This is a genomic window from Nannocystis pusilla (genome assembly GCF_020073745.1).
Lineage (GTDB): Bacteria > Myxococcota_A > Polyangia > Nannocystales > Nannocystaceae > Nannocystis > Nannocystis radixulma.
Window position 1 is genome coordinate 173,015 of the sequence record NZ_JAIRAU010000028.1, and the last position, 57,671, is coordinate 230,685.

The 57,671-nt window shown below is 72.4% G+C and carries 42 protein-coding genes (1 of these 42 cut by a window edge); 21 read left to right on the forward strand and 21 right to left on the reverse strand.

The features are described 5' to 3' along the window. Nucleotides 1–130: 130 nt before the first annotated feature. The 3 genes from K7C98_RS22250 to K7C98_RS22260 all read left to right on the forward strand — a co-directional run bounded on the left by K7C98_RS22250 (nt 131) and on the right by K7C98_RS22260 (nt 2,673). Nucleotides 131–1,234: a hypothetical protein gene (locus K7C98_RS22250; protein ID WP_224193737.1), complete on the forward strand. Its 1,104-nt coding sequence runs from the start codon at nt 131–133 to the stop codon at nt 1,232–1,234. Nucleotides 1,235–1,346: 112 nt separating this feature from the next. Continuing rightward, nucleotides 1,347–1,937, forward strand: a complete 591-nt coding sequence (locus tag K7C98_RS22255; protein WP_224193738.1) for an RNA polymerase sigma factor — start codon at nt 1,347–1,349, stop codon at nt 1,935–1,937. 97 nt (nt 1,938–2,034) lie between these two features. Continuing rightward, the gene (locus K7C98_RS22260) at nt 2,035–2,673 is read left to right on the forward strand and encodes a hypothetical protein (protein WP_224193739.1); all 639 of its coding nucleotides are present in this window, start codon (nt 2,035–2,037) and stop codon (nt 2,671–2,673) included. A 106-nt stretch (nt 2,674–2,779) separates the two neighbouring features. Here the strand turns inward: K7C98_RS22260 and K7C98_RS22265 are convergent, their stop codons facing one another. The 3 genes from K7C98_RS22265 to K7C98_RS22275 all read right to left on the reverse strand — a co-directional run bounded on the left by K7C98_RS22265 (nt 2,780) and on the right by K7C98_RS22275 (nt 4,624). Next, entirely contained in the window at nt 2,780–3,454 is a 675-nt protein-coding gene (locus K7C98_RS22265) for a hypothetical protein (RefSeq protein WP_224193740.1), read from the reverse strand. Between the two features lie 190 nt (nt 3,455–3,644). After that, on the reverse strand, nt 3,645–3,848 hold the full coding sequence (locus tag K7C98_RS22270) for a hypothetical protein (protein WP_224193741.1): 204 nt from the start codon (nt 3,846–3,848) through the stop codon (nt 3,645–3,647). A 224-nt stretch (nt 3,849–4,072) separates the two neighbouring features. Then, on the reverse strand, nt 4,073–4,624 hold the full coding sequence (locus K7C98_RS22275; protein WP_224193742.1) for a hypothetical protein: 552 nt from the start codon (nt 4,622–4,624) through the stop codon (nt 4,073–4,075). Nucleotides 4,625–4,751: 127 nt separating this feature from the next. On the opposite strand from K7C98_RS22275, the gene K7C98_RS22280 reads away from it, so the two are divergent. After that, complete coding sequence (locus K7C98_RS22280; RefSeq protein WP_224193743.1) at nt 4,752–6,989, forward strand: CapA family protein; 2,238 nt, start codon at nt 4,752–4,754, stop codon at nt 6,987–6,989. Nucleotides 6,990–6,992: 3 nt separating this feature from the next. On the opposite strand, the gene K7C98_RS22285 is transcribed toward K7C98_RS22280, so the two are convergent. Further along, on the reverse strand, nt 6,993–8,207 hold the full coding sequence (locus K7C98_RS22285) for a serine/threonine-protein kinase (protein ID WP_224193744.1): 1,215 nt from the start codon (nt 8,205–8,207) through the stop codon (nt 6,993–6,995). A 90-nt stretch (nt 8,208–8,297) separates the two neighbouring features. Continuing rightward, a complete protein-coding gene (rpmB, locus tag K7C98_RS22290) occupies nt 8,298–8,534 on the reverse strand; it encodes a 50S ribosomal protein L28 (RefSeq protein ID WP_224193745.1) in 237 nt (78 codons plus the stop codon). Nucleotides 8,535–8,786: 252 nt separating this feature from the next. On the opposite strand from rpmB, the gene K7C98_RS22295 reads away from it, so the two are divergent. Continuing rightward, nucleotides 8,787–9,395 (forward strand): superoxide dismutase, encoded by a 609-nt coding sequence (locus tag K7C98_RS22295; protein ID WP_224193746.1) that lies wholly within the window; start codon nt 8,787–8,789, stop codon nt 9,393–9,395. A gap of 96 nt (nt 9,396–9,491) precedes the next feature. Here the strand turns inward: K7C98_RS22295 and K7C98_RS22300 are convergent, their stop codons facing one another. After that, nucleotides 9,492–10,178: a hypothetical protein gene (locus K7C98_RS22300; protein ID WP_224193747.1), complete on the reverse strand. Its 687-nt coding sequence runs from the start codon at nt 10,176–10,178 to the stop codon at nt 9,492–9,494. Nucleotides 10,179–10,323: 145 nt separating this feature from the next. Continuing rightward, nucleotides 10,324–10,905, reverse strand: coding sequence for a hypothetical protein (locus K7C98_RS22305; protein ID WP_224193748.1), 582 nt, complete (start codon nt 10,903–10,905; stop codon nt 10,324–10,326). Nucleotides 10,906–11,236: 331 nt separating this feature from the next. On the opposite strand from K7C98_RS22305, the gene K7C98_RS44955 reads away from it, so the two are divergent. Then, complete coding sequence (locus K7C98_RS44955; RefSeq protein WP_224193749.1) at nt 11,237–12,094, forward strand: C13 family peptidase; 858 nt, start codon at nt 11,237–11,239, stop codon at nt 12,092–12,094. Nucleotides 12,095–12,182: 88 nt separating this feature from the next. On the opposite strand, the gene K7C98_RS22315 is transcribed toward K7C98_RS44955, so the two are convergent. Beyond that, nucleotides 12,183–14,924 carry a protein kinase domain-containing protein gene (locus K7C98_RS22315; RefSeq protein ID WP_224193750.1) on the reverse strand — a complete coding sequence of 914 codons (2,742 nt, stop codon included), beginning with the start codon at nt 14,922–14,924 and terminating at the stop codon, nt 12,183–12,185. A gap of 64 nt (nt 14,925–14,988) precedes the next feature. Between K7C98_RS22315 and K7C98_RS22320 the strand changes: the two genes are divergently transcribed. Both K7C98_RS22320 and K7C98_RS22325 read left to right on the forward strand, forming a co-directional pair. Next, nucleotides 14,989–15,219, forward strand: coding sequence for a hypothetical protein (locus tag K7C98_RS22320; RefSeq protein ID WP_224193751.1), 231 nt, complete (start codon nt 14,989–14,991; stop codon nt 15,217–15,219). Nucleotides 15,220–15,231: 12 nt separating this feature from the next. Continuing rightward, the gene (locus K7C98_RS22325) at nt 15,232–15,555 is read left to right on the forward strand and encodes a redoxin domain-containing protein (RefSeq protein WP_224193752.1); all 324 of its coding nucleotides are present in this window, start codon (nt 15,232–15,234) and stop codon (nt 15,553–15,555) included. A gap of 392 nt (nt 15,556–15,947) precedes the next feature. Here K7C98_RS22325 and K7C98_RS22330 read toward each other — a convergent pair whose 3' ends face one another. Further along, on the reverse strand, nt 15,948–17,477 hold the full coding sequence (locus K7C98_RS22330) for a PAS domain-containing sensor histidine kinase (RefSeq protein WP_224193753.1): 1,530 nt from the start codon (nt 17,475–17,477) through the stop codon (nt 15,948–15,950). Nucleotides 17,478–17,697: 220 nt separating this feature from the next. Next, nucleotides 17,698–18,651, reverse strand: coding sequence for an SMP-30/gluconolactonase/LRE family protein (locus tag K7C98_RS22335; RefSeq protein ID WP_224193754.1), 954 nt, complete (start codon nt 18,649–18,651; stop codon nt 17,698–17,700). A gap of 733 nt (nt 18,652–19,384) precedes the next feature. Between K7C98_RS22335 and K7C98_RS22340 the strand changes: the two genes are divergently transcribed. From K7C98_RS22340 to K7C98_RS22365, 6 genes are all read left to right on the forward strand, one after another. Further along, nucleotides 19,385–19,945 (forward strand): hypothetical protein, encoded by a 561-nt coding sequence (locus tag K7C98_RS22340; RefSeq protein ID WP_224193755.1) that lies wholly within the window; start codon nt 19,385–19,387, stop codon nt 19,943–19,945. 3 nt (nt 19,946–19,948) lie between these two features. Beyond that, a complete protein-coding gene (locus K7C98_RS22345) occupies nt 19,949–20,209 on the forward strand; it encodes a MoaD/ThiS family protein (protein WP_224193756.1) in 261 nt (86 codons plus the stop codon). A 158-nt stretch (nt 20,210–20,367) separates the two neighbouring features. Next, nucleotides 20,368–22,182, forward strand: a complete 1,815-nt coding sequence (locus tag K7C98_RS22350; protein ID WP_224193757.1) for an aldehyde ferredoxin oxidoreductase C-terminal domain-containing protein — start codon at nt 20,368–20,370, stop codon at nt 22,180–22,182. 11 nt (nt 22,183–22,193) lie between these two features. Beyond that, the gene (gene apaG, locus K7C98_RS22355) at nt 22,194–22,577 is read left to right on the forward strand and encodes a Co2+/Mg2+ efflux protein ApaG (protein WP_224193758.1); all 384 of its coding nucleotides are present in this window, start codon (nt 22,194–22,196) and stop codon (nt 22,575–22,577) included. A gap of 419 nt (nt 22,578–22,996) precedes the next feature. Further along, complete coding sequence (locus tag K7C98_RS22360; protein WP_224193759.1) at nt 22,997–23,872, forward strand: hypothetical protein; 876 nt, start codon at nt 22,997–22,999, stop codon at nt 23,870–23,872. A 71-nt stretch (nt 23,873–23,943) separates the two neighbouring features. Continuing rightward, nucleotides 23,944–24,978, forward strand: a complete 1,035-nt coding sequence (locus tag K7C98_RS22365; RefSeq protein WP_224193760.1) for a hypothetical protein — start codon at nt 23,944–23,946, stop codon at nt 24,976–24,978. 623 nt (nt 24,979–25,601) lie between these two features. Here K7C98_RS22365 and K7C98_RS22370 read toward each other — a convergent pair. The 6 genes from K7C98_RS22370 to K7C98_RS22395 form a co-directional block, all read right to left on the reverse strand. After that, complete coding sequence (locus K7C98_RS22370; protein WP_224193761.1) at nt 25,602–26,378, reverse strand: alpha/beta fold hydrolase; 777 nt, start codon at nt 26,376–26,378, stop codon at nt 25,602–25,604. Nucleotides 26,379–26,490: 112 nt separating this feature from the next. Beyond that, nucleotides 26,491–34,263: a tetratricopeptide repeat protein gene (locus tag K7C98_RS22375; RefSeq protein ID WP_224193762.1), complete on the reverse strand. Its 7,773-nt coding sequence runs from the start codon at nt 34,261–34,263 to the stop codon at nt 26,491–26,493. Between the two features lie 279 nt (nt 34,264–34,542). After that, on the reverse strand, nt 34,543–36,786 hold the full coding sequence (locus K7C98_RS22380; RefSeq protein WP_224193763.1) for a hypothetical protein: 2,244 nt from the start codon (nt 36,784–36,786) through the stop codon (nt 34,543–34,545). Between the two features lie 133 nt (nt 36,787–36,919). Further along, nucleotides 36,920–38,386, reverse strand: a complete 1,467-nt coding sequence (locus K7C98_RS22385; RefSeq protein WP_224193764.1) for a hypothetical protein — start codon at nt 38,384–38,386, stop codon at nt 36,920–36,922. A 241-nt stretch (nt 38,387–38,627) separates the two neighbouring features. Then, nucleotides 38,628–41,033: a S46 family peptidase gene (locus tag K7C98_RS22390; RefSeq protein ID WP_224193765.1), complete on the reverse strand. Its 2,406-nt coding sequence runs from the start codon at nt 41,031–41,033 to the stop codon at nt 38,628–38,630. A 31-nt stretch (nt 41,034–41,064) separates the two neighbouring features. Next, nucleotides 41,065–41,424: a DUF962 domain-containing protein gene (locus K7C98_RS22395; protein WP_224193766.1), complete on the reverse strand. Its 360-nt coding sequence runs from the start codon at nt 41,422–41,424 to the stop codon at nt 41,065–41,067. 653 nt (nt 41,425–42,077) lie between these two features. Between K7C98_RS22395 and amrA the strand changes: the two genes are divergently transcribed. The 3 genes from amrA to K7C98_RS22410 all read left to right on the forward strand — a co-directional run bounded on the left by amrA (nt 42,078) and on the right by K7C98_RS22410 (nt 44,726). Further along, entirely contained in the window at nt 42,078–42,755 is a 678-nt protein-coding gene (gene amrA, locus K7C98_RS22400) for an AmmeMemoRadiSam system protein A (protein WP_224193993.1), read from the forward strand. Nucleotides 42,756–43,239: 484 nt separating this feature from the next. After that, the gene (locus K7C98_RS22405) at nt 43,240–43,884 is read left to right on the forward strand and encodes an adenylate kinase (protein WP_224193767.1); all 645 of its coding nucleotides are present in this window, start codon (nt 43,240–43,242) and stop codon (nt 43,882–43,884) included. Between the two features lie 8 nt (nt 43,885–43,892). Further along, on the forward strand, nt 43,893–44,726 hold the full coding sequence (locus K7C98_RS22410) for a CDP-alcohol phosphatidyltransferase family protein (protein WP_224193768.1): 834 nt from the start codon (nt 43,893–43,895) through the stop codon (nt 44,724–44,726). A gap of 245 nt (nt 44,727–44,971) precedes the next feature. On the opposite strand, the gene K7C98_RS22415 is transcribed toward K7C98_RS22410, so the two are convergent. From K7C98_RS22415 to K7C98_RS22425, 3 genes are all read right to left on the reverse strand, one after another. Further along, complete coding sequence (locus tag K7C98_RS22415) at nt 44,972–45,922, reverse strand: ribulose phosphate epimerase (RefSeq protein WP_224193769.1); 951 nt, start codon at nt 45,920–45,922, stop codon at nt 44,972–44,974. Between the two features lie 114 nt (nt 45,923–46,036). Next, a complete protein-coding gene (locus K7C98_RS22420) occupies nt 46,037–47,122 on the reverse strand; it encodes a hypothetical protein (RefSeq protein WP_224193770.1) in 1,086 nt (361 codons plus the stop codon). A gap of 25 nt (nt 47,123–47,147) precedes the next feature. Then, complete coding sequence (locus tag K7C98_RS22425; RefSeq protein ID WP_224193771.1) at nt 47,148–48,221, reverse strand: hypothetical protein; 1,074 nt, start codon at nt 48,219–48,221, stop codon at nt 47,148–47,150. Between the two features lie 311 nt (nt 48,222–48,532). On the opposite strand from K7C98_RS22425, the gene K7C98_RS22430 reads away from it, so the two are divergent. The 4 genes from K7C98_RS22430 to K7C98_RS22445 all read left to right on the forward strand — a co-directional run bounded on the left by K7C98_RS22430 (nt 48,533) and on the right by K7C98_RS22445 (nt 55,731). After that, on the forward strand, nt 48,533–51,322 hold the full coding sequence (locus tag K7C98_RS22430; RefSeq protein WP_224193772.1) for a 2-oxoglutarate dehydrogenase E1 component: 2,790 nt from the start codon (nt 48,533–48,535) through the stop codon (nt 51,320–51,322). Beyond that, entirely contained in the window at nt 51,315–52,580 is a 1,266-nt protein-coding gene (gene odhB / locus K7C98_RS22435; protein ID WP_224193773.1) for a 2-oxoglutarate dehydrogenase complex dihydrolipoyllysine-residue succinyltransferase, read from the forward strand. The genes K7C98_RS22430 and odhB overlap by 8 nt, the downstream gene beginning before the upstream one ends. A gap of 45 nt (nt 52,581–52,625) precedes the next feature. Continuing rightward, on the forward strand, nt 52,626–54,026 hold the full coding sequence (lpdA, locus tag K7C98_RS22440) for a dihydrolipoyl dehydrogenase (RefSeq protein WP_224193774.1): 1,401 nt from the start codon (nt 52,626–52,628) through the stop codon (nt 54,024–54,026). A gap of 124 nt (nt 54,027–54,150) precedes the next feature. After that, nucleotides 54,151–55,731, forward strand: coding sequence for a hypothetical protein (locus tag K7C98_RS22445; protein ID WP_224193775.1), 1,581 nt, complete (start codon nt 54,151–54,153; stop codon nt 55,729–55,731). Nucleotides 55,732–55,851: 120 nt separating this feature from the next. Here the strand turns inward: K7C98_RS22445 and K7C98_RS22450 are convergent, their stop codons facing one another. Together K7C98_RS22450 and K7C98_RS22455 are read right to left on the reverse strand one after the other, a co-directional pair. After that, nucleotides 55,852–57,102 (reverse strand): LeuA family protein, encoded by a 1,251-nt coding sequence (locus K7C98_RS22450; RefSeq protein WP_224193776.1) that lies wholly within the window; start codon nt 57,100–57,102, stop codon nt 55,852–55,854. Nucleotides 57,103–57,108: 6 nt separating this feature from the next. Further along, a protein-coding gene (locus K7C98_RS22455; RefSeq protein WP_224193777.1) for a tetratricopeptide repeat protein crosses the window boundary here: on the reverse strand, nt 57,109–57,671 show its 3' portion. Its footprint extends 457 nt past the window's final position; the window shows 563 of its 1,020 coding nt (coding positions 458–1,020); the start codon falls outside the window, past its right edge; its stop codon occupies nt 57,109–57,111.

Below are 57,671 nucleotides of genomic sequence, written 5' to 3' on the forward strand. Positions count from 1 at the left end.
CAGCGCCGTTAATTCGCCGCCGCGTCGTCGCCGGGGTCGGTCGTCCGCGCGTGACCTCCGGGCCGAGAATGCACGCCCGCGGGGACCCCCGCTTGCAAGCGCTTGGCTCCTGGGCGTACCGTGATTCTTGATGCGCGCCCTCGCCCTGACCCTCGTCACGCCGCTCTGCCTGCTCGCTGCCTGCAGCGACGACGGCGGCGGAGGCAACAATTCGAGCGAGACGATGACGCCGGGCTCGCTCAGCAATCTGACGCTGCCGGGCGACACCACCGGCACCGGCACCGAGTCGACCGCCACCCCGACCAGCACCGACGCGAGCACCGACGCGAACACCAGCGAGCCGGTCACCAGCAGCGCCGACAGCGGCCCGAACCCGAAGTTCGACATCGGCTCGCCGCCCGACGGCGGCCTGCCCCAGCCCGACACGGGCTGCAAAAAGGTCGATTTGCTGTTCGTCATCGACAATAGCGGCAGCATGGCCGACGAGCAGATCAACCTCGTCAACAGCTTCCCCGACTTCGTGTCCGAGATGCAGACCCAGCTGAGCAACACCGACAGCTATCACGTCGGCGTGGTCAGCAGCGACGGCAACAACTACAACGGCGCCGGCTGCCAGATGCACGGCGGCCTCATCAACCGCACCGGCGGCGCCAACTCGAGCAACGCCACGTGCACGCCCTACGCCGGCGGCAAGAACTGGATGAGCGAGGCCGACGACCTCCAGACCAAGTTCGCCTGCGCCGGCCAGGTCGGCACCGGCGGCGACGGCAACGAGCAGCCGATGTACGCCATGCTGCAGGCGGTGCAGCCGCAGCACAACGCGCCCGGCGCCTGCAACGACGGCTTCATCCGCGAGGACGCGCTGCTGGTCGTCGTCCTCATCACCGACGAGGAGGACGACCACGAGGTCCAGGCCTGCCAGCAATTGCCGCAGTCGGGCTCGCCCGGCGAGCCCGGCGATTGGTACACCGGCCTGGTCGCCGCCAAGGGCGACGTCGAGACCAACATCGTCGTGCTGTCGCTGATCGGTCCCACCAATCCGATGTGCCCCGCGCTCGACAAGTGCAACGGCGGCATCACCGGCGCCGAGCTGTCGCCGCGGATCGTCCAATTCACCGAGCAGTTCACCAACGGCTTCATCGGCCAGATCTGCGCGCCCTCCTACAAGCAATTCTTCTCGGAGGCGATCGGCCTGATCGACGAGGCCTGCGAGAACTTCATGCCGCCGGGCTGAGGCCCCCACCCGCCCCGCGAGCGCCGCCGTCTCCGCCGCGCGCGGGACGCCGGACGGCCGTGACTTCGCGCCCGTCACCTTTTTCGCCCCGGCCCGTACCCTGGGGACAGACATGCAGCTCCCCTGGCCGCTGCGCGACGAGCTCCACGCGCGTCGCCTCGCCCGCGCCCGCGACGGCGACGGCGAGGCGTTCCGCGCCCTCTACCGCGACCTCTACCCCGAGGTCGTCCGCTTCGTCGCGCGCCGGATCCACGGCCGCGCCGACGCCGAGGACCTGACCGCCCGCGTGTTCGTCGCCTTCGTCGAGCGGCTCGGCGACTACGACCGCGCGCGCGGCAGCGTCCGCGGCTGGCTGCTCACCTTCGCCCGCAACGCCGTCATCGACCACCTGCGCAAGGCCCGTCCCGCCGCCTCCCCCGACCTCCTCGACCTCCTGCCGAGCGACGCCGAGGGCCCCGAGAGCGGCCTGCTGCAGCGTGAGGAGCTCGCTCGGCTGGCCGCGCTCGTCCGCGACCTGCCCGCCGACACCCGCGAGCTGCTGGCCCTCCGCTTCGCCGACGGCCTGCGCCACCGCGAGATCGCCGAGGTCCTCGGCCTGCAGGAGGCCGCCGTCAAACAACGCGTGTCGCGGGCCCTCCGCGACCTCCGCGCCCGCCTCCGCCCCGCCGCGGGCAAGAAAGGAGCCGAAGGTGCCCTGGCCTGACCGCCTCCCCACGGCGCTCCGCCGCCTGTACGGCGCCGCCGAACCACGTGAAATGTCGGACATGTCCGTTCCACCACCGTCCTTGGAACAGGACCTCATGGCCAGGCTCTCGCGCCGTCACCCCGCGCCGGCGCGGCCCGGCGTCGCCGCGTTCGTCCGCGGCCACCGCTGGGCCCTGTCGTCGGGCCTGGCCGCGGTCGCTATCGCGGCGGCCTGCCGGATGCCCTACGACTACGACCGCGGCTTCGGCACGACGGTCTGGTGCGAGACCACGAGCGCCGAGCTGATCGAGAAGGACGCCCTGCGCGAGCTCGCCGACCGCCTGCAGGGGCGCTCCGGCGCCGAACAGGTGACGATGCGGGTCCACGCCGACGACGCCGGCCCCGCGAGCGCGCGCATCGACCTGTGGGGCCTGGACGCGGCGCTGGACGACGACGACCTGCTGGCCGAGCTCGCGGCGGTGCCGGAGCTGAAGGTCGAGGGCTGCCGGCTCGAGCCGCTGGTCGAGACGGTGCACGGCACGCTCGGCGGCCGCCTCGGGCTCGAGCTGTTCGACGTCGAGCTGCTCGACCACGCCGACGCCGAGGCCGCCCGCGCGGAGATCTTGCGCCGCCTCGAGGCCCGCGGGCTGCACGGCGACGCCCAGGTCGAGATCTTCGACGACGGCGCCGGCCGCCGCGAGGTCAAGATCCGCATCGAGACCGAGGACCAGGGCGAGCTGATCGGCCCCAGGTGACCCTGAAGACATGTCCTTCAGAGCATGTCTTCGGGGTCATTGTTCGCCGGCAGCGAAGGCGCGAGGAGCCGCCAGGGCAACCCGGCGGCGCTCGAATTTCGCGCCGTCATGCGGCGGGCCCGAAGCTGCAGCAGGTCGCCGCCAGTTCCACCAGAAACTGGACGCTCTCGAGATCCGTCCAGCTCGCGCAGATCTGTTCGGAGGCGCACGACCCGGTCGTGCTGCCGTCTTCGATGCAATTACAGGTCTCCGTGTCGCATTGCATCGTCTGCGGTGGTTCGCCGATGCACTCGAAATCGATGCTGCAGGCGCTGCCGTCGACCGCCCCGTTCGCCTCGTAATCGCAGGCCTTCTGGCCGGTGCAGATCTCGACCTCCTGCGCGACGGCTTCGGAGCACGGCCCCGGCTCCTCCTCGTCGAGGAAGACGAGGATGTCGTCGCAGCTCATGCTGGCGAGGCACGTGTGGCGGGCATCGGTGGCCGCCACACACGCCGGGTCCGCGCCCTCGTCACCGCAGAACGCCTCGATGCAGTCGGCGACGACGACATCGGGAGCGCACGCCACAACCGCGGCGCAGAAGGCCGCGCAGGCATCCTCGTCGCCGGTATCGCCGGAGCTGGCTCCCGTCTCGGTCGTGGGCTCGACCACACCGGTGGTGCTCTCCAAACTCGTACTCCCGGGTTCGGCGGTGCTCGTGGTGACGCCGGAGGTGCCCTCGGTGCCGTCACTCGAGCCGCTGCCTTCATCACCGCAGGCGCCGGCCACGATGGCCGCCCACACGAGGTATCCGGCCCCCGCGCCCCGCGATCGACAGCTTCCATTCTGTGCTCTGTTCTCGGTTCGTCGCATCGAGTGCACATGAACCCCACCGCGCCCCTGCCCATTCCTCTCGACGGGCGTCTTTCTGACGTCGGCTCGTGCGCCGCGACGTGGCGAGGGTCCGACGGTGCGGCGCCGGACCCCGCCGTGGCTACTGCGGGAGCAAGCAGGAGCACGCGTCCTTGTCGCCGTCCATCGGCACGTAGTCGCGGCATTTTGAGCCGTATTCGTCGCACAGCCAGACGTGGCCGTTGCCGACCGTCGTGCTCGAGGTCGTGGTGCCCGGTTCGCCCGTGCTCGGGGTCACCGGCTCGGTCGCGGAGCTGCCGGCGGTCGGCTCCACGGTCGTGCTCATCGAACCCCCCTGGTCCTCTGTCGTGCCGCCGGTCGTGGTCGGCATCCCGCCCGTCGAGGTGCCCGTCGACCATCTCGCCGGGCTCGTCGCCGATCGGCTGTTCCATCGTCTCGAGACCGCGGCGCCGTCGAGACATGTGACAGGCGCCTGCTCGACGGCCCGAGCTGACCGCCGTACAGACGCCGTCTCTCGTCATTCACGGCGCGTCATGGGCTCGCGCCGGCTCAGTGGATCTCGTGCTTGTCGACCTTGACCTCGATCCGGCGGCCCTCGGCGCTGTCCTGGATCTTCACGTCGACGTTGCCGTCGACGCCCTCGGCCTGGAGTTGGTCGAGGATCTCCTGTTTGGCCTCCTCGGGCGACAGGTCCTTGCTGACCTCGATGATCGGCAGGTCGCCGGCCGCTCCGCCGATCGCGGGGGCGATCGAGATCGTCGCGCCCGCCAGCTCGGGGAAGGCGGATGTGAGGTCGGCGGTCAGCGCCTCGCCGCTCGGCAGCGAATTGGCGTACAGCTCGATCTCGAGCGACGACTCGCCCTCGCTGTCCTTCTTCATGCGCACCATCGCCGCGGTGGTCTCCCCGGCCTTGCCCTCGATGTGCTTGGAGATCGCCTGGGCCTTCGCGTGGTCGAGGTCGGCCCCGGCGATCGTGACGGTGATGCCCGGCATGTCGGCGAGCGCGGCCATGCGGGCCTGGACTTCGGGGTCGTTCTGGCAGCCGGCCGGTCCGAGCAGCGTGCCGAGGAGGATGGCGAGCGAGGCGATGGTGGTACGCATGTTGTCTCCGTTGCCTGGCTTTACGGGCGCGCCGGAGAAAGGTGACGGCCCCGAGCGCGGTCCCGCGGCGAACGACCGGCCGCTCGCTGGTCGCGCCTTCACCGCGATCCACAGTCGAGCGAGCACCATGTCTGCGCTCGATCACACGCGACCTGTCGTCCCGCTGCTCCTCGCATTCGCGACCGCGGTCGCGTCCCCGAGCGTGCGCGCCGGCCCGGAGTCGTGGCTCACGGGCGCGCCCGTCGACGCGCCGATCGATCTGCGCGGGCGGATCGTCGGGCGCGACGGTCGGCCGCTCGCCGGCGCCACCGTCGAACTCGTCGACTTCGCGGCCAAGGGCGCGCGGCCGCGGCTGATCACCGGCCGCGACGGCCGCTTCGCCGCCCGCGACCTGGCCCGCCGCTCGTTGCTGCTGCGGATCTCCCACCCCTCGCATTACACGGAGCTGGTGCCGGTCGACCTGCAACGGCCTCCGCGGGCCGCCTCGGTCGACGCCGGCGCGATCGAGATGACCGCGCGCCGGCCCGGGCGAACCCGCCTGATGTTCGTCGGCGACAGCATGCTCGGCCGGCGCTACGTCGACGCCGACGAGGACGGCGTCGAGGGCGAGCCGGGCGATCTGATCCGCCCGAAGTCGCGGGCCGCCGACGCCGCGAGGGTGCTGCGATTCGTCCGCGACGTGCTGGGGTCCGCCGATTACACCGTCGCCAACCTCGAATGCGTGGTCACCGACAGCCCCGACACGCCCCACCCCTACAAGCCGTACCTGCTGCATTCACACCCCGAGACGCTGCTCGGCCTGGTCGACGCCGGCGTCGACGCGGTCAGCTCGGGCAACAATCACGTGTTCGACTTCCTCGCGCCCGGCGTCGGCGACACGCTCGCGGCGATCGGCGCCGCCGGCCTCGACGGCACCGGCGCGGCGATGAACGAGAGCACGGCGCGGAGCAGCGTCATCGGCCGCGCGCTGAACGGCGTCGACGTCGCGCTCCTCGGCCTGTCGCAGATGCAGGTCGACGGCGCCGACCAGCCGTCTTACCGGCTCACCGCCCAGGACCCGGCCAAGGCCGGGGCGCTGCACGCGTCGACGCTGAACCTCGGCAGCTTCCTCGCCGACGCCGGCGAGGCGTTCGCGGTGCCGATGTTGCACGGCGGGGTCGAGTACACCCGCTACCCGACCCCGGGCATGCGCGCGCTGTTCGTCGACGCGATCGAAAGCGGCGCCGGCCTGGTCGTCGCCCACCACCCGCACGTGCTGCACGGGATCGGCGTGGTCGACGGGCCCGACGCGCGCCGCTTCGTGCTCATGTCGCTCGGCAACTTCCTGTTCGACCAGCACACCCACGAGACGCTCGAGTCGGTGATCGCGGTGGTCGACGTCGACGCGCGCCCGCTCGGCGGCGGCCACGACGTCGCGCGCGTCGTGCTGATCCCGCTGCGCCTCGACGGCTACGTGCCGCGCCTGCTCGCCGGCGCCGGCCTGGCCCGCGTCGGCCGCTGGCTCGCCCACCTGTCGACCCACCTGCCGACGCGTCCGCCCCGCGACGAGCAGGTCGACGGCCTGCGCGGCGCGGTCGTCTTCACCGCCGGCGCGCGCGTGCTGGCCTTCAACCACCCGAATCAGTACGCGTTCATCCACGCCCGCGAGCCGCTCCGGCTCGACCTCCTCGGGCGCGCCAGCGGGCCGGTGATGTTCGCCCCGCGCGGCCCGGCCGACAGCCTCGCGCGCGTCGACGCCGACGCCGACGCCGAGATCGATCTCGGCCGCGACGTGCTCGACCACGGCGACTTCGAGGACCACGACGTCGACGGCGAGGTCGGCGACGCGTTCGGCTGGGACACGAGCCCGTCCGCGTTCGTGCAGAGCCGGTCGGTGCGCCGCGGCTCGCGGGCGGCGGCGCTGCGGCGCGCGGCCGCCGACGCCGACACGATCTCGCTCACCACCCGCCGCCGCGTCCCCGTCGACGGCGACAGGCCGCTGACGATCCGCGGCCACCTGCGCGGCGAGTCGGCCGGGGCCGTGACGGTGCGGGTGCGCTTCTTCCACGAAGACGCTCTGCTCGCCGAGCAGGTCGTGCACACCCAGGCCGCCGGCAGCTACGGGTGGACGCGCTTCGCCGCGGCCGTCGACCCGCCCGCGGGCGCGAGCGGGATGCACCTGTCCTTTCGGCAAGGTCGACCGAGGCGCGGGACCGGCATCGCCTTCGTCGACGACGTCAGCGTGATCCAGTGGGAACACACGGTGACGCCCGGCGAGGCGATCGCGACCCCGAACGCGTGGGACTTCGTCCGCTTCCGCGACGTCGCGCCCGGCGTCACCCGCCTCGAGGCCAGCTTCCTGCACCGCCGCTACGCGGCGAAGTGAGGCTCACACGCGCACGGTCGGCGCCGGTCCGTGCCACGTCGGCGCCTCGGCGGCGCGGAACACCTCGCGCAGCTCGCTCGCGCTCTGGAACCGCCGCGCGGGGTCCTTCTCGAGCGCGCGCAGGATCAGCGCCTCCCACTCGACCGGGATGTCGGGCCGCAACAGCCGCGGCGCCGGCACCGGCTCCTGACAGTGCGCCAGGCCGAGCGCGATCGGCGACGGCGCGGCGAACGGCGGCCGGCCGGTCAGCGCGTGGTAGAGCATCGCGCCGAGCGCGTAGATGTCGGTGCGCGCGTCCATGACGCCGCCGCGGACCTGCTCGGGCGCCATGTACTCGGGTGTCCCGACGACCATGTTGGTCGCGGTCATGCCGGCCTCGGCCAGCGGACGCGCGATCCCGAAGTCGATGATCTTGACCGTGCGGTCGCCGGCGAGGAGCACGTTGGCCGGCTTGAGGTCGCGGTGGATCACTCCGGCCGCGTGCGCGGCGGCCAGGCCGTCGCACAGCTGCTCGGCGATCGGCCGCAGCTGCGCGGCGGGGATCGCCCCGATCCGCTTGAGCCGGGCCGCGAGGCTCTCGCCGGCCACGTACTCCATCGACAGGAACAGAAGGCCGCTCTCCTCGCCGATGTCGTGCAGGCGCACGACGTTGGGGTGGGAGATCCGCCGCGCCGTGCTGGCCTCGCGGCGCAGGCGATCGGCGGCGCTCGGGTCGAGCAGGCCGAGGCCCGCGATCACCTTGAGCGCGACCTCCTCGCCGAGCTGCTCGTCGCGCGCGAGGTAGACCGCGCCCATGCCCCCGGCGCCGAGCAGGCGGGCGACGACGAAGCGGTTGGCGACGCGCTGCCCGGGCCGGACCTGGCCGGCGACCAGGCCCTCGGCCTCGCTCGCGGCGGTCACGGCGGCGCGGGCGTTCGGCGCCGGGCCGAGCGCGGCGATGCTCTGCGTCGCCACCGCCAGCCGCTGCAGCTTGGCGTTGAGCTCGAAGTCGACGTTGCAGACGATGGTCTCGAGCGACTGCACGCGCTGCTCGAGCGCCTTGCGCTCCTCGAGCAACGCCTTGCGCTCGGCCATCAGGGCCTTGAGCTGGCCGGCCTCACCGGCGCCGGCCTCGAGCTCCTTCATCCGCTGCTCGTGCTTGAAGCGGAGGTACTTCGGCCCGAGCAGCGCCATGATGACGCTGAAGAAGAAGAAGAACGGGACGAGGATCTCGACCATGCGCTCTTCCGTCTTGTCGCTGCGACTGCGGTCGCCGACGGTCGGCTCGCCGGGATCTCGGCGAACCGCCCCGACAGCGGGCTCGTCGGCTCAGATCTTCTCGCCGCGGGCGCGGAGGTCCGCGAGCACGACCTCGATGCCGCGCTTGTCGATCACGCGCAGACCGTGGGTGCTGACCCGCAGGGTGACCCAGCGGTCCTCGCTCGGCACGAAGAAGCGCTTGCGGTGCAGGTTGGGGATGTTCCGCTTGTGCGTGCGGATGTGCGAATGCGACACGTTCATGCCGCCCTGAGGGCGCTTCCCGGTGACCTGACAGACTTGCGACATAGCGAGCGGCCTTATGCGAGGCGTTGGAGGGCCGGGAAAGTAGCCGCGCCTTCCCGGGGGTGTCAAGTCGATGCCGGCCGCCCGCGAGCGGGAAATTGGCCATGCGGCGCCTCCGCGTTCTCGCGCGCTCCCGCCCGGCGCGCGCTCCGACGCCCAGATCGCGGCCAGGACCCTTCGGGCGCCAGATGCGCCCCGTGTGGTAGCGCTCGCTTGCCGCGGCGCTACCTTCCCGGGCTCCGAGGAGAGCCAGTGATGACCAAATACACACCCATCGAATACAAGCCGAAGGATTACACGCACCTGAGGGGCCTGGTCGGGATCACCGACGAGCAGATCGAGGTCCACCTCAAGCTCTACAAGGGCTACGTGAGCCGCACCAACGCCCTGTTCACCAGGGTCGCCGACCTCAGCAACGACGGCAAGACCGGCGACTCCTCGTTCCAGGAGCTGAAGCGCCGCGCTGGCTGGGAGTGGGACGGCATGCGCCTGCACGAGTACTACTTCGACGGCCTCAAGGCGAACGCCGACGAGCTGCGCGACGACAACGCGTTCGCCAAGAAGGTGATCGCGCAGTTCGGCAGCATCGACGCCTGGAAGGCGGATCTCGTCGGCGTCGCCAAGATGCCGGGCGTCGGCTGGGCCCTCACCTACCTCGATCCGAGCAACGGCCAGATCTGGAACCACTGGGTCGAGCAGCACCAGAACGGTCACCCGGCCGGCGCCCGCCTGCTGCTCGCGCTCGACGTGTGGGAGCACGCCTTCGCCGTCTACCGCAAGCCGCTGCCGGCCGACCGCGCCGCCTACATCGACGACTTCTTCGCCAACGTCGACTGGAAGGTAGTCGCCGGCCGGCTCGCCTAGCGGCTGTCCTTCAGGACCGGTCCTGGGGGACATGCAGAAAGGGGCATGCCCGATCGGGCATGCCCCTTCGCGCGAGGGCGCCTCCGCGGCGCCGGCTCAGGGCGCGGCGCCCTCGGTGATCCACTGCTCGAGCAGGGCGATCGTGTCGGCCGACAGCGGCGGCCCGCCCTTCGGCATCTGCGACCCGTTGCTGCCGTTGAACGGCGCCTCGCCGGCGACGCCCTCGATCTTGGCCAGGAGGTACGAGGCGGCGGGGTCGCCGGGCTCGATGCGGTCGAAGCCGGCCGCCTGGGACGAGGCGACGCCGACGATGTTGGCGTACGAGTCCTGCGCGTTCGTCATCGTCAGGCCGCCGGAGCCCTGGGCGTGGCAGCCGCAGTTGCCCTCGATGACCTGCGGGAACACGTCGGTCTCCCAGCTGAGCCCTTGGCCGGTGGTGGTCGTCGTGGAGGTCTCGGGCTCGACGGTCGTCTCGGGCTCGGTGGCGGTGCTGGGCCCGGTCGTCGTCGTCGTCGTGCCGGGCTCGTCGGTGGTGGTGCCGGGCTCCTCGGTGGTGGGAGCGGTGGCGGTCGGCTCGGCGGTCGTCGTCGGCTCGGTCGCGGTCGTCTCGGTCGCGGTGCCCGTCGTCGTGGTCGCGTCGGTCTCGGTCGCCGACGTGGTGTTGTCGTCGGTGGAGCCCTGCGTGTTGGCGTTCGTCTCGGTGGCCCCGCCGTCATCGCCGCACGCGGCCAGCGGCAGCGCGAAGAGGGAGCAGGTGAAGATCAATCGAAGCGAGGTGTTCATCGGCGCGGCACACTATCACAACGATCGGCCTGCAGACACGCGCACCGCCGCTCGCTCGGGGCACTCCCGAGCGGAGCGGCGGCCACTTCATGTGCGAACCATGAGGTCGCACGCACCCACTTCACGCGCTCACGTCATCACGCGATCAAGGATTCGCGCCGGCGTCGATCCACGCGCCGATCTTGGCGAGCTCGTCCGACGACAGCCCCTCCGCGGGCGGCGGTGGCATCGGCGTGCCGCTGCCGCCCACGTCGATGTGCGTGTTGTTGATCTTGTGCCACAAGTAGCTCGCGTCGCGATCGCCGGGCGCGATGAGCTGCATCGTCTGCAGCTCGAGCGCGTTCTTGCCGACGAGCGCGCCGTGCGAGTCGCCGGGCGTGATGACGAACCACGACGCCGCGGTGCCGCCGGCCGTGTGACAGCCGGTCGTGCAGCTCGCGGTCCAGATCGGCTGGATGTCCGTCTCGTAGTCGACGTCGACCGGCCCGTCCGTCGTCGTCGGCGCGGTGTCGGTGTCGTCGGTGTCGCCGGTCGTGTCGGTGCCGTCGGTCGACGTCGGCGCGGTCATGGTGTTGTTGTTGGTGGTCGCGTCGGTGTTGGCGGCCGTGTCCGTGTCGGAACCCGTGCCGTCGTCCTTGTCACAACCAGCGACGACGGGGAGCAGCGCGACGAGGGCGAGCGACGCTTTGCGAGCGCTCGCAATCCAGGAGAGGGAAACACTGTTCATAGCGCAACAATCGATACCATTTCATCACTGTTGCGATCAAGCGTCCAATCGCGGATGGGGCGCGAAAGCCCCAGGGTTGCCCCCGAATCACCTTGCCTTCAAGACAGGCTCTTCGTGACAGGTGGATGCGGAGTGCCCGCTCGCCGCGCGTGCTACGGTACCTCCGGTCCTGGCGACGGCATTGAAAACCATTGTCAGAAAGCCACCGTCGACGCGCCCGGCTCGCGGCAGGATCGCGACGAGCCTGCTGCGCGCAGTCGCGACGATCGGGCTCGCGCTCGCGCTCGTCGGCTGCGGGGTGCCGCTCGCATACACGCGCTTCGGCGAGGCCGTGCCGTACAGCACAGCGCCGCTGCCCGAGCGGGCCCACGTGTTCCTCGTCGCCGGCGGCTCCGACGTCGCCAACTTCGCGCAGGAGATCGTCGCGCAGCGCGAGCTGCTGCGCGAGCGCGGCGTGCAGCCCGACGAGATCGCGTGCTACTGGGCGATGCCCACGCGCGAGGCGTTCCGCCGCGACCGCGCGCAGTACCGCCGCCTCGCCGCCGAGCTCGCCGGCTGCTATCCGGCCGCCACGGCGATCGTGCGCGAGCACCTGGCCCGCGCGGCCGCCCGCGAGCCGCCGTTCCTCTACCTGTACGTCACGACCCACGGGCTCGCCTCGCTGCTTCCGCCGGATGTCCCGAAGGACCTGCTCGAAGCGCCAGATGCGGAGATGCTCGACCAGTACGCGCTGCAGCTGGCGGCCGGGCCCGGCCGCGGGGCCCACCCGGCGTTCCTGATGGCGGCACGCCGCGCCGGCGCGGCCGTCGACGACCTGGTGTTCTCGCCGGCGATGCTGGCCCGCGCGCTGCTGGCGTTCCCGGCCGCGACGCCGAAGGTCGTGGTGCTGCAGGCCTGCCACGCCGGCGGCTTCGCCCCCGCCCTCGCCGGCGTGCCCGGCCTCGTCGGGCTGGCCGCGGCCCGTCACGACCGCACCAGCTTCGGCTGCGACCCCGGCCCCGACATGACGATCTTCGGCGCCATCTACACCCGCCTGCTCGCCGCCCGCCTGACCGCCGCCCTCGCCCTGCCCGCGCTCGACTGGCGCGCGCTCTACGACGCCCTGCAGGCCGAGATCGCCGCGGCCGAGGCCGGCCAGTCGGTCACCCCGTCGCTGCCGGTGCTCCTCGAGGGCCGCGCCGAGCCGTGACGCGACATGCTTCTTGGGGCATGTCCCTTGAAGCATGACTAATTGCACATGCTCGATCGAGCATGCCCTCGGAGACATGCGCGTCGGCTCAGCCCTGGCCGGCGATCCAGGCCGAGATCGCGGCGGCGAGGGCCGTCTCACCGCCGGCGGACGCCTCGCCCAGGGCCTGGCGGGCCAGCGCGACCGTCTGCGCCCGGCTCTCGGGGCCGGTCTCGCCGGCGGCCTGGGCCGCGGCGGCACGGGCCTTGGCGAGGGCGAAGCGGGCCAGCGCGACCTGGGCGGGCACGGCGGCGCGGCTCGCCAGCGCCAGCGCGCGGTTGCAGGCGGCCTGGGCGGCCGCGTGCTCGCCGAGGGCGGAGTCGACGGCGCACAGCCACGTCAGCGGCTCGATGAGGCGCGGGTGGTCGGGCCCGAGGACGTGCTCCCACGCCGCGAGCGCGCGCCGCAGGTCGCCGGCGGCGTCGGCCCACCGCTGGTCGGCCGCCGCCGCGAGCCCGCGCCCGACCAGCGCGAGGGACATGTCCGGATGGTCCTGTCCGTAGATCTTGGAATAAATGGCCAGGGCCGCGTCGTAGCGCTCGCGCGCCGCGGCCTCGTCGCTGCGAGCGCGTGCGAGGTCGCCGGCGACGACGTGGACGCGGGCCCGGTCGGGGTGCTCCGGCGGCAGCAGGGCGGCCGCCAGCTCGCCGGCGCGGGCGACGTGGCCCTGGGCCTCGCGGTCGCGACCGCCGCGCTGACACGCGGTCGCGAGGTCGAGCAAGATCGGCAGCAGACGCGCGTGCTCGACCCCGAGGGTCTCCTCGCCGCGGCGCAGGGCCGCCGTCAGCTCGACGCGCGCGGTCTCGACGTCGCCCTCCTGCAGCAGGGCCCGGCCGTAGCGGCCGCGCGCGCTGGCCTCGCGGCGGCCGTCGTCGCCGAGCCGCTGCAGCGCGGCCGACAGGCGCGGCCACAGCCGGCGGGCCTCGCCGCGGCGCCCGAGGTCCTCGCACTCGACCGCGAACTGCAGGGTCAGGGCGTCGGCCGCGACCTCGTCGTGGCGGCTCGCCTCGGCCGCCCACAGCGCGTCCGCCAGCCCGCGCGCGGCCGCCTCCGCGCGCCCGAGCGCCCGCTCGATCGCCGCCCGCCCGTACAGCGCCTCGGCCCGCGCCGGCAAGAACGCCTCGCTGTCGGCCGCCAGCGCCCGCGCGATGTCCCACGCCCGCGGCGCGTCGCCCAGCGCCAGCACGGCCCCCGCGTAGTCGAACTCGGCGCGCAGCCGCTGCACCGCCTGCCGCCGCTCCTCGTCCTCCGGCAAGGCCACGGCCGCGGACAGCCGCCGCGGGTCGTCGCAGTCGCGCGCCGCCGGCAGGGCGTCGAGCGCCGTGCCGGCCCGGTCGAGCGCCGGACCCGCGGCCTCGGCCAGCGCCCGCGCCAGCCCGGCGAACGCGCTGCGGCGCCGCTCGAGGCAGGCCCGCCGGCGCGCCGCGGCCTCGCCGGCCGGGCCGTCCTCGACCTGCGCGTTGCGACATGTCTCCTGGAACATGTCTCGAAGCTCTTGCGCGTGGGCGTCGAGCGCGGCCAGGGTCGGGCGGGCGAAGGCGTCGCCGCCGGGGCGCTCGGCCAGCGCGCGCGCGAGCGCCGACCTGCGGGCGTCGTCCCAGCCGAGGTCGGGCGCCTCGCACATGCCCGCGGGGACAGGCGCCTCGGGGCGGGCCTTGACGACGTCGTAGACGGCGAAGGCGGCCCCGGCGAAGGCGACCGCGAGCCCGCCGGCGAGCGCGACGCGGCGGCCGATCCGGCGCGGGCGCTGGCTCTCGGTCAGGTGGGCGAGCAGCTCGTCCATCGACTTGAAGCGATCGGCGGGGCGCACGCTGAGGCCGCGCAGGACGATCCGGTGCAGCCAGGCCGGGACGTCGGTGTCCTTCGGGACGTCCTGGATCCGGCCGGCGAGCACGGCCTCGCGGACCACGGGCACGCGGTCGCCGACGAACGGCCGCTGGCCGTAGAAGCCCTCGTACAGCGCGACGCAGAAGCTGAACTGATCGGTGCGCGCGTCGGTGGCCTGGCCGAGGTACTGCTCCGGGGCCATGTACGCCGGCGTGCCGGTCATGCCGCCCGTGCGGGTGATCCGCATGTCGAGCAGGCTCTTCTCGGCCATGGCCTTGATCGCCTCGGTGTACGTGTCGGGCCGCGCCAGCGGGCCGAGGCCGTGGCCGGCGCGCGCGAGCCCGAAGTCGCCGACGCGCACGCGGCCCTCGGCGTCGATGAGCACGTTGTCGGGCTTGAAGTCGCGGTGGATGATGCCGGCCTTGTGCGCCGCCGCCAGCCCGCGCCCGGCCTGCAGGAACACCAGCAGCACCTCCTGCCAGGTGCGCCGCCGCGGCCCGTCCGGGCCCTCCGCCGAGCGCAACCACTTGGTCAAGGTGAGGCCCTTGACGAACTCCATGGCGAAGAAGATCTGGTCGTCGACCGAGCCGACGTCGTAGATCGCGATCACGTTCGGGTGCGACAGCTGGGCCATCGCCTGCGCCTCGCGCATCAGGCGGTGACGCGCCTTGTCCCGCTTGGTCCGGCTGATCGCGGCCGTGCGCAGGACCTTGAGCGCGACCTTGCGGTCGAGGTCGCGGTCGTAGGCGACGTAGACCACGCCCATGCCGCCGGAGCCGACCCGCTTCAGCACGTTGAAGCGACCGATCTGGCTCGGCAGCGGCTCCATGTCGATCGCGCAGTCGTTGGCCGGTTCGCCGTCGACCGGCGGCGTGAGCGGCGTGCCGCCCTCGGGCGGCGGGCTCACTTGCGACAGCACCGGCGTCAGCGGTGTGTCCAGCGACAGATCGGCGGGAGAAGACACGAGTCTGGGGGCATCGTACCACGGCCCTTGCCGTGGCCTCATCGGTCCGGATAGCCTCGCCGTGATGCCCCGTCGCGCTCGCGTCTTCGCGCTCGCCGCTCACCTCGTCGCCGAGATCACGGCCTGCGCCGGCCGAGGCGACGGTCCGGTCCCGCCCAGCCGCGCGGAGGCCCCGCCGCCCTTCGCGGTGGCCCCCGAATTCGCGGTGCCGGACAGCCTCGGCAATACGCGAGGCCTGGCGGATCTCACCGGCCCGAACGGACTCATTCTGGTCACATATCGCGGCCACTGGTGACCCTTTTGCCGGGTGCAGCTCGGGAAGCTGCAGGAAGTACTGCCTGAACTGACGAAGCTCGGGGTCGGCGTGGCCGCGGTGTCGGCCGACGACCTCGAGGGCGCGAAGATCATGGTCGAGCGCCAACACCTCACGTTCCCGATCCTCAGCGACACCGAGGGCGTGATGCTGAAGGCGTGGTCGCGCTGGGACTTCGGCAACGGGGTCGGCCTGGCGGGCACGTTCATCATGGATGCACGGGGCAAGGTCGTGTTCTTCGAGGACGACGGCGAGCGCTTCTACAAGCGGCCGCGGGTCGACCGCGTGCTCGACGTGGCACGGTCGCTCGCGCGCTGAGCCGATGGGGCCGGTGCTCCGCGAATTGCCGACTGCGCCTCGCGGGGGGTCCGGGGAAGGGCCGGCTGCGAGTTCAGCGTGCCGATGACCCCTCCTGCGTCGGGGTCATCTTGCCCTCGTATTCGCAGCCGGCCCTTCCCCGGACCCCTGGCACGGCTGCAGCCGTGAGAGGCCGACACGCCGTCGTCGGCTTCGAAGTGAAATGTCCCCGGGGACAGGTCACGAGCGCCTGGTCGACGGCCAGGGCTGGCCGCCGACCAGGCGCCATCTCTCGTCATTCACGGCGTGTCTCTTGTCGGCGACGGGGCGGGGCGTTCGTCGCTCGCGGCGCGGGGCGATTCGGGGAATGTCGGGACCCGGGTGCTGACATTTCCCAGAATATACACAGTGAGTCACGCTGGGAGCAGCGGCAGGCGCACGGTGAACGTGGTGCCCTCGCCGATCTCGCTCATGACCTGGATCTCGCCGCCGAGCAGGTGGCACAGCTCGCGGCAGATCGCCAGCCCGAGGCCGGTGCCGCCGAACTTGCGGGCGATCGAGCCGTCGGCCTGCTGGAAGGCGCTGAACAGGCTGCCGATCTTGTGGGCGGGGATCCCGGGGCCGGTGTCGGACACGATCGCCACCAGGAATTCGACGTCGTCCTCGCGCTCGAACCCGACGCGCAGCTCGATCCACCCGCGCCGCGTGAACTTGACCGCGTTGCCGAGCAAGTTGAGCAGGATCTGCTTGAGCTTGGTGCGGTCGACGACGATCGTGCGCTGCGGGTCGGAGCAGAGCACCATGATGTGGTTGCCGTTCTTGACCGCGGCCGGCAGCAGCGTGCTCTGCAGGTCGTCGAGCAGGGGGCCGATCACGCAGCGCTCGCGCGTGATCTCCATCTTGGCCGCCTCGATCTTCGACAGGTCGAGGATGTTGTTGATGAGCTCGAGCAGGTGCGTGGCGGCGCCGTGGATCCGCCCGAGGTCGCGGTGCAGCTCGTCCTCGACCTCGCGCTCCTCGGCCAGCAGCTCGGTGTAGCCGATGATCGCGTTGAGCGGGGTGCGCAGCTCGTGGCTCATGTTGGCGAGGAAGACGCTCTTGGTGCGGCTCGCCTCGAGCGCGAGCGTCTCGGCCCGGCGCCGCTCCTGCACCTCGAGCGTCAGCTGCTCGGTGCGCTCGGCGACGCGCGCCTCGAGCTCGTCGCGGGCGCGCCGCAGGTCCGCCTCGACGCGGCGGCGCGCGGTGATGTCGGTGATCGCCACGAGCGAGCCGCGGTGCTCGCCGCGCGGACCGAATAGCGGCTTGGCCGAGACGATGGCCCAGAAGTCGGCGCCGTCCTCGCGGCGGAAGCGGAAGTCGAACTGGTCCTCGGAGCCCTCGCGCCGGCGCCTCAAGTTGGCGCGCGCGGCCGCGGCGCTGTCGTCGTCCATGTAGTCGAAGATCCGGCGCCCGATCATCGCCTCGGGCGAGGTCGCCAGCATGGCCGCGAGCCGGGTGTTGACGAACTCGATCGCGCCGTCGGGGTCGTTGACGAGGATGCCGTCGTTGATGGTCTGCAGCAGCGTCTGGAAGTAGGACTCGTCGCGCTTGATCTCCGACGCCGGCGCGCCGCGCAGGGCCCGGACCAGGCACAGGAACCCGACCCTGCGCGCGTGCTCGTCGAGCCACGGCACGATGGTCTGCTCGACCCACCGGACCGGCGCCTGCTGCGGCCGCCAGCGGAATATCTCGGTGCTCGGCTCGACGCCGGCGACGGCGTCGTCGTAGCGCTCGAGGTCGTCGGCGTGCACGAGCCCGCGCAGACCCTCGGGGTCGGCGAACAGCTCGGACGGCTCGCGCCCCGACAGCTCGCGCACGGCGCCGGCCAACTCCTCGATCTGCAGCCGCGGCGCCAGCCGCACGCGCGCCATCAGCAGCTCGGCGGCGTCGAACAGCGCCGTCATGTCCGGGGTCCCGCACACGACGCGCGCGCTGCTGGACTCCCCCGGTGCTCCCGACCTCGCGGCCATCTCTTGTGATGATAACACCCGGAACGGCGGTCGGGACGCGCGCCTCGCCCTTCGCGCGCCTCCCGCCGCGCGCCGCATTGCCGCCACGCATACACGGCGCCGCGCGTCGCCCCGGCGACGCGGCGCTCCGCGCAGCGAGGTGCACGCCCGACGCTCAGGGCAAGGCGAGGCCCCAGTCGGGCACCGTCAACGACAACAGCGACGGCTTCGGCGTGCCCGGCACGGCGCCGAGGTATCGGTTGATCGCGAAGCTCGTGATGTACAGCTTATTCCAGGTCAGCAGCGCCTGACCGAACACCACGCTCGAGGGCGCGTCGAGCAGACCGCCCTGGGCCAGCACGTGCACGTCGCCGTCGTGGTCGACGCGCACCAGGCTGTCCCGGCCGTTGACGGCGACGTAGAGATCGCCGTCGGCGGCGAAGGCGATGCCGTCGGCGCCGGCGAGCTTGTCGTAGTCGTCGACCCAGACCTCCGGCTCGCCGGGCTCGCCGTGGCACTCGATCGGGATGCGCACGATCGTCCCGTAGTCGAGGTTGCCGACGTAGAGGTTGCGCTTCCACCGGTCGAAGGCGATGCCGTCGACGCCGAAGCTGTGGAACGGCAGGAACGGGGTCACCGGGTCGCCCTCGAGCGAAGGATCGGCGAGCCACACGTCGGCCTCGCCGTCGTCGTCGATCTTCCAGATCAGGCCGAGGAACGGGTCGGTGACGTAGAGGTTGCCGCGGTCGTCGAACGCGAGGTCGTTGGGGAAGCCCATCGGGTCGAGCGCGGCGTACTCGTAGGTCGCGCCGGTGATCGGGTGGATCCGCCACACGAACGCCGCCGAGGGCTCGGGCGCGAACGCCCCGCTGCCGGCGTAGAGCCAGCCGTCGATGCCGAACTTGAGGCCGAGCATGAAGGTCCCCTCCGGGACCGGCGGCGTCGCCAGCGTCGTGAACTGACCGTTCGGCCGCAGCTTCTTCACCACCGGGCCCATGGACATGTAGAGGTTGCCGGCCCAGTCGGTGGTGATCGACTCGGGGAGCTCGCCCTGCACCGGGTCGAAGGCCCGCACCAGCGCAGGTCCGGCGACCGCATCGCCCGCGCCGAGCAGCATCACCGCACTCATCACGACCGCACGTATCTTTGTCATCTGCACATCCCCCCCGAGCGCCACGGTACGGCCCGCGCCGCCGCGCCGTCAAATATTGATAAGTGGACGTGCAGTCATTCTGCAGACCCTCCATGCAATGCCGTGTAGGCGGCGCTGTCATATCAACACATCAGCCAGGGCACGATGTGTGGATAGGACAAAGCGACCCGTGGGCGCCGTCGCAGCGATTGTCCCGCGGTTGCGGGCGGACAATTACGCGCCGACGACCGCGCCCCGGCTCGCGGCCGCCGACGTCCGCGCATGCGCGCGGCGATCTCTCCATTGACGCCGGCGACGCTGACGTGGAACGGGAAGCCGGGCAACGCTACCGACTCACCGGCGAACTCGTGGTCGCCCATGCCCCCCCGCGCCGGTATCGTCGGTGTCGCCGGTCGCGGAGGGCACGTACGCGATTTCTTCGGGCATACGTCGCGGACGCCTCGTTAGCAACATGCCCTTTCAGACATGTATCGACAATCCCCTCGGGCGCCGTCCTCGATTTTTCAATGTCCCTCCGGACATGTCCTCTCGCACACCTGCGGCCCGCCGCCCGCGCGTCCGCCCGGTCGGCGCCCCGCGAGGTCGGGCCGGGCCCGGTGCGAACCCGAACGCCGGCCTGCCCGTCCGGCGCGGCGGGCCGGCGAAATCGGCGGCGAGCGGCTGCAGCCCCGTGGACGCGGGCGGCGACGCGCTCTAGACTGCCGCGGCTATGGCACGAAGCAAGACCAGCAAGTGGGTGGGCCTCGGGCTCGCGGCGACTCTCGGGATCGGCGCGTACGAGTTCGGGCTGTTCGACTGCGCGAGCACCAGCGGGGTCGAGCACCTCGCCAATCAGGTGTGGATCGAGCGCCTCCCGCAGAACGACCGCGACCAGATCCATCACCTCGTCCTGCTCGAGCAGGGCCGCGACCGCTTCGGCGCGTTCGGCAAGAGCTCGCAGTGGCGCCACTTCCTCGAGATCTTCGCGTGGCACCGCGAGCAGAACCGCGTGACCCTGAACCTCCCGCAGGACCGCGTCCGCGTCGACGTCGAGGCGCGCGTGTGGGAGTGCGAGGACGAGGCGCCGGCGCCGTTCGAGCTGTGCCTCGAGCTCAAGGGCCAGCGCGGCCACACGGCCCGCTACTACAGCCGCCACGAGTGGGTCATCGAGGGCGACGCCGCCCCGCACATCGAGGGCCTGCCGAACCTGGTCCCGAGCGCGGCGCCGACCCTCCCCGAAGGCCTCGAGTTCGCGCCCGACGCCGAGGCCGCGGCGCTGCTGGCCCGCTGAGGCGTGGTCACCGTCGAACTCTACGGCGTGCCGCGCCTGCGCGCGGGCGCCTCGAGCGTGGAGGTCCCCGCGGGCAAGCTCGCGTCGATCCTCCACGCGCTCGCCTCCGCCCTGCCGGGCCTCAGCCCCGACATCATCCGCGACGGCCGCCTCAGCGAACACGCGCTCGTCGCCATCGACGGCCGCGAAGTCGTCGCCGACCCGGAGCGCGTGATCGCCGACGGCGCCACCCTGGTGCTGATCTCCGCCGCCGCTGGCGGCTGACTCACGCCGTCCTGCGCGCCCTCGGTCCGCGCCGGCGACGCCGCTCGCGCCTCCGGTGCAGCAGCGCGTCACCGTGCTCGCGGCGGCCTCGCCGCCGTGATCGAGCCCCCGGGCGCTTCCGCGTTCGCGCGGGCAGGCGGGCGCGCTACAACCTGCGGATGCGCGGCAACTTCGGCCGGATCTTGCTCGTCGAGCTGCGGGGCGACCGCGTGGCCGTCGAGCACGTGCCGCTGGCGCCGCAGGTCTACCGCGCGTTCGTCGGCGGCGTCGGGCTCGGCGCTTACCTCCTGTGGCGATTCGCCCCGCCCGGCGTCGACCCGCTGGCGCCCGCGGCGCCGCTCGTCTACGCGTTCAGCCCCCTGCTCGGCACGCCGCTGACGACCACCGCCAAGTTCGCAGTGCTGTGCAAGAGCCCCCTGACCGGGCGGATCAGCGACGGCCTCAGCAGCTCGCGCTTCGCCATCGCCGCCAAGCGCCTCGGCGTCGACGCGATCGTCGTCCGCGGCGCCCTCGACCGCCTCAGCTGGCTGCACCTCGACGAGGACCCGGCGGCCTGCCGCGCCGTCCCGTGCCCGGCGTGGGCCGGTCTCTCGGCGCATGAACTTTCGGACATGGCCTCGAAGCAAGGTCTTTTCCGACATGTCTCTGCGGTCGGGCCGGCCGGCGAGCGGCAGGTCCGCTACGCCACGATCTCCAACGACGGGCGGCACGCCGGCCGCGGCGGCGCGGGGGCGGTGCTCGGGGCCAAGCGGGTCAAGGCGATCAGCGTGCGCGGGGCGGCGGTCGCCGGGGTGGCCGACGCGGCCGGGGTGCAGGCGCGGGCGCGAGATCTGGCGGCGCGCAGCGCGGGCGCGGCGACGGAGAAGTACCGCGCGCTCGGGACCGCGGCGAACCTCGAGACCTTCGACCGCCTGCGGATCTTGCCGCGCCGTAACTTTCAGACAGTCTCGATCGGCCAGGCGGCCGCGCGTCGGCTCGCGCCCGAGGGTCTGGCCCGCGCGGCCGAGCACGTGCGCGAGAGCTGCGCCGGCTGCACGATCGGCTGCGACCACCGCTACGGCGGCACGCGGGTCGAGTACGAAACTCAGTTCGCGCTGGGGCCTCTGGTCGACGTCGACGATCCGTCGCGCCTGCTCGCGGCCGCCGGCGCCTGCGACGCGCTCGGGCTCGACACGATCTCGGTCGGGGGCACGCTGGCCTTCGCGATGGAGTGCGCCGAGCGCGGCCTCGTCGACTGGCCGCTGCGCTTCGGCGACGACATCGTGCCGTGGCTCGGCGCCATCGCCCGCCGCGAGGGGCTCGGTGACCTGCTGGCGGAAGGGACACGTCGCGTCGCGGCCGCGGTCGGGCACGGCAGCGAGCGGTTCGCCTGTCACGTGAAGGGCCTGGAGCTGCCGGGCTACGAGCCGCGGGCGATGCAGACGTTCGCGCTCGGGCTGTGCGTGGCCAGCAGGGGCGCCGACCACAACCGCAGCGGCGCCTACCAGGCCGACCTCCAGCCCGGCGTCGACCGCTACCGCGCCGACGTGGCGCGCGCGCCCGCGCGAGTGATCGAGGCCGAGGACCACGCCGCCCTGCTCGACTCACTGATCCTCTGCAAGTTCCTGCGCGGGGCGATCCGCGAGCCGTGGCGCGAGGGCGCCGAGTTGCTGACGATGGTGACAGGCCTGTCTCAGGGCGAAGGCGATCTGCGGCGGGTCGCACGCAGGATCGCCGCCGTGCGCCACGCCTTCAACGTGCGCGAGGGCTGGACGCTCGCCGAGGACCGCCTGCCCGACCGCTTCTTCGACGAGGCGCTCGAGGACGGCGCGTCGCTGCGCCGGGCCGACGTCGCGGCGATGGTCGACGCATACCACGCCGCCCGCGGGCACGTCCCGCACGGCGGACCCGACGAGCGCCTCCGCCGCGAGCTCGAGCTCGATGCCTGGCTCACGGACACCCCCCCCTTGCAAGCCCCCGCGTCGCTCGGCTAATGGGACCCCAGGTGACCAGGAGCGAGACGGAGGGGATCTGCGTCGAGGTGAAGACGCGCTACGTCGGCGGGCGTGCCCTGCCCGAGGGCGCGCGCTTCGTCTTCGCCTACACGATCCGGATCTCCAACACCGGCGACGCGCCCGCCCAGCTGTGCCGCCGCCACTGGTTCATCACCGACGCCCACGGCGGCGTGCGCGAGGTCGAGGGCGAGGGCGTGGTCGGCTCGCAGCCGCTGCTCCACCCCGGCGAGTCGTTCGAGTACACCAGCGGCTGCGTGCTCGAGACGCCGCACGGGGCCATGCACGGCAGCTACACGATGTTCCGGCCCAACGGCGCCTGCTTCGAGGCGCTCGTCGACGCGTTCGTGCTGGCTGACCCTCAGGCCATTGTCTGAGGGGCATGTCCTACGGGACATGGCCTGGAGGACCTGTCCTTGGTTGCGGCAGGTGCACTCGGAGGCTGAACGTCTCGCGCTCGAAGGCGGCGGGCGTCCGGTGGATGTCTGAACGTCCCGCGGTCGGAGGCGCGGGGCCCGTGGAGAGCGTCGTGACGCGGGCCCCGCTCGTCGCCGGACGGTGAGACTGGCTCGAGCGCTTCGGGACGTTCTTCAAGCCATGTCCTGTGCGACAGCATTGCTCACCCCGAGCGCGCGCTCGGAGCGGAGCAGGTCGGCCGGACATGTCTTTTAGACCATCTCATCGCGCACCGCCGCGCCTGGGCTTTGGTGCGGGGTTCACGCTTGTCGGCAAGCGACGTTCCACGGCGAGATGCGGGTCTTGTGGGCGTGTTCGCGCGCTGGTACGGTGGCTCGTGATGCGGTCCGTCGCGCGCGTCCTCGCCTCGCTGCTCCTGTCCGCCTGCACGGCGCCGGGGCTCAAGTCGATCGACTGGGACGGCGGGAGCACGACGAGCTCGAGCTCGAGCTCGAGCTCCGGCGGCTCGAGCTCGGGGGTGATGAGCACGACGGGTGACGTCGACGCGGGTTCGGGCTCGGGGTCAGGCGAGGCGTCGTCGACGGGCGAGGGCACGAGCAGCGAGAGCACCTCGTCCGCGGCGAGCAGCACGGACACGACGGGCTCGAGCAGCGACGGCGAGGGCTTCTGCGGCGACGGAAAATTCGACAAGGGCGAGGAGTGCGACGACGGCAACGCGGACGACCACGACGCCTGCAACTCGAGCTGCAAGCGCGAGCGGATGGTCTTCGTGACCGGCGAGAAGTTCCAGCCCGACAACATCGGCGGGCTGATGCACGCCGACGGCATCTGTCGCCAGCTGGCCGAGAAAGGCGGACTGGTAGGGTTCGCCACTTACAAGGCGTGGCTCAGCGACACGAAGGAGGCCGCGCGTGACCGGGTGTGGAACGGCGAGGGACGCTACGTGCGACCCGACGGCGTGGAGGTGGCGGAGAGCTTCGCCGCGCTGCTCGCAGGGCCGCTGCTGGCCCCGATCAACATCGCCGAGGACAAGACCATGGTCTCCGGATCCGGAGCGTGGACGGGGACGATGCCCGACGGCAGCGCGGCGCCCGGGTCCACGCACTGCGAGGACTGGACGTCGTCGACGGTCGCCGACATGTCGGGCTACTACGGCGACCCGAGCCTGACCAGTTCGCGCTGGACCTTCAACACCATCGGCAACCCCACGTCCTGTGTGGCTGCGTTTCACTTGTACTGCTTCGAGGGAAAATGAAGCTCTCGCACTTCTCCGAGTGGCTCCTCCTGTATGTCTCGGCAAACATGCTCGTCGGGACAGGCGGTTGTATGAACGAAGCTCCGGCAGCTCCGAGCACGACGACAGCCGAGTCGGGCACGAGCGAGGCGACGGCGGAGCCGACCTCGGTCACCGACGGCACGACCGGGACGCCGACCTCCACCGGCGGCACCGGCGACGTACCGACCACCAGCGGGACCTCGGGCACCACCGACCTCGGTCCTTATTGCGGCGACGGGATGATCGATCCGGGCGAGGGGTGCGACGAGGGCGCTGCCAACGCGGACGACAGCTCGTGCACACACCAGTGCACGCTCGCGGTGTGCGGCGACGGGCTGGTGCGGCACAGCGTCGAGGAGTGCGACCTCGGTGACGGCAACTCGAGCGGGTACGGCGGCTGCAACGAGTGCCAGTGGGGGCCGCGCTGCGGCGACGGCCTCCTCGACGAGGGGCACGAGGTGTGCGACCTCGGCGATCTCAACGGGACCGGCGTCGGCGAGGGCGAGCAAGCGCCATGCCGCTCGACATGCACGTGGCAGGGAAGATTGGTCTTCGTGACCAGCCAGGCATACTCGGGCGCGCTCGGCGGGCTCGACGGCGCCGATATCCGCTGCCGCGAGCGCGCCAAGGCGGTCGGCCTCGCCAACGCCAACACGTTCCGCGCCTGGCTGTCCGACGCGTTGCACTCGCCGAACACACGCTTTCAGCAGATCGAGCTGCAGGACGCGCCCTACATCCTCGGCAACGGGCGGGTCGTCGCCGCCGACTTCTCCGAGCTCGTCGACGACGGGCCACGGACCGGGATCGCCATCGACGAAACCGGCACGATGGTCACCGACGCGTTCGTCTGGACCAACACCTCCGGGCTAGGCAACGTGCTCCACCCGGTCGACCACTGCGACGCCTGGACGTCGAGTAGCGAACAATTCGGCGCGATGGCCGGCGTCAACGCTCTGGCGACGGAAGAAGGTCCGGCATGGGAGGCCTGGCGGGCCGATCGCCAGTGGACCGTGTTGCTGACTCTGGCATGCAACTTCGAATCGCGCCTGTACTGCTTCGAGGACGGCTACGTGCTCGAGGATTGAACCACCGCGGCGACAACACTCCTTGGCCCAAAGATTGAGCGCGGCACCGGTGACGCCTCCGACATCATCTCGTCCAGCACACCGAGGTCGAGCCTGCTGCAGGTCATGTTCCCGGAACACGAACACGCCGGCCGCCCCCGTCTCCCTCGCCGTCCTCTCCGGGTGGCAGGGCTGACCGTCCCCGCCCTTCGACGAGCGGGGCCCGCGACGCTCCTCGCAGGCGGGCACGACGCGGCGGATCGGGAAGCAGGTGGGACGGAGCCCACTTTACCGCGCGCAGGCGCCCGGTCCGTTGCACGCGCGATCCTCTCCGTCCTCGGTCGGTCGTCATCGCAGCCACGGCGCCGAGCACGTAAAGTGGGAGGGAGCCCGCCGTCAGCAGGGACCCGATCCGCCGCGTCGTGCCCGCCGTCACCCAGGTCTTCCTGGCCCCGCGCTGCCGCACACGCCACGTTCTCCGCACCACCATCCCGCACACGCCACCCTCTCCGTCCTCGGTCGGTCGTCATCGCACCGACGGCGCCGATCCAGGTGCGTACATGCTCGTTCGAACATGTATTGAAGAGCATGTTCACAAGAGCATGCCCTTCAGAGCATGCCCTCGAGGACATGCCCCTCGAGATCTATCCGAGCCCGGCGAGGAACCCCGACACGACGGCCACGGTCTCGTCGGGCCGCTCGACCTGCACGTAGTGCCCTGCCCCGCGGATCACCGCCAGGCGGGCCCCCGCGATCGGGTCGACCACCGTCTGGCGGAGGAACGCCGGCGGCATGAACGGGTCGTCGGTGGCGACCACCAGCGTGCGGGCCGTGACCGCCTTCAGGCGCTCGGTGAAGCTCAGGCTCGACCACGACTCGAACGCCTCGGCGATGCACTTCGACGGGATCGACGCGCCGGCGCCGAGGATGCGCTCGCGGGCCGCCTCGGACAGGTTCGTGCAGGCCATCCCGAGGATCGTCGCCTTCGACTCGCGGTTGTCGGCGCCGCGGAACAGCGCCGCCGCGTCGGGCGGGAACGGGATGCCCGAGGCCGGCACCGGGCACAGCAGCACCTGGCCGGCGACCCGCTCGGGCGTCGCCGCGGCGATCCACTGCGCGATCGCCCCGCCCATGCTGTGGCCGATCAGCACGAACGACCTGTCCCCGAGGACATCCATCAGCTCCGCGACGTCGGCGGCGTAGCGCTCGACCGTGTAGCCCGACTCGGGCCGGTCGGACTCGCCGGAGCCGCGCAGGTCGGGGATCACGAGGCGGTAGCCTCCGAGGTCGAGCCGCTCGGCCAGCTCGTCGTAGACGGTGCTGGACACCATCCAGCCGTGGATCGCCAGGATCGTCCGCGGGCCCTCGCCGAGCACGCGGTAGGCGATCTGGGTTCTGTCGCTCGTCGTCATCGTCGGCATAGGCGACGACTATAAGCCGAACGCGCCCGCGCCCACCATCGCGCCCACAAACGGCGAGAGGCGAGGCCCCGATGGTGGGACCTCGCCTCCGTCGCTGCGACACGCGGGCGAGCTACAGCTCGCCGATCGAGCGCAGGAAGTCGCTGGCCTCGGCGCAGTTGGGGTCCTCCATCAACGCCTTCCTGCCCCACAGCACGGCCTTCTGGCGGTCACCGCGCCGCTCGGCGATGTAGCCCTGACGCAGGTACGCGACGGCCCGGCTCATCGGCGCGGCCTCCATCAAGGCGATGCTGCGGAGCACGCGGATGGCGAGGTCGTAGTCCTCGAGCTTCTCGGCCAACGCGGCCAGCGCGACCGCGACGTCGCCGTTGTTGCGGTCGGTGTTGTGGGCCTCCTTGAGCCAGTGCAGCTCCTGCTCGTAGTCGCCGTGCGCGCCCGCGACCATCGCCTTGCGGTACTGCAGGGCGCACAGGTCGGGGGTGCGGCGGCCCTTCAACGCCTCGATCGCGGCGTCGAGGATCGCGTCGGCCTCCTCGAACTGCTCGGCGGCGGCGTAGGCCTCGACGAGCAGCAGGTTGACCTGCTGGTCGTGGGGGCGGATCTTCAGCGCCTGCTTGAGCGCGTCGGCGGCCGCGGCCGCGTCCTCGTCGAGCAGCAGCTCGCCGGCCTGGCGCAGCACGAGGAAGCGCGCCGAGTCGTCGGCGATCGTCCCGGCCTCGGTGATGAGCAGCCGCGCCAGCGCCGGGTAGTCCTCCGACTCCTCGTAGATCTGCTTCAGCCGCGCGCGCACGGCCTCGTTCTTCGGCTGGGCCCGATGCGCCGCCTCGAGCCCCGCCTGGGCCTCGCCGGGTCGCCCGACCTTCTCGGTCGCCTCGACCAGCTGCATCACCGCCTTGATCTGCTCCTCGCCCGACTCGGCGGCGACCAGCCTGGTCGCGCTCTCGATCACGCTCTCCCACCGACCCGAGGCGATGTCCATCGCCGTCAGCTGCCGCAGCGCGTCGGTGTCGCCCGGGGCGTGCTCGACCCATCCGGCCAGCGCGTGGCGGGCCTGGTCGTCGGCGCCTTCCTTGCGCAGGATGTCGACGAGCCGCATCGTCGCGGTCCGCTCGCCGTCGCGGTCGTCGCGCTTGGCGGCGGCGCTGCGCCAGCGCTCGAGGCCGTCGATGAGGTCGGGGATCAGCTCGGCGCCGACCAGGCCGTAGGCCTCCTCGAGGTCGGCGGTGGCGCGGGCCTCGTCACCGACGATCATGCGCAGCTCGGCGCGGCGGCGCAGGAACTCGACCTGGTCGTCGCGCTCGAGCGGGCGCCAGTCGAGCGCCTTGGTCAGCTCCTCGACGGCGCCGGCGTGCTCGCCGGTGTCGCACAGGCGGCCGATGAACTCGCGCAGCAGCTCGTTGTCGTTGGGGTCGATGGCGACGGCGATCCGCAGGACCTCGGCCGACTTGGCGGCGTCCATCAATTGGTCGACGTAGATCGACGAGGCCTCGCGCAGCAGCCCGACCGCCTTGATCGGGTCGATGGCGCGCTCGGCCGAGGAGACCAGCAGGGCCGCCAGCCGCTCGAACTCGCCGCGGTCGCGGTACCAGCCCTCGAGGCGCTCGCGCAGCGCGTCGCTCTCGGGCACGAGCTTGTAGCCGGCCTCGAGCACGCGGCTCACCGCCTCGAGCTCGCCGAGCTTGTCGTACTGCCCCGCGAGGTCGAGCGCGAGCCGGACCGCCGGCTCGCCGGCCTCGATCGCCAGCAGGCGCTCGCCGATCTCCGCCCGCTCGCGCGGGTCGTGGTCGGCGTCGAACAGGCCCAGCAGCGCCTCGATCAGCTGCCGGCTCTGCGGCGCGAAGTCGAGGGCCGTGCGGTACACCGAGACCGCCTCGTCGGGCTGGGTCTTGCGCAACAGGTCGCCGAGGCGCAGCGAGGCCGCGATCACGCCCTCGGTGTCGCCGGCGCCCTGCGCGGTCAGCAGCTGCTGGTTCAGCAGGTCGACCAGCTCCGAGTCGTAACCTGTCTTTTCAAACACCTCGGCGAGCAGCTGCTCGGCCTGCTTGTGGCCCGGCTCCTCCATCAGCACGTCCTTGAGCAGGCGCACCACGTCCTGCTCGTGGCCGCTGCCCTGCAGCAGGGTCGGCACCAGGTCGAGGCGCAGCGCGTTGCGCTCGCCGACATCGGCGAGGCTCGGCAGCGTCGACTCGACCAGCTGCTGCAGGCGCGACTCGTCGCCGGACTTGCGGTACACGTCCATCAGCGGCGCCCACACGGCCTTGTTGCTCGGCTCCTGCAGCAGCAGGTCCTCGTAGATCTCGGCCGCGAGCGCCAGCTGGTCGGCCTGCGCCGCGGCGAGGCCGGCCAGCTCGAGCCCGAGCTCGAAGGCCCGCGGCAGGTGCCAGTGGGCCGCCGAGTCGCGCACGTGGTCGACGGCGCCGCGCAGGTCGCCGGCGGCCTTGCGGCGCTCGGCCAGGGTCAAGAGCGTCCGGGCGACGAACTCGCCGCTGCCCTCGCGATCGCCGCTCAGCTCGATCATGCGGACCAGCAGCTTCTCGGAGCGCTCGGCCTCGCCGAGCTCGAGCGCGAGGTCGGAGGCGTCCTGCGCGACCTTGGGGTCGACGCCGTCGCCGGCGACCTTGCTCTCGAGGTAGGCCAGCAGCGCCGGCCGGTCGCCGAGCTTGCGCACGATCTGCTCGTACATCTCGCCGAGCTCCTTGTGGTCGGGCGCGGCGGCGACGGCCCGGCGCAGGATCGGCTCGGCGACGTCGAGCCGCGGCTCGGTCTGCAGCGCGCGGCGCATCGCCGCCACCCCGGCGTCGCGCGACTCGGGGCTGGCCAGGCGGATCTCCGCCAGGCCGAACGCCGCGCGGGCGCGGACCTCCGGCGACATCGTGTCGTCGGTCGAGCCGGCGATCCGCTCGAGCAGCTCGATCTGCCGCGCCGAGTCGCCCTTGGCGGCGGCGATCCGGGCCAGGCCCATCCACGCCTCGACGACCCGCCGGCCGCCGGCCTCGACGCGGGAGTACAGCTCGGCGGCGCGGTCGTGGTCGGCGAACTCGCGCTCGACGATCTCGGCTGCCCGAAGGAGCAGGTCGGCCTGAAGCCCGGCGTCTTGCTTGCGGCGGGCGCGGTCGACGAGGGCGATCACGGCGTCGACGTAGCGCGCGCTGTGGCCGAGGCGCGCCGCCTGCTCGGCCGCGGCCTCGTGCAGCTCGGCCGCGCCGGGGTCGTCCTGCAGCGCCTGCAGCCGCAGCCCGAGCGCCTCGTCGGCCTGGCCGGTGGCGTCGAGCGCGTCGGCGAGGTCGGCGAGGATCGCGGCGCGGCTGGCCGGCTCCTGCGCGGCCTCGAGGCGCGAGCGCAGCACCCGGACGAGCAGCGGCGCGTCGCCGCGGCTCCGCAGCGCGCGCTGCAGCTTGCGGGCCTCGCGGTCGTCCTGCAGCGCGGCGTCGACGGCCGAGCCGAGCAGCTCCTCGGCGAGGTCGGCCTGGCCGCGGCCCTCGGCCAGGCGGCTCAGCTCGTACTGCGCCTCGGCGATGCCGATCAGCTTCTCGTCGCCGTCGACCCCGCGACGGCGCGCGGCCAGCAGCAGCGCGCGGTAGCTGCGTTCGGCGCGGGCGAGATCACCTGTATCTCGGGACAGCTCGGCGAGCATCTGCAGGCTGGCGACGTCGCCGACGTCGATCGCGGTCGCCAGCTCGAGCTGGGCCAGCGCGGCCTTGTCGTCGCCGAGCGCCCGCGCGACCTGGGCCAGCTTGTAGTGGACCTGGGCGCGCTCGGGCGGGCGTCGGCGGCCGAATTCGGCCACCAGCCGCTCCAGCACCTGCTGGGCGTGCTCCCAGCGCCCGCCGCTGATCAGCGCGTCGCCGAGGTAGACGAGCACGCCGCGGTCGTCGGGCACGAGCGCGTGCAGGCGCTCGAGCACCGGGATCGCGCGGTCGAGCTCGCCGAGCTTGTCGCGCACGATCGCCGCCGCCTCGTAGAGGAACGCCAGCACCTGCTCGCGCTCGCTGGTGTGCTCGGCCGCGACCTGCAGCAGCGACGCCAGCGGCTCCCAGTCGCCGGCCTCGCGCTCGAGCCGGATCAGCAGGTCGCGCGTGCGCGCCTCGGCCGGGTGGTCGGCGACGGCGCGGCTCAGCACCTCGATCGCCTTGATGTTGCGACCGGCGCCGAGCAGCGCGTCGCTGAGGCCGAGCACGATGTCGGTGCGCTCGGGCCCGTCGGGCGTGCGGACCAGCCGCTCGGTCAACCACGGCACCGCCTCGGCCGGCTCGCGGCGGGCCATGTGCAGGCGGGCCAGCGCGTCGAGGTTGTGGAACTCGGGCGTCAGCGCGGCGGCGCGGCGGTGGCTGGCGAGCGCGAGCTCGACGTCGCCGATCCGCCGCTCGGCCAGCTCGGCCAGCTGCGTCCACAGCCGGATCGCACGCGGCTTGTCGCCGACCTGCTCGAGCCGCTCCGCGTGCTCGCCGAGGAACTTCGCCAGCTCGTCGGGGCTGGCGCGGTCGCCGAGCACCGCGGTCAAAGCCGCCAGCGACGGGTCGTGGCTGGGGTCGTCGCGCAGGTTGTGGCGCAGGGCCTCGACCCGCCCGCCGCGCTGCTCGATGACGCCGACCAGGCGGGCGATCTCGAGGCGCAGCGCCAGCCGGCGCGCGGCGTCGGGCTCGCGCGACAGCTCGTGCTTGCGCAGCTTGAGCAGCTCGGGGAACCGCTCCTCGGCCTCGAGCAGCGGCCCGAGCAGGCGCAGCACCTCGAGGTCGTCGGGGGCCGAGTCGAGCGCCGCCTCGTACAGGCCGATCGCGCGCTGGCGATCGCCGAGCTCGGCGAAGGTCGCGGCTGCCCGAACGCGCATGTTCTGAGAGACAGCCTGTTCGAAGGGCAAGGTCGCCGTCTTGGCCAGCAGCTCGGCCGCGGCCCGGCGGTCGCCGTCCTGCTCGGACAGCTGCGCCAGCTTCTGCGCGGCCCAGCCGACGCAGGCGTCGTTGCTGCGCCGGCCGGTGGTCGCGACCCCGCGGCTCCACAGCGCGGTCGCGCGGGCCAGCAGGCGCTGGAGGATGTCGCGCGTGATGTCGGTGTCGCCGAGCAGCCCGAGCGCCAGCTCCGAGGCCTCGTACAGGTGGTCGAAGTCGGTCTCGCTCAGCTGGTCGAGCGCCAGCAGCGTGTCGATCAAGGCCGGCTCCGGCGCCTCGCGCTGCAGGTCGACCAGCATGTCCAGCCGCTCGCGCTGGCCCGGACGCGCCGCCACCGAGCGCAGCAACGCCTCGCGCGCGGCCGGGAAGTCGCCGCGCTGGTCGCGGTGCCACTGGGCCACGCGGGCGGCGAGGAAGGCGTAGACGTCGGGCGCCAGGGTGGTGCGGGCGGCGTTGGCGGCTGCCTCGAGGGACAGGGTCAGGCGGTCCCAGCCGCCGCGCTCGCCGGCCAGGCCCTCGGCCAGCGCGAGCGCGGCGTCGTCGATCTTCTGGTCGGCGACGATCTGCCCGAGCAGCGCGTGCGCGACCGCCGAGAAGTCGCCGACCGCCGCGGCGCTGCGGATCGCCCCGCGCACCGCCTCGGCGTCGCCGCGCACCGCCGACAGCACCGCCTGGTAGGCCGTCAGCGCCGTCGCGGCGTCGTTCAGCTTGTGCTCGGCCAGCCGCGCCTCGGCCAGCCGCAGCTCGGTCGCGCGGTGCGGCTCGCCGGCGATCGTCACCCCGGCGGCGGCGTGGAACGCCGCGGTCGCGGGCCGGAAGTCACCTGTCTCTTCGGACAGTCGCAGGAGGTCGCGCTCGATCGCCCGGTCGGCCGGCGCCAGCGGGAACGCCCGGGCCAGCGCGGCCACGGCGGCCGCCTTGTCGCCGGTGTGCACCTCGTGCAGCCGCGCCGTCTCGCGCAGGATGTCGACCTGGCGCACCGCGTCGCCCTCGGCCCCGGCCAGCCGGGCGTCGACGATCGCCGCCAGCTCGGCCCACTCGCCGCGCCCGCGGTACAGCTTGCCGAGCACCTCGACCGCCTGCTGCCGGCCCTCGGTCTCGAGCGTCGCCAACAAACCGGCGCGCGCGCCGGCGTGGGCCGGGTCGGCCGTCAGCGCGGCGTCGTAGCAGGCGACCGCGCGGCCCGGGCGGGCGAGCTGGACGCGGAACACCTCGCCGAGGCGGGTCGAGAGGTCGGCCAGGCGCGCGGTGCCGCGACCGGCTGCCCGATCGAGCAGGTCCGAAAGGTCAGGCCAGCGCGTGACCTTGGCCAGCAGCGAGGCCAGCGCCTCGACCGTCTCGTCCGACTCGCCGAACTCGCGCACGAACTCCTGCCAGGTGGCGATCGCCCCCGGCAGGTCGGCGAGCTGCTCGGCCTGGATCGCCGCGATCTGCCGCAGGTCGGCGCGCCGCTGGTGGGCGGGCACGGGGCCGCCGGCGCGCTGGCGCAGCACGTCGACGACCTCGCTCCAGCGGCCCAGCCCCGTGAGCACCTCGACCGCGGCCACCAGCGCCTCGACGTCCTCGGCGTCGAGGGCCAGCCGGGCCCGCCAGCTCTTCAGCGAGCGCTCCGGATCACCTGACCCGAAGGCCAGCTTGGCCGCCTCGCCGAGCACCGTCGTCTGCGCCGGCCCCGACTCGAGCTCGCCGAGCCGCTCGAGCACCGTCAGCCGCTCCGCCGCCTGCCCGGACTGCGCCAGCAGGTCGTCGAGCAGCCGCGCCACCCGCAGCGCCAGCGCGTGGTCGGCCTGCGGCTCGGCCAGCACCTTCTGGTACAGCTCGATCGCCCCGGCCGCGTCGCCCAGCTCCTCGCGCGCGACGTCGCCGGCCTCGGCCCACAGCGCCGCCCGCCGGCCCGCGTCCGCCTCGCTGCCCGCCGCGGCCGTCAGGCCCTTCACGTGCAGCGCGTGCTCGCCGTGCAGCTCGGCGAGGTGCCGCAAGCGCCGGTGGTCGTCGACCGAGCCCGGCAGCAGCTCGACCACCGCGACGTAGTGCTCCAGCGCCGCGGCGGGCTGCCCGGCCACGACCAGGCGCTCGCCGAGCTCGCGGTGGAGCCCGATCGACGCCTGCGGGTCGGCGAACCCGAGCGCGACCCCGAGGATCCGGATGACCTCGTCGCGCTTGCCGACGCCGTCGTAGCTGCTGCGCAGCAGGTCGAGCGCGCCGGAGCGGACCGCGGTCGAGGCCTCGGGCAGCACCAGGATCCGCTCGAGCAGGGCCCAGCCGGCCTCGTCGGCGGCGTTGCCCTGCAGCAGGCCGCGGACCTCCTCGAGCGCCTCGCCCGGCTGCGCCAGGCGGTCGAGCCACAGCTCGGCGATCTTGACCGGCAGGCCCTCGGTCGCCTCGCGCCCGAGCAGCTCGATCCGCCGCTTGTACAAGGAAATGAGATCGCGGTGGCGGCCCTGCTTCTCGAGCAGGCGCTCGAGCGCGGCCTCGAGGCGAGCGTCGGCCGGGCGCAGGCCCAGCAGCTGCTGCATGTAGTCGACGGCGTGGTCGGGCTGGCCGGCGAAGTCGCGGGCGATGTCGGTCGCCTCTTCGAGGATCTGGATCCGCCGCGCCTCGGCGATCGGGGCCTTCAGCGTCTGGTCGTACAGCGCCAGCAGCTCGCTCCAGCGCTCGTTCAGGGTCGAGATCGCGGTCAGCCGCTGGAACGCCCACTCGTCGTCGGGCACGACCGCGAGCACCCGCCGCAGCGCCTCGGTGAGCGCCGCCTCGTCCTCCGGGAACCACTCCTCGAAGAAGGCGACGGCGCGCTGGCCCACCACGGTGGCCGCCGCCGGCGTCAGCTCCTTCGCCAGGATCTCGCGATACAGCGCCGCGATGGCGGCCGCGCGCTCCAGCGGCTCGCCGAGCGCCTCGACCTCGTCCCAGCGGTCGGCCCGCTCGGGCTCGCTGCGGACCGCCGCCGCCGCGCTGTCGAAGCCCTTCTCATCGGGGATACGCGAAGATGTGTCTGCCATCGGATGCCTCGTCCTTGCCCTAACCCGGCGCCGCGCCTGCGCGCTCAGAGGGGCGCGCCGCGCCCGTATCGGCCAGGGTTGCACCATACCAGGGTTTGTCTGTCCCGCGGGCCGGCCGGGCCGCGCACCCCCGCGCCTGGCGCGACGTCCTCGCGGACCACCACGCGTCGCGACGCGGGCACATTTCCGCGCGCCGCATCGCCCGCGACGTCCCGCGACGTCACAGCGGCCCGCGACCCGCGCCCCGCGTCACCGGCTCGTCGCCGGAGATCGATCCGCTCAGCGACCCGAACGCGCCCGCGACAGCACCACCGCCGGCTCGCTGTCGCCGAGGAACCGCCGCAGCCACGCGTGGCAACGGGGCAGCACCTGCGCGGGCGCCAGTGACACCGCGTCGGGCATGTGCAGCAGCAAGATCTCGGCGACTCGCTGCGGCGCCCATGATTGCCGGGCCACCCACTGCCAGTCGACCGCGATCTGCCCGCGCCGCTCCTCGGGGAAGGCGGCCGCCACCGCCTCCGGCCGCGTCAGCGCCGCGAGCAGCGCCTGGACATCGTTCCGCCGGATCTCCACGCGCGCGGGCACGAGCCGGCGGTCGATCGCATATAAAAGGATGACGACCACGAACGCAGCCAGGCGCTGCAGCCGCGGACCGTGCTCGTGCTCCGTCGCCGCGCGCGCGCGGGCCAGCTCGAGGTCTCGCGCCAGCTCGGGCGCGCCGTCGGGCGTCAGCCGACTCGCCAGCTCGAGCGCGGCGTCGATGTGGAGCAGCCGCGGACTGAGATGACCGGCGCTGCGCGGCCCGGGCGGGCGCGTCTCGCCGAGCTCCGCGAGCAAGGCCCGGTCGAGCGCCGCGTCGAGGTCCTGATCGCGGGCGAGGACCACCTCGAGCACCTCGCGCTGCAGCACCTCGTCGTCGGCGGCGAGGCTGACCAGCGTCAGCTCGAGCAGCAGGGCGCGCTGGAACAGATCTCGCACCGCCCGCACCTCGGGCGGCGGCGTCTCGGCGAACAGCGCCGCCGTCGTCACCGGACAGGCCGCGCCGCCCTCCGCGAGCAGGTAGCCGAGCGGCGCGGCGCGCAGCAGCGGCAACGCGAACGTGCCCCACATCTCCTGCAGCTCCGCCAGCGCCACGAACAGCGGCCGCGGCCGGATCGCCCCCGGCAGCGTGTCGAACAGGCGCTCGCGCCCCGGCAACCCGCGGTGCAGCACGAACGCGTGCTCCGGTCGCCACCACCCCGCGCGCCGGCCGAACACCAGGAGCCGCGCCATCGCGTCGTCGACGTCGCCGACCGCACCCTCGACCGCCGCGAGCCCCCCCGGCATCTCCGCCCGCACCGCCGCGATCGGACACCCGCCGCTCGCCCAGCTCTGGGCGGCGGCCCGCAGCACCGCCTCGCCGGCCTCCGCCAGCGCGGGATCGCGGCCGAGCGCGTCGCCCAGCGCCGGATGATCGTGCAGCCCCGCGGCCGCGACCAGCGGCGCCAACCACTCGGCCCGCTCCGCCGCGGGGATCGGGCTGTCGCGGTCGGCGACGATCCGCGCCATGAGAAGGCGATGCGCCGGTCGCTGCGGATCGAGCACGGCCAGCAGCTGCCGCTGCAGGCCCTCGAGCGAGTCGGGGGCGACGTCGGTGCGGGCCAGCAGCACCGTCAACATCGCCAGCGAGACCGGTCGCCGCGCCAACGCGAGCAGCGCCGGCGAGCCGTCGATCGCCGCCCGCACGCGCTCGACCAGCGCCGGCTCGAAGTCCCCCGGCAGCCGGACCCATCGCTCGACGAAGCGGCCGATCGCCGGCCGCGACAGCGTCTGCAGGTACACCCGCCGCAGCGACCCGGCCGCGCGCAGCGCCTCGAGCTCCGGCACGTCGGCCGAGCGCGTGGTCAAAAGGACAGGTGCCCCCGCCGCGCACAGCTCCGCCGCCCACCCGCCGACCGCCGCGCGGGTCGCCGGCGGCAGCTCGTCGAGCCCGCAGATCAGCAACAGCGGCCGCTCCCGCCGCGCCTGCAGCCCGGCGGCGACGAACCCCGGCTCGAACCCGCGGCGCACGTCGTGCTCGACCAGCGACCACCAGCGCCGCAACGCCTCGGCCGCCGTCTCGCAGCTGTCCCAGCGGACATCCATGCCGAGCATGCCGAGCGGGCCGCGGACCGTCCGCCCGCACACCACGAGCGGCACCGGCAGCGCGTCGCCGAGGCGAGCCCGCGCCGGCCCGCCCGCCGGACCGCACAGCCCGAGCAGCAGGTCCTGGACCACCGTGCACCCGCCGGCACGCGTCGAGCCGATCACCCACAGCGGAGAGATGTCCTTTCCGTCATGTCCTACGAGACATGTCTCGAGGGGCATACTGTCGTCCTCCAGCTCCGGCTCGGCGGCGTCGGCGACCGGCCGGGGGCCGACGCGGAGGGTGCGACAGAGCTCGTGCCAGGCGACGGCCTGGTCGGGCGACATCAGATCGTCGACGAAGGACTGTCCGAGGCGGAGCTCCAGCCAGTGGCGGTAGGTCTGGTCGGCCCCGGACATCGTCCAGGAAATCGTGCCCTACCCTCGGCGGGAGCGCCAAAAGCCCGGCGCAGCCGGCGGCTTCTGCCCAGGCCGCTCGGAGGTCGCCCGCCCCCGCGCACGCGCCGCCGAAGCGTGCACGGTCTTGCGCGCCTCAGGGAGCCGCGCGGAGCTCCTGGGCCATGGCGTCGAGCAGGCAGTCGAACCCGCCCGCGAGGTCGGTGGCGCAGGCCGACTCGAAGCAGCAACGCGTGGCCGACTCGTCGGCCGGGGTGTTCGGGTCATCGGCGACGTCGAGTTCCTCGCAGAGCTGGCGGATCCGCCCCGGCGGCAGCGCATTCCCGCTGTCCGGGCCGGTGCACCCGGGGCCGATCCCGAACTCGAATTCCTTCTCCGCCGGCGTGTCGCTGTCGCCCGGAGGAATGCCGTCCTGCGTCCAGCCGCGGTGCACGAGGTCGCCGATCCCCGTCTCCGGGATCCCCGTGATCACCAGCATGAACACCGGCGAGCCCTGCTGCTCGCGCAGATTGTCGATCAGGTACCCGCTGTAGCGCGAGAGCGGCTGCAGCACGCCCTTCTCCTCCGGCACGCACGACTCGTACACGCCGTCGACGTCGCCGTCCTCGCAGGTCATGCTGGCGTTCCAGCACACCGCGCTGGTCGGCTCTTTTTTGGCACCCGGGATCCCAAGCTCGTCCTCCCAGAACTGGTTGAACTCGGGGTCGTCCTCGTTCTTGGGGTCGAAGTGCCGCAGGTCCTTGGGCGAGCAGTCGGTCTCGTCGGTGAGGATGACGATCCCGAGCGCCGCGCCGGGCCGCATGAACGGCTCGGGGCCCTGGTTCCACGGCTTGTTGGGGTCGAGCGCCTGGATCATCGACTCGAGCGGGGCCTCGAAGCCGCAGCCGTCGATGCCCTGCGGGACGATGCACTCGAGCGCCGCGAGCACCTGATCGCCGTCGACTTCGCCGAGGACGTTGCTCAGGTCGCCGTGAAAGTGCACGAAGGGATCGGCGGGGACCGCGTGCTCCTCCGCGGGACAGCGGTCGAGGCAGACCTCGGGGCGCATCTCCGGACCGGAGCCGAGCCCGGTGAAGCGCTCCAGCCGGTCGACGCAGGCGGTGGTGATCGGCGCGCCCTTGGCCGGCTCGTAGTCCACCTTCGCGAACGGATCGCAATTCGGATGGCCCATGTCCGTGGTCGTCACCATCACGTGCACGTCGGGCACCACGGGCAGCCCATCGGCGCCGACCAGGTCGCGCAGGCGCGTGACCAGGTGCGGCAGCGCGGCCACCAGGTGCGCCTGCTTGTCGGCCATGTTCGCCGAGTTGTCGACGACGAACAGCAGGTCGAGGCGGTTGCACCCGCCCGTCTCCTCGCAGCCCGATCCACCGCCGACGTCGGGAATATCGTGGGGGTGGGCGGTGGTCACCGTCGAACCCGGCGACGGTTCGCTCGTCGCCGTGGTCGTGGTCGGCGAGCCCTCGGTCGCCCCGGTCGCCCCGGTCGCCCCGCTCGTGTCCCCGCCGGTGCCGTCGGCCGTGTCGGTCGCCTGCTCCGGGCTCTTGGGGCCGCAGGCCACCAGCGAGAGCAGCACCAGCGAGGGGACGAGGGTCGCGCGCATGCACCTTCGACACCGGCCGGTACGAGGTCGTCCGTGACCTGCCCGCGTGCGCTCGCCATCGGCCGCGGCGCGACGGAAGCCCTAGCGTGCGGCCAGACGCGCGAGCCGGTGGTGAATCGCCTCGTGTCTCGATAGACATGTCCTCTTCGCCATGCCGTCAAGGCCATGTCCCGGAGAACATGTCGCATCGCGCAGCCGCGCAGCCCCCCTACCGGGGCGCCTTCAGGACGCGACGGCCGGCTCACCCGCGGACGCGGCGGCGGCGGAGCCACAGCAGCCCGGCGAGCAGCCACCACGGCGCGGCCGTCTCGGCGCCGCTGGTGCAGCCGCAGCCGCGGCGCTCCTGCGGGCACGTCTCCCGCTCGGGCTCCGCGGCGGCGGTGTGCGGCGGTGCCCGGCCGTCGCCGACCTGGGCGCGGGCACCGGCGACCCGCAGCGCGGCGACGCCGAGCTCCTGCAGCAGCGCCTCGGCGTCCTCGACCTGGTCGAGCAGCCACAACATGTAGCGGACGTCGACGATGACGTTGCGCGAGCGCTCGCTGTAGCCGAAGTCGCCGGCGATGTTCTCCCACACGCGGTCGAAGTTGAGGCCGACGAACTGGCCGCGGCCGTTGATGACCGGGCTGCCCGAGTTGCCGCCGGTGGTGTCGGCGCTCGACAGGAAGTCGATCGGCACGTCGCCGAGGACCGGGTCGGCCCAGTAGGTCGAGCTGGCCTTCGGGACAGCCGCGAGCACGCGCTCGGGCATGGTGAACGGCTCCTCGCCGGTGACCTTGGCCATCTGCCCCGTCAGCGTCGTCTGCGGGGTCGCCATCAGCCCCTCGCGCGGCGTGTAGCCGGCGATCGAGGCGTACGAGAAGCGCAGCGTGCCGTTGGCGTCGGGGTAGACCGGGCCGGAGCGGACCTTGCGGAGCATCGTGAAGTAGCTCGGGCCGAGCCGCGACAGCGCGCCCGCGCGGCTCTCCGCCCGCGCCTCGGCGGCCTCGATCGCCGGGGCCAGGGCCAGCGCCAGCGCGACGAACGGATCGCCGCTGGCCGACAAGGCCGCCGGGTCGGCGGCGTCGAACAGCGCCTTCGCCTTGCCCTCGCCCAGCAGCTTGCTGCGGGCGATCAGCTGGCGCGCCTGCTTGAGGTAGCCGGTGCGCGCGCCGCTCGCGTCCGGCGCCTCCTTCGCCGCGGCTGCCTCGGGGGACATGTTTTTGAAGGCATCCAGCTTCCAGTCGGCCGGCAGCGCCTGCGCGCGGGCGATCACCGACGCCAGCAGGTGCGCGTCGACCTCGGCGTCGAAGTCGCGGAGGCGCCGCTCCTGGCGGTCCCACAGCTTCTTCTCGTTGCGGTCCATGTAGCCGGCCGAGCGCTCGAGGTCGGGCTTTTGCCGCTCGCGCGCGCGCCGGACCAGGTCGATCGCCAGCCCGAGCAGGTTGGGCCCGTTCGGCACCTGCTCGAGCAGGTAGTCGTGGGCGAAGCTGGCCTTGCGGTCCTCGCTGAGCTTGCGCAGCGCCGGCAGCACCTGCTGGTACGCGCGCTCGCCCGACTCCTCGGCCCACTTCTCGAGCGCGGCCTCCTCGGCGCGGCGGCGGGCGACGAGGCCGATCGCCGAGAACCCGGCGAGCATGCCGCGGGCGTTCTTGAGGCGGTTGGCGAGGCTCTTCTTCGCCGACGCCACCTTGATCTCGCGGGCGTGGTCCTGCGCCCCGAGCTCCTCGAGGATCGCCACCCACTCGCCGAGCAGGTCGACGCGGGCCGGGAAGATCTGCGACTCGTGGCGCTCGACCTCCGACAGCGGCAGGTAGCGCTCGGTGTTGCCGGGGTAGCCGAGCACCGCCACGAAGTCGCCGGCCTTGACCCCCTCGTGCGCCACCGGCAGCCACGCCTGCGGCTTGTACGGCACGTTGGCCTCCGCGCGCTCGGCCGGCTCGCCGCCGGGGCCGACGTAGGCGCGCAGCAGCGTGAAGTCGCCGGTGTGACGCGGCCACATCCAGTTGTCGATCTCGCCGCCGAACTCGCCGATCGCCGAGGGCGGCGCGTACACCAGCCGCACGTCCCGCAGCTCGCGGTAGGTGAAGCGCTGGAACTGGCTCATGTTGTAGAAGGCCGCCACCTCGCAGCGCAGCCCGCCGCCGGGCGCCTCGCAGGTCTCGACGAGCTGCTTGCGCGCCTTGTCGATCGCCCTGGCGCGCGCGCGGTCGTCGGACAGCGCGTCGGCGCCGGCCAGCACCTCGGCGGTGACGTCGTCGATGCGCTCGAGCACCCGCACCGACAGGCCCTTGCCCGGCAGCTCCTCGGCGCGCGCGCGGGCGAGGAAGCCGTCCTTGAGGTAGTCGTGCTCGACGCTGCTGACGGCCTGGATCGCCGCGTGGGCGCAGTGATGATTGGTGGCGATCAGGCCCTCGGACGACACGAAGGCCGCGGAGCAGCCCGAGAGGTTGACCGCGGCCCGCATCAAGCCGGTGTTGTCGCTCCACAGCTGCTCCAGCGGCAGCTCGAGGCCCATCGCGCTCAGCTTGTCGCGGTCGAGCTCGACGATCTGGCCGGGCGTCCACTGGCCCTCGTCGGCGTGAGCCGGTGCGGCCACCAGCGAGACGGCGGCGACGAGCCCGAGGCAGCGGGCGGAGCGCGAGAGGACGAGGTGCGGCCGGGTGGACATCCCGGCCACCATAGCAGCGCGAGATCGGCGCTCAAAGCCCGACGATCGAGCGGGCGCGGCGAGCGAACGGGAAATGGATGCCGACCAGCTCGAGCACCTCGACCAGCACCATCAACGGCCCCATGAGCCACGAGATCGGCCGCTTGAGCAGCGCCGGCTTGTTGCCCTCGATGCGGTGCCCCGCGATCTGGACCGCCCAGCCGATCGTCCACCCGATCACGAACATCTTCCAGCTCGTGGTGACCACGGCGCCGACGCCGGTGACCACCAGGATCGGCACGCCGAACATGTGCGTGAGCCGATTGAGCGGGTGGCGGTGCTCGTTCAGGTAGTACGCGAACTCGCGGGTCCAGAACTCGTCGATGCTGTCGATCCGATCCAGGGTGCTCACGGGTCCTGTTGTATCGCATCCCCGGCGCCGCAGGCACACCCGCCTGCGCGGCGGCGCGCCTGCCGACCTGTCGCCGTCGACGGCGTGACGACCCCGGCGTCCTCCGGCTCGGCGGCGGGCCGGGGCGGCGCGGCGCCGGAGCTCGGCTGTCCCTCCGGACAGGTCGGAGATCTCGGCCGGCGCCTGCGGCCGACGATCGGCCGCGCCCCGATCCCGTGTCGCTCCAGCCGGCCGGTGCCGAGGTCGTGAGCGCCGACGCGGCGAGGACGGGCGGCGTCGGCGTGAGCTCCTCGCCGGGGCCGCGAGCGCCGACGCGGCGAGGACGGGCGCCGGCGTGAGCTCCTCGCCGGGGCCCGCTCGCGGCCGAAGCAGCCGCGGCGGGCCGCGTCGGCGCCTCGCCGGCTCGTGAAGAAAGAAGGAGTCGCGCCGGTCGGCGCGAGCGAGGAGCAGTCGCGGCGGACGTCGAGGTTGGCGGCGTGGCGTCGGCGGCGAAGCGGCTGCGACGACGCCGCCTTGCGCACGCGCACGGACAACTGCCCGGCGCCGGCACCGGTCGCCGAACTCGACGAGGCGACCGCGGATCGCGACGACGCGGCCCGCATTTTTTCGTCGACGTCGCCGCCCGAAGGATCCATAGTTCGCCCGCGTTGGACATGGCAAAAGCCCCCTTCCCCGAGCCGCTCTCCGAGGCGACCCGTCGTTGGCTGCTTCACCTCGCCCGCCGGGCGCTGCGCGACTCCATGGCCGCGAAGGACCCCGACGCGCGGGACCTCCCGGTCGGCGTGGCGGAGCGGCCCGTCGATCCGCGGCTCGACGCGCCGGCGCGGGTGTTCGTGTCGTGGCACGACGTGCGCGAGCTGGTCGGCTGCATCGGTTCGCTCGAGCCGTGGCCCAACCTCGAGCAGGCCGTCGTGCGCTACGCGGTGCAGGCGGGGCTCCACGATCCGCGGACCTCGCCGGCGCGTCCGTCCCGGTGGACTCGGATGAACGGAGAGATCTCGGTCCTCGGCGAGCCGCTCCAGCTCGAGTGCGTCGGCCTCGAGGCGATCGCCGAGGCCGTCATGCCCGGCCGCGACGGCGTGATCCTCGGCATCGGTTCGCGCCAGGCCGTGTTCCTCCCGGTGGTGTGGCGCCAGCTGCCGCGCCCGCACGACTTCCTGGCCGCGCTCATGCGCAAGGCCGGGCTGTCGCCGGTGCACGACGGCCCGAAGATCCGCGCGCGCACCTTCCTCAGCGAGACCTTCGGTGAGCCCGTGGTCACGCCGGCCCACCCGAGCACCGCGACCAGCCACGCCGGCAGCAACAACTTGCTCGTGCAGTACGTGCACTGAGCGGCTCGCCGCCTCGCTGTTCGGCCCCGCCGGCTCCTCGCCTGCGGGGCTGTTCGCTTTCTGAAGACAGAAAGATCCAGACGGCCGTGGACGTCGGGCCGACGTCCGCCGGTGTCGCGCTGGCCGTTCGCGTCGTGGTTCCCTCCGTCCCGCCGACGCTCGTGGCCGGCTCTCGCTCCGCGCGGCGGTTTTCCCCGGCGCGCGAGGCCGGCTCTGCGCGGCGCGTCTCGCCGTTCGCAGTCGTCACGCGCCGTTCTCGTCGCGAGCTGCGCGTGATCTTCTTTCTACTTCTCCGGCGCGTGGCATCGTTCGCGGCTGCGGCCGCTTCCGCGGCGTCCTGGAGCGGCTGGCGGGGCGATCGGCGGCGGGGCGCGCGGACGGAAACCTTGCGGGGTCCCGCGGGCCCGTGTCACAGTTGCCGCGCCAACGGGCCTTTTCGCGCATGTGCGCGGCGGGGCCCGCACCACCCTGCGAGCTTGACCTCATGCGTACGATCCTCATCGGCCCGCCCGGCGCCGGCAAAGGCACCCAGGCCCAATTCATCGTCCGGACCCACGGGATCCCCCACATCTCCTCGGGGGACATGTTGCGGGAGGCGGTGCGCAACGGCACCGAGCTGGGCAAGAAGGCCGACGCGGCGATGAAGCTCGGCCACCTCGTCGCCGACGACGTCGTCATCGGCATGGTGATCGAGCGGATCAGCCGGCCGGACTGCAGCCGGGGCTTCTTGCTCGACGGCTTCCCGCGCACGCGGCCGCAGGCCGAGGCGCTGGACGTCGCGCTCGCCGCCGCCGGCGTCACGCTCGACGCCGTGGTGTTGTTCGAGGTGCCGGACTCGCTGATCGTCGAGCGGGTGACCGGGCGGCGCAGCGACCCGGAGACCGGCGCCATCTACCACCTCAAGTTCAACCCGCCGCCGCCCGAGGCCGCCGGGCGGCTGGTCCACCGCAGCGACGACTTCGAGTCCGCCGTGACGGCGCGGCTCGACAAGTACCACCGCGAGACCGCGCCGATCATCCCGTTCTACGAGGCCAAGGGCCTGCTCAAGCGGATCGACGGCGTCGGCGCGCCCGACGAGGTCACCGCCCGGTTGCTCGCGGTCCTCGGCGGGCCGCGCGCCGCGAGCTGAGGCGAACAATGTCGAAGGTCCCGTATCTCGCGCCGAACTTCATCACCGTGGGCGCCATGGCCTGCGGCCTCGGAGCGATGCTGCTGGCCCACCGCGGCGACTACGTCGCCGCCGCGTGGCTGCTGCTGTTCTCGACCTTCCTCGACCGGGCCGACGGGTTCGTCGCCCGCCGGCTGCAGGCCACCAGCAGCTTCGGCGTGCAGATGGACTCGTTCGCCGACTTCTTCAACTTCGGCGTGGTCCCGCCGTTTTTGGTGCTCTCGGCGCTGAGCTCGACGCCCGGCCTGCCCTACGGGTCAGGTTCGGGTCTGGCGTGGGCGCTGCTCGCCGCCGGTCTGTGGCTGGCGGCCGCGGCCGTCCGGCTGGCGCGCTTCAACGTCTTGAGCGACGCCGAGATCAGCGACAAGACCATCTTCCACGGCGTGCCCACCACCCTGGCCGCCGGCCTTTTGGTCGACTGGTTCCTCGTCTGCCTCAAGTACGGCGGGCCCGACAACCCGCTGGCCGCGCCCGACCGGTTCGCCGAGGGCCGGCTGTTCGGCGACCTGCAGCTCGGGCCCGAGGTGTGGTGCGCGTTCCCGTGGGCGATGATCGTCGGCGCGCTGCTGATGGTCTCGAACCTGCGCAACAAGAAGTTCGGCGCGCTGCGCTACCGCTGGGCCAACCTCGTCGTCGCCGCGCTGTCGCTGGTCGCGTTCGCGTTCCTCGTCATGCGCGTCTACCCGGAGTTCATGGTCCTGCTGCCGTCGACCTGGCTGGCCATCTGGCTGGTGTGGGGCCAGATCGGCCCCGGCTACCGCGGCCAGCCCAAGCCGCCGCTGTTCCCCGTCGGCGACGAGTGAGCCGCCCGGCGCGAGCATGTCCCTGCGGACAGCTCGCGTCGGTGACGAGGTCCGCGGCGGAGCATGTCTGGGAGGACATGTCTCGCGTCACAGGTCCCGTGGGACAGCTCGAACCGCCGCGCAGACCCGGCGACGAAGACGGACAGTCACCGCGCCGGCAAATTAAAAACGGCGAGCCGACTGCAGCCGGCTCGCTCGTCCGTCGCGGGCCGCCGCGCGCCGGCAGGGCGCGTGGCGGCGGGGCGTCACGCCGGGATGGCGCAGGCGCCGATGTTCTCCTGGCCGGGAGGGGCCATGCCCTCGGTGTACCAGGGCACGCACTCCTGGCCGCCGGCCATGCCGGGGCAGGTGTTGGGCTCGGTGACGTTGCAGTACGAGCTGCAGCAGCCGTCGGCGTTGTCGCAGTCGGGGACGGTCTCGGGCGCGGCGCAGTAGAGGCCGTAGTCGCACACGTTGACGTAGGCGCACGGGTCGCCGTAGGCGCCCATGTCGCCGCTGGCGTCGAAGTCGCAGATGAACTGGTCGACGAAGTCCCAGAAGCAGATCTGGCCGGCGGGGCAGCTCTGGACCAGCGGGTCGCAGGTCTCGAGGCAGAGGATCAGCACGCCGTCGTTCGACACGTCGCAGGTCTGGCCGCTGTCGCAGGTCGGCGCGTCGGGCGTGCCCTTGCACATGTCGATGCAGGAGCCGTTGTTGTTCTCGTCGAAGTACCAGCAGAGCAGGCCGACGTCGCAGGTGTCGATGCCGCTGACGGCGCTGCCCTCGACGGTGCAGGGGTCGCCTTCCTTGCCCGGGTTGGCGTTGACCGGCGAGCACTTGGTCGCGTTCCACGAGCTGCCGCCGTTGTCGGCCCACGGCATGCACTTCTGGCCGGCCGGACAATCTTGCGTCCACACGTCGCACTCCTTCGTGCCGCCGCCGCCGTCGGGCGGGGTGATGAAGGAGCCGGTGCTGCTCTCGGTGCCGGCCGTCGCGGAGTCGTCGGTCGGGTTGGGGTTGGTGGTCGAGGTCGGGTTCGGGCCCGAGGTCGTCCCGTTGGTCGGGTCGCTCCCGGCCGACGTGTCGGAGTCCGTATCGTCGTTGGTCGGGTTGGTGCTCGGGTTGGTCGCGTTCGTCCCCGAGCCCTTTTCGTCGTCGCCACAGCCCACCAGCGCCAGCGCGGCCCCGATGATGGTGAATCGAACGTACTTAAGCATGTTTTGTCTCCTTCGCCGGCGCATGCGGCGCTCGTCTCGGCATCATTGGCCAAAGCGGGCCCGGACGCAAACACGATCGCAGCAAGCCGCTCGGTCCGATCGGAGTCCGATCCTCTAGCCGCGCTGGAGGTCGTAGATCATGTTCTTGGTGCCAGCTGCCGCGCAGGTCGCGTGGGCCACCGTTCTGAGCCCCGGCGTGGCCACGAACTTGCGGTCCTTGAACACCTTGAACGGGTAGCGGTCGCGCAGTGCGCGATATCGCGCCTGCTCCTGATCTCGCAGCCGATGGCTCAGGAGCGGCGAAATCGGGTCGTTGCTGCGCTCCTCGCGGATGTCGAGCGCCGCCGAGTCGGTCGCGAACGCGGCGAGCAGCTCGGGGCGCTCGTGCTCGGCCGCCCCGGCGCCCACCGACCAGGCGTGCCACTCGCGGCCGAGCGCGTCGTCGGTGGCCTCGGCGGTGCGGACCACCTGGACGCCGCTGCCGGTCGGCAAGGCGAACAGCACCGGCCCGATCACGCCGCGCTGGACCCGCTCGACGCTCACGCCCTCGCTCCCGTGCAGGCGGACGAACAGCGCCTCGGCGTCGAGATCGGCGCAGCGGTACACCATGGCCCGGAACGCCTCGCTGGCGGCCGCCGTCTCGCCGTCCTTGTCGAGGTCGATGACCTTGCGCCGCCACAGCGAGGCCACCTGCGTCAGCTCGATCTGCAGGCGCACGTACACCCCGCTGGCGTCGAGCTTGGTCAGCTCGATGCGGAACGCGGCCGTGCCGCTGGCGGGGTCGTGGCGGCGCAGCAGCACCCGCTGATGGTCGACCGGCGCCAGCTCGCGGTCCTGCAGCTTCTCGTAGTAGGCGTGCTTGGCGGCCAGGCGGGCGAACAGCTCGGCCTCGTCGGCGCGGGCCTCCAGGGCCGCGCGGTCGCCCAGGCGCGCGAGCGACTCGCGGGCCACGCTCTTGTCGGTCAAGGCGCGCGTCAGGCTGGCCAGGTTGGGCAGGCCGGCGCGCGAGTCGAGGTAGAGCTCACTGTGGAGGCCGAGGCGCAGCGACTCGGCCAGCGTCTCGAGGGTCTGCTGCAGCGGGCGGCGCTCGGGGAACGCGTTGGACAGGCGGGCCGCGTGCAGCGAGCGGCCCAACAGCTCGAGGTAGGTCGCCGCCTCGGGCAGCACCAGCGCCTGGGTGTGCAGCGCGACGACGGTCATCGTCACCTCTCGGAGTGAGGGCCGCTCAGGGGGCCGAGGGCGTGGCGGCGGCCGGGCCGCCGTCGCGGCGCTTGATCGCCTTGTCGACGGCCGCCTGGATCCGCGCCTCCTCGACCTCCTTCGACTTGCGGAGGTTGTCCTCGAGCACCGCCGTGGTCTTCTCGTCGAAGGTGTCGAGCTCCTTGACCAGGGTGTCGAGGTTGCTGCGGAAGAAGATCTGGGTGTCGCTGACGAACTGCGTGGTGACGTTCATCGACTCGGTCATCACGTCGAGGCTGCGCTTCATCTCGAGCATGACGGCCGAAGCGTCGGCGGCGCGGCCGATCGCCTGGATCTGGGCCGAGGCCATGTCGAGCTTGATCGACGACGCGGTGGTGTACTGCTGGATGTCCTGGGCGAGGTTGCGGATGGTGTCGGCCAGCTTGCGCGTGTTCTCCTTGAGGCGGGCGTAGCGCTCCTCGGCCGAGCCGTAGAGGAGGACGTTGCTCGAGTGCTCGGCGAGCTTGGCGCGGACCTTGTCGATGCTGGCCTGGATGTCGCGCTGCTCGACGCTGCCGGCCTCGGCGGCCTGCTCGTCGGCCTCGAGCTGCTCCTGCAGGGTCTTGAGCTCGAGCACGTAATTCAGGGCCTCGCGCTCGTTCTTGGCCATCTCGACGATGCGCACGTTGATGCGGTCGATCTCCTTGTAGAGGTCCTGCTCGCTCTGCTTGAGCGTGTCGACGTACTCGGCGGCCTCCTTCACGCGGCGGGCCGAGATCTGGTACTGCGCCTTCAGCAGCTCCTCGATCGAGCGCTGGCTCATGCCCATCGACCCGAGCCCGGGGATGTAGCTCAGGACCTCCTTGAAGCCGGCCCAGAACCCGCCCTTGGTGGCGGTGCCGTTGAGGTAATCGCTGAACTTGCGCAGCTTCTTGAGCTCGTCCGCCATCGCGGTCTGGATGGTCACGTTGCGCTCGCGCAGGACCTTGAGCTCTTCGACCTTGTTGTCCTGGATCGTGCGCTCTTTCTGGATGTCCGTCTCGAGCGACTTGACGGAGATCCCCTCACCGGAGTACGCGACCTGTCGGCTCAGGACGTCGAGGTTTGCCTTCGAGCTCATCGTGGGCGAAGGTTGACACAAATCGGCCGTGAAGGGGGCGGCAACTCGCGCCGCGAGCCTCGCCTCCGGCCGCGCCCTCGCGCGCGCCGCGGGACCGACGCGCCGCCCCGCGAATGCCAGCGCAAGCGAGCGAGCCTCGCCACGTCGGCCGCCGCGAGGCGAGGCTCGCTCGCGGGCTCGCGGCGCGCCCGCCGGTGAGCCGCCGGGGCGGGACCGGTGCCCGCCGCGCGATCTCCGCAGCGAATCCGGTGAAGCCGCGGTGGCCCCCTGCGTTGTCACGAACGCGCAAACGAGTATGCTGCGGCCGGCCTATGGATATCGAATCCACGCTCAGCGGGCACAACCTCGCCTTCCTCGAGGCCCTGTACGAGGCCTACGAGAAAGACCCCAGCTCGGTCGATCCGCAGTGGGTGCCGGTCTTGCGCGAGCTCGGCGCAAGCGGCGGGAAGGCGCCCGAATCCCTGCGCGCCGACACCCGCGAAGCCGAGCAGCTGTACCTGCAGAGCCGCGTCGACAAGCTGATCGAGAGCTTCCGCCTGCACGGCCACACCGCGGCGCAGATCGACCCGCTCGGCCGCCCGCGCGAGGCTCCGGCCGCGGGCCTCGACCCGGCCTACTTCGGCCTCGGCGAGGAGCACATGGACCGCGAGTTCGACCCCGGCCTGCTGATGCCCGGCCGGCGCGCGACCCTGCGCCAGATCTTCACCAAGCTGCTGAACACCTACTGCCGCAGCATCGGCGTCGAGTACTGGCACATGCAGAACCTCGAGCAGCGCACCTGGCTGCAGGCGCGCATGGAGGCGTGCGAGAACAAGGTCGTGCCGCCGCCGGCCGAGCAGCAGCGGCTGCTCAACCAGCTCGCCGGCGTGGAGGACGTCGACAAGTTCCTCCACACCAAATTCCTCGGCGCCAAGCGCTTCTCGGTCTCGGGCGCCGAGTCGATGATCTCGCTGATCGACACGGTGATCGAGGAGTCGGCCGAGCTCGGGGTCGGCGAGGTGTGCATCGGCATGGCCCACCGCGGCCGGCTCAACGTGCTGATGAGCATCATGGGCAAGCCGTTCGAGGACGTGTTCCTCGAGTTCGAGAAGTCGAACCACCCCGAGGAGCTGCTCGGCGCCGGCGACGTCAAGTACCACCTCGGCCACTTCCGCGAGTACAAGACCTCGCGCGGCCACGACATGTACCTGGCGCTGGCGTTCAACCCCAGCCACCTCGAGGCGATCACGCCGGTGATCGCCGGGCGCGTGCGCGGCAAGCAGGACCAGCTCGGCGACCTCGACGGCAGCCGCGTCATGGGCCTCACGCTCCACGGCGACGCCGCCTTCATCGGCCAGGGCGTGGTCCAGGAGACCCTCAACCTGTCGCGCCTGGCCGGCTACCGCACCGGCGGCAGCGTGCGCGTGGTCGTCAACAACCAGGTCGGCTTCACCACCGACCCGAAGGACGCCCGCTCGACGCCCTACGCGACCAGCATCGCCCACATGCTCGACGTGCCGATCTTCCACGTCAACGGCGACGACGTCGAGGCCGTGGTGTGGGTCGCGCGCCTGGCCGCCGGCTTCCGCCAGCGCTTCAAGACCGACGTCATCATCGACCTGGTGTGCTTCCGCCGCTTCGGCCACAACGAGGCCGACGACCCGACCTTCACCCAGCCGGTGATGTACGACCTGATCAAGGTGCACCCGTCGGTGCGCTCGATCTACCAGCGCGAGCTGATGGGCCGCGGCACCATCGGCGCCGCCGAGGCCGAGGCGATCGACGGCGCCTGGCTGGCCACCTTCGACCGCGCCCTCGCGGTCGCCCGCGGCGAGAACGCCCACAAGCCGCGCCTGCGGCCGATGCACGGCGTGTGGAGCCAGTTCCGCGGCGGCCCCGACCGCGACACCCCCGACGTGCCGACCCGCCTGCCGCGGCCCCAGCTCGACGAGCTGGCGGCGCGGATCGTCCGCTGGCCCGACGGCTTCAACATGCACGCCAAGGTCCAGCGGTTCGCGTCTGAACTGAAGGACATGTACTCCGGGGCAGCCCCGCTGACCTGGCAGGCCGCCGAGCTGCTGGCCTACGCCAGCCTGCTCAAGGCCGGCCACCCGGTCCGCTTCTCCGGCCAGGACGTGCAGCGCGGCACCTTCAGCCACCGCCACGCCGTCTACACCGACACCAAGACCGGCGCCGCCTGGTCGCCGCTGTTCGAGCTCGGCGAGGGCCAGGCCCGCTTCGAGATCTACAACAGCCCGCTGTCGGAGTACGGCGTGCTCGGGTTCGAGTTCGGCTACAGCATCTGCTCGCCGACCAACCTCGTGGTGTGGGAGGCCCAGTTCGGCGACTTCGGCAACGGCGCCCAGATCATCATCGACAACTTCATCGTCGCCAGCGAAGACAAGTGGAACCGCCTCAGCGGCCTGACGCTGATGCTGCCGCACGGCTACGAGGGCCAGGGGCCCGAGCACTCGAGCGCGCGGCTCGAGCGGTTCCTGCAGCTGTGCGCCGAGGACAACATCCAGGTCTGCAACCTCACCACCCCGGCGCAGGTGTTCCACGCGCTGCGGCGGCAGGTGCTGCGGCCGTGGCGCAAGCCGCTGGTGCTGATGACGCCGAAGAGCCTGCTGCGCTCGCGGCCGTCGTTCTCGCCGCTCGAGGCGTTCACCGACGGCGGGTTCGCCCGCGTCATCGACGACGAGCGGGCCGAGCCGGCCCAGGTCGAGCGGGTCATGCTGTGCAGCGGCAAGATCTACTACGACCTCGCCGAGGAGCGCGAGCAGCGGAAGGAGGGCCGCGTCGCCATCGTCCGCGTCGAGCAGCTGTACCCGTTCCCCGAGGCCCCGCTGCTGGCGGTCCTGGCCCGCTACCCGAACGCCCGCGAGCTGTACTGGGTGCAGGAGGAGCCGCGCAACTCCGGCGCGTGGAGCTTCGTCCGCGGCTGCCTCGGCGACGCCCTCGCCGCCCGCGACCAGCAGCGCCCGCTGAAGTACATCGGCCGGGCGGCCAGCGCGAGCCCGGCCACCGGCTCGCCCGACAGCCACGCCTACGAACGCAAGCTCATCCTCGAAGAAGCCTTCGCCAACCTGCCCGAAGCCGTCCGGAGTGCCGTCAATGCCTAGCCCCATTAAAGTCCCGCCCCTCGGCGAGTCCATCACCGAGGCCGTCGTCTCGTCCTGGCGCGTCAAGGCCGGCGACCGCGTGACCGTCGACCAACCGCTCGTCGAGCTCGAGACCGACAAGATCACCGTCGAGGTCCCCTCGCCCGCCGCCGGCGTGGTCTCCGAGATCTCCGCCGCTCAGGGCGCCAAGGTCAACGTCGGCGACACCATCGGCGTCATCGCCGAGGCCGGCCCGGCACCTGCTCCTTCGGGCACGTCCCCGGAGCCAGGTGCTTCAGGACAGGGCGCTCCGGACAGGTCCCAACAGGCAGCTCCTGCCCCGGCGCCCGCGCCGGCTCCGGCCAGGGCCGGCGGTGAGCCGATGCCGGCCGCCCGCGCCGAGGCCGGGCGCACCGGCGTCGACCTCGACAGCGTCAGCGGCACCGGCCGCGGCGGCCGCGTGCTGAAGGAGGACGTCCAGCGGGCCGCCGCCGCGCAGACGGCCGAGAGCGCCAAGAAGCCCGCGCCGGTCGAGGCCAGGGCGCCCGCCACCCCGCCGCCCGCGCGCCCGGCCGCCGGCGGCCGCGAGGAGATCGTCGCCATGACCCCGCTGCGCCGGCGCGTCGCCGAGCGGCTGGTCCAGGCCCAGCAGACCGCGGCGATCCTCACCACCTTCAACGAGGTCGACATGTCGGCCGTGTACCGCCTGCGCAACGCCTACAAGCAGGGCTTCGTCGACAAGCACGGCGCCAAGCTCGGCTTCATGTCGTTCTTCGTCAAGGCGTGCGTCTCGGCGCTCAAGACGTTCCCGGCGGTCAACGCCGAGATCCGCGGCGACGACATCGTCTACAAGCGCTACTACGACGTCGGCGTGGCCGTCGGCGGCGGCAAGGGCCTGGTCGTCCCGGTCGTCCGCGGCGCCGACCAGCTCGGCTTCGCCGACATCGAGAAGGAGATCGCCCGCCTGGCCGTGCGCGCCCGCGAGAACAAGCTGACGCTCGAGGAGCTCAGCGGCGGCACCTTCACCATCTCGAACGGCGGCATCTACGGCTCGATGCTGTCGACCCCGATCCTGAACCCGCCGCAGACCGGCATCCTCGGCCTCCACAACGTCGTCGAGCGCCCGATCGCGGTAAACGGCCAGGTCGAGATCCGCCCGATCATGTACCTCGCGCTGTCCTACGACCACCGCCTGGTCGACGGCCGCGAGGCGGTCCAGTTCCTCGTCCACGTCAAGGAGCGCGTCGAGGCGCCCGAGCGGCTGCTCCTCGACGTCTGATGGCTGACCGTCCAGACATGTTCGTACAGACAGGTCCATAACACCATGTCCCAAGAGACCTACGATCTCGTCGTCATCGGCTCCGGCCCCGGCGGCTACGTCGCCGCCATCCGCGCCGCCCAGCTCGGCATGCGCACCGCCTGCGTCGAGAAGGACCCGACCCTCGGCGGCACCTGCCTCAACGTCGGCTGCATCCCGAGCAAGGCGCTGCTCGAGTCGAGCGAGCGGTTCGCCGCCGCGCGCCTGCACTCCGCCGAGCACGGCATCAAGATCAGCGGCGTCGAGCTCGACCTGCCGACCATGCTCGGGCGCAAGGACAAGGTCGTCAAGCAGCTCACCGGCGGCGTCGCCGGCCTGTTCCGCAAGCACAAGATCACCTGGGCCAAGGGCCTCGGCACGATCGTCGCGCCCGGCAAGGTCGAGGTCCGCGGCGAGACCGCCCAGGTGCTTGATACCAAGCGGATCCTCATCGCCACCGGCTCGGTCCCCGCGACCATCCCCGGCGTCGCCTTCGACGGCGACCGCATCGGCCACTCGACGCACGCGCTCGCCTACCCCGCCGTGCCCGGGCACCTGATCGTCATCGGCGCCGGCGTCATCGGCCTCGAGCTCGGCTCGGTGTGGGCCCGCCTCGGCGCCAAGGTCACGGTGCTCGAGTACCTGCCGGCGCTCCTGCCGATGATGGACCCCGACGTCAGCAAGGTCGCCGCCAAGGTGTTCGCCAAGCAGGGCCTCGACATCCGCCTCGGCGTCAAGGTCACCGGCGCCACGCGCAAGGGCGACGCCGTCGACGTCACGTACACCGCGCCCGACGGCCAGACGCAGACCCTCACCGGCGACCGCGTGCTGGTCGCCGTGGGCCGCAAGCCGACCACCGAGGGCCTCGGCGCCGAGGCCGTCGGCGTGCAGCTCGACCGCCGCGGCTTCATCCAGGTCGACGCCCACTACGCCACCGCGGTGCCCGGCATCTGGGCCATCGGCGACGTCATCCCCGGGCCGATGCTGGCCCACAAGGCCGAGGAAGAGGGCATCGCCGCCGTCGAGCACATGGCCGGCCTGCCCGGCCACGTCAACTACGACGCGATCCCCAACATCATCTACACCCACCCGGAGATCGCCAGCGTCGGCAAGACCGAGCCCGAGCTCAAGCAGGCCGGCGTGCCGTTCAAGAAGGGCAGCTTCCCGTTCCTCGCCAACGCGCGCGCCAAGGCGCTCGGCGAGACCGACGGCCTGGTGAAGATCCTCGCCCACGCCGAGACCGACCGCGTCCTCGGCGTGCACATCATCGGCCCGCGCGCCGGCGACCTCATCGCCGAGGCCGCGGTGGCGATCGAGTTCTCGGCCAGCGCCGAGGACATCGCCCGCAGCGTCCACGCCCATCCGACGCTGTCCGAGGTCGTCAAGGAGGCCGCCCTGGACGCCGGCGGCCGCGTCCTCAACATCTGAACTCCCCGGGCGGACACGACCGTCGCCCGCCCCGCAGGCGGCCTTCAGGAGCTCCTGGAGGCCGTTCTGCGCGTCTTTGGCCGCTTTGATCTCGCGGCCGCGGGCCGTGATACGCTGTCTCGTCATGCGGCGCCAGGCCCCCATCAAGCGCTCGAGCACCGGTCAGCGGACGATCGCCGGCTCGAAGTCCGCCGATGTCGCCAACCTCGACGACCGTCCGCTGTCGATCCACATCACCCGCGACGGCAAGCACCTCGTCGTCCCGCTGCCCTACGAGCTGTGGGTCCTCGGCGTCAGCAGCTTCGAGGTCGTGCGCACGATCGAGTGCCCGAACCCCGAGCCCTCGATGTGCGAGGGCGCCAAGGACGGCCAGCTGTGGATCGGCGGCCACCACCTCTACTTCGGCAGCGTGTTCTCGACCGCGCTCACCAAGGTCGGCAGCAAGCTCGGCGACTTCGTCGACCGCGTCGCGCTGGTCCGCCCGAGCGTCCTGTGCGGCGTCGGAGCCACCGGCGAGATCCTGTGGGACATCGACAAGGAGACGCCGCTGCACCGGCGCAAGGTGTCCGAGCGCGGCGTCACCGGCCTCGTCAACCTCGACGGCCGCGCGCTGTGGGCCGACGGCTCCGCCACCGCCTGGCTCATCGACCCGGACCGGCCGTCGGGGTACACCCAGCTCAAGCTGCGCGCCACCAGCCCGACCGAGGTCGACGCCGAGGGCATCGCCGCGCTCGGCACCACCACCACCGGCCGCGCGATCCTCTGCGCCCGCGACGGCGCCGTCGCCTGGACCGGCAAGCACCTGCGCGTCGACGGCGAGCGCTTCCCTCGCCTCGCCGCGCGCCAGGCCGCCCCGCTGGCCTGCGGCGGCGACGAGCGCCACGTCTACGTCCTGCGGCCCAAGGGCCTGCTGCAGCGCTTTTTGATCGAGCAGGCCAAACCGGCACCTGGCGAAGAGGACAGCTTCGTCCCGCTGCCCGAGGCCGAGGAGACGCGGCTGCAATGGCCTGCCACCTGCATGCTGGTCCTCGGGACAGGTCACAGCCCGGCCCGGCTCGTCCTCGGCGGTCCCCAGGCCGAGGGCATGCTCGGCAGGTTGTGGCGCGTCGATCCCGACGCCCTCACCTGGCAGAAGGTCGCCCCCGGCAAGCGCCCCCTGGTCGAGCCGCGCCCCGCCGAGCCCGAGGGCAGCAAGCGGCCCGACTTCACGCCCACGCGCAGCAAGCTGACCGGCGCGCCGATCTCCGCGCTCAAGGTCGACGCCGTGCTCGCCGCCGATCCGTCGCAGGTGTTCGTCACCCACGGCCACGGCGCGCTGCTCGAGCGCCCCGTCGTCCGCCGCCTCGCCAGCGACATCCTGCCCGGCGACGCGATCCTGCTGCCGGCGATGGTCCGCTTCCGCGAGGGCACCGCGCGCCCGGCCCTGGTCTTGTGGCCAGGTACGCCCGACGCCACGCGCGAGCCGCCGCCGCTGCGCTGGCTGGCGTGGGCCGACAACCCGCGCGGGTGGATCGAGCTCGAGACGCCGGAGATCCGCAAGCAGGGCTGGTCGCGCGCCGACGTGTTCCCGCTGCAGGTCGCCGTCGCCGCCGCCCCGGCCGCCGCCGGCAACCGCGAGCCGATCCCCGACAAGTGGGTCGACCCCGAGCTGTTCGCCGCCCTCGCCCGCGAGTGCAAGAAGCTGCTCAAGGTGCTCTGGGAGTAACTCTTAATAAAGGGACATGCTCCGAAGAGCATGTCCTTTCAGCTATTCCCGCGGGGACATGTCTGATGGGACATGTCCTTGAAGCATGAGAAAGGCGACGCGCCGACGTCGTCGCGGCGTTCAGCCGGCGATCGCCGCCTTGACCTCTTCGGTCGTCAGCGTGTGGTCCTGGGCCTTGGCGAACGCGAACACCTTGTCGACCAGCTCGTCGGACGGCTCGTAGCCGTGCTCGCGCAGCCAGAAGATCACGTTGGAGCGGCCGCTGTAGTGGCCGATCTCGATCTCCTGCTTGCGGCCGAACACCCGCGCCGGCACCGCCGAGTACACCCGGTCGGCCAGGTCGTGGTCGCCGGTCTTGGTCGCCTTGATGATCGCCGCCGCGTGCACGCCGGTGGCCGTGCGGAACGCGTCGCGGCCGGAGAGCGGGTAGCTCGGGTGGATCGGCACGCCGGTGGCCTCGCTGATCTTCTCGACGTACTCGACCAGGCACGACAGGTCGTGCTGCTTGGGGTCGAGCTGGCCGAGCAGGAACAGGTTGAGCAGCAGCAGGTCGAGCGAGCAGTTGCCGACGCGCTCGCCGATGCCGAGGCCGCAGCCGTGCACGCGGTGGAAGCCCCACTCGAACGCGTAGAGGCCGAGCACCAGCGCCATGCCGCGGTCGTTGTGGCCGTGCCAGTCGAGCTCGACGGTGTCCTCGAGGTCCATCGAGCGCAGCACCCCGCGCGCGAAGTTGAGGAGGTTGCGCAGGCCGTCGGGCGTCGCGTGGCCGCAGGTGTCGCACAGCACGAGGCGCCCGGCGCCGGCCTCGAGCGCGGTCCGGAACAGCACGTCGAGCGTCTTCGGGTGCGAGCGCGTGGTGTCCTCGGTGACGAAGCCGACCGGCAGGCCGTGGTCGACGCCGAGCTTGACCGCCTCGTGCGTGTGCTTCTTGAGGCGCTCGTTGTCCCAGCCCTCGGTGTAGCCGCGGATCGGGCTCGAGCCGATGAAAGTCATCACCTCGATCGGCACCCCGACCTTCTGCGAGATGTCGATGATCGGGTGGATGTCCGACGCCACGGTCCGCGCGGCGCAGTTGGCGGTGATGCGCAGCTTCTCCTCGACGATGAAGCGGAGCAGCCGCTCGACGTCCTCCTGCGCCCGCCGGCCCGCGCCGGGCAGGCCGAGGTTGACGGCCTGGACGCCCATGCGGTCCATCAGGCGCACCAGCTCCATCTTCTGCTCGATCGAGGGATCGCGCACCGAGGGCGACTGGATGCCGTCGCGGATGCTCTCGTCGACGAAGCGGGGCGCCCGCCGGAGCAGCGGTCCGGTCCGCTCCTTCTCGTTCCAGTCGTAGATCAGGGCCGCCGTGTTCGCGTGGGTCGTCGCCATGGCCTGTCAGTCCTCCGTTCCGGTCGCCACCTCTAGCCCGTCCAGGCGGAAGAAGCGGCGCAGCTCGTCGACGAGACCGACCATCAGCAGCTCGGGGATGTCTTCGTCCCCTTCGATCTCGTCGAGCAAGAAGTCTCGCATGAGCACGATGCTGTCCAGCCGGGCCTCGGCGTCGTCGGTGCGTGCGCGACCGACGAACGTGACCAGCGCGCGCGGATCTGCGCCGGCCTGCACCTGGGTCGCGGTCGGGCGCGCCTGCACCGTGATCGGCGCGCTCGCGACCAGCTTCAGCACCTGGTCCGGGATGTCCTCGAGCAGCGCCTCGAACTGACCGCGCAGGTCCTCGGCCAGCTCGTCGCTGACCGGCTCGTGGTCCTCGAGATCGCGCGCGTCGAGCTCGAGCACCTTGAGCATCTCGGCGCGGGCGCCGACGACGTCGCCGAGCACCTCGAGCGCCTGGCCGTACCAGTAGTGGACGTCGGGGTCCTCCGGATCGGCCGCGACCGCGCCCTTGAGCGACTCCGCCGCCTCCTGCGTGCGGCCCGAGTTCATCAGCACGAACCCGTGGA

What these genes read in the sequence shown, in the direction of transcription:
- K7C98_RS22250 (WP_224193737.1), top strand. Translation starts at nt 131, where the DNA reads ATGCGCGCCCTCGCCCTGACCCTCGTCACGCCGCTCTGCCTGCTCGCT.
- K7C98_RS22255 (WP_224193738.1), top strand. Translation starts at nt 1,347, where the DNA reads ATGCAGCTCCCCTGGCCGCTGCGCGACGAGCTCCACGCGCGTCGCCTC.
- K7C98_RS22260 (WP_224193739.1), top strand. Translation starts at nt 2,035, where the DNA reads ATGGCCAGGCTCTCGCGCCGTCACCCCGCGCCGGCGCGGCCCGGCGTC.
- K7C98_RS22270 (WP_224193741.1), bottom strand. Translation starts at nt 3,848, where the DNA reads ATGAGCACGACCGTGGAGCCGACCGCCGGCAGCTCCGCGACCGAGCCG.
- K7C98_RS22275 (WP_224193742.1), bottom strand. Translation starts at nt 4,624, where the DNA reads ATGCGTACCACCATCGCCTCGCTCGCCATCCTCCTCGGCACGCTGCTC.
- K7C98_RS22280 (WP_224193743.1), top strand. Translation starts at nt 4,752, where the DNA reads ATGTCTGCGCTCGATCACACGCGACCTGTCGTCCCGCTGCTCCTCGCA.
- K7C98_RS22285 (WP_224193744.1), bottom strand. Translation starts at nt 8,207, where the DNA reads ATGGTCGAGATCCTCGTCCCGTTCTTCTTCTTCTTCAGCGTCATCATG.
- rpmB (WP_224193745.1), bottom strand. Translation starts at nt 8,534, where the DNA reads ATGTCGCAAGTCTGTCAGGTCACCGGGAAGCGCCCTCAGGGCGGCATG.
- K7C98_RS22295 (WP_224193746.1), top strand. Translation starts at nt 8,787, where the DNA reads ATGACCAAATACACACCCATCGAATACAAGCCGAAGGATTACACGCAC.
- K7C98_RS22300 (WP_224193747.1), bottom strand. Translation starts at nt 10,178, where the DNA reads ATGAACACCTCGCTTCGATTGATCTTCACCTGCTCCCTCTTCGCGCTG.
- K7C98_RS22305 (WP_224193748.1), bottom strand. Translation starts at nt 10,905, where the DNA reads ATGAACAGTGTTTCCCTCTCCTGGATTGCGAGCGCTCGCAAAGCGTCG.
- K7C98_RS22320 (WP_224193751.1), top strand. Translation starts at nt 14,989, where the DNA reads ATGCCCCGTCGCGCTCGCGTCTTCGCGCTCGCCGCTCACCTCGTCGCC.
- K7C98_RS22330 (WP_224193753.1), bottom strand. Translation starts at nt 17,477, where the DNA reads ATGACGGCGCTGTTCGACGCCGCCGAGCTGCTGATGGCGCGCGTGCGG.
- K7C98_RS22335 (WP_224193754.1), bottom strand. Translation starts at nt 18,651, where the DNA reads ATGAGTGCGGTGATGCTGCTCGGCGCGGGCGATGCGGTCGCCGGACCT.
- K7C98_RS22340 (WP_224193755.1), top strand. Translation starts at nt 19,385, where the DNA reads ATGGCACGAAGCAAGACCAGCAAGTGGGTGGGCCTCGGGCTCGCGGCG.
- K7C98_RS22350 (WP_224193757.1), top strand. Translation starts at nt 20,368, where the DNA reads ATGCGCGGCAACTTCGGCCGGATCTTGCTCGTCGAGCTGCGGGGCGAC.
- K7C98_RS22360 (WP_224193759.1), top strand. Translation starts at nt 22,997, where the DNA reads ATGCGGTCCGTCGCGCGCGTCCTCGCCTCGCTGCTCCTGTCCGCCTGC.
- K7C98_RS22365 (WP_224193760.1), top strand. Translation starts at nt 23,944, where the DNA reads ATGAACGAAGCTCCGGCAGCTCCGAGCACGACGACAGCCGAGTCGGGC.
- K7C98_RS22370 (WP_224193761.1), bottom strand. Translation starts at nt 26,378, where the DNA reads ATGCCGACGATGACGACGAGCGACAGAACCCAGATCGCCTACCGCGTG.
- K7C98_RS22375 (WP_224193762.1), bottom strand. Translation starts at nt 34,263, where the DNA reads ATGGCAGACACATCTTCGCGTATCCCCGATGAGAAGGGCTTCGACAGC.
- K7C98_RS22380 (WP_224193763.1), bottom strand. Translation starts at nt 36,786, where the DNA reads ATGTCCGGGGCCGACCAGACCTACCGCCACTGGCTGGAGCTCCGCCTC.
- K7C98_RS22385 (WP_224193764.1), bottom strand. Translation starts at nt 38,386, where the DNA reads ATGCGCGCGACCCTCGTCCCCTCGCTGGTGCTGCTCTCGCTGGTGGCC.
- K7C98_RS22390 (WP_224193765.1), bottom strand. Translation starts at nt 41,033, where the DNA reads ATGTCCACCCGGCCGCACCTCGTCCTCTCGCGCTCCGCCCGCTGCCTC.
- amrA (WP_224193993.1), top strand. Translation starts at nt 42,078, where the DNA reads ATGGCAAAAGCCCCCTTCCCCGAGCCGCTCTCCGAGGCGACCCGTCGT.
- K7C98_RS22405 (WP_224193767.1), top strand. Translation starts at nt 43,240, where the DNA reads ATGCGTACGATCCTCATCGGCCCGCCCGGCGCCGGCAAAGGCACCCAG.
- K7C98_RS22410 (WP_224193768.1), top strand. Translation starts at nt 43,893, where the DNA reads ATGTCGAAGGTCCCGTATCTCGCGCCGAACTTCATCACCGTGGGCGCC.
- K7C98_RS22415 (WP_224193769.1), bottom strand. Translation starts at nt 45,922, where the DNA reads ATGCTTAAGTACGTTCGATTCACCATCATCGGGGCCGCGCTGGCGCTG.
- K7C98_RS22420 (WP_224193770.1), bottom strand. Translation starts at nt 47,122, where the DNA reads ATGACCGTCGTCGCGCTGCACACCCAGGCGCTGGTGCTGCCCGAGGCG.
- K7C98_RS22425 (WP_224193771.1), bottom strand. Translation starts at nt 48,221, where the DNA reads ATGAGCTCGAAGGCAAACCTCGACGTCCTGAGCCGACAGGTCGCGTAC.
- K7C98_RS22430 (WP_224193772.1), top strand. Translation starts at nt 48,533, where the DNA reads ATGGATATCGAATCCACGCTCAGCGGGCACAACCTCGCCTTCCTCGAG.
- odhB (WP_224193773.1), top strand. Translation starts at nt 51,315, where the DNA reads ATGCCTAGCCCCATTAAAGTCCCGCCCCTCGGCGAGTCCATCACCGAG.
- lpdA (WP_224193774.1), top strand. Translation starts at nt 52,626, where the DNA reads ATGTCCCAAGAGACCTACGATCTCGTCGTCATCGGCTCCGGCCCCGGC.
- K7C98_RS22445 (WP_224193775.1), top strand. Translation starts at nt 54,151, where the DNA reads ATGCGGCGCCAGGCCCCCATCAAGCGCTCGAGCACCGGTCAGCGGACG.
- K7C98_RS22450 (WP_224193776.1), bottom strand. Translation starts at nt 57,102, where the DNA reads ATGGCGACGACCCACGCGAACACGGCGGCCCTGATCTACGACTGGAAC.